General features: G+C 55.0%; 51 protein-coding genes and 6 pseudogenes (1 of these 57 running past the window's edge). 12 read left to right on the forward strand and 45 right to left on the reverse strand.

What is annotated here, in order from left to right; translation table 11 throughout:
• Positions 1 to 188: 188 nt before the first annotated feature.
• From C1H69_RS16690 to C1H69_RS16705, 5 genes and pseudogenes are all read right to left on the reverse strand, one after another.
• Positions 189 to 1,760, reverse strand: coding sequence for a transposase (locus C1H69_RS16690; protein ID WP_102651582.1), 1,572 nt, complete (start codon positions 1,758 to 1,760; stop codon positions 189 to 191).
• A 139-nt stretch (positions 1,761 to 1,899) separates the two neighbouring features.
• A complete protein-coding gene (locus C1H69_RS16695) occupies positions 1,900 to 2,424 on the reverse strand; it encodes a hypothetical protein (protein ID WP_102654520.1) in 525 nt (174 codons plus the stop codon).
• A gap of 105 nt (positions 2,425 to 2,529) precedes the next feature.
• Positions 2,530 to 3,354: pseudogene (locus C1H69_RS16700) on the reverse strand (IS3 family transposase); the annotation flags it as partial.
• Complete coding sequence (locus tag C1H69_RS24630) at positions 3,339 to 3,710, reverse strand: transposase (protein ID WP_422666906.1); 372 nt, start codon at positions 3,708 to 3,710, stop codon at positions 3,339 to 3,341. The pseudogene C1H69_RS16700 and the gene C1H69_RS24630, both read right to left, overlap by 16 nt.
• Positions 3,711 to 3,787: 77 nt before the next feature.
• Complete coding sequence (locus C1H69_RS16705; RefSeq protein WP_102654522.1) at positions 3,788 to 4,141, reverse strand: hypothetical protein; 354 nt, start codon at positions 4,139 to 4,141, stop codon at positions 3,788 to 3,790.
• A gap of 299 nt (positions 4,142 to 4,440) precedes the next feature.
• Here C1H69_RS16705 and C1H69_RS16710 point away from each other — a divergent pair, with 299 nt between their 5' ends.
• Positions 4,441 to 5,004: a hypothetical protein gene (locus C1H69_RS16710; protein ID WP_102654523.1), complete on the forward strand. Its 564-nt coding sequence runs from the start codon at positions 4,441 to 4,443 to the stop codon at positions 5,002 to 5,004.
• Positions 5,005 to 5,107: 103 nt separating this feature from the next.
• On the opposite strand, the gene C1H69_RS16715 is transcribed toward C1H69_RS16710, so the two are convergent.
• From C1H69_RS16715 to C1H69_RS16770, 12 genes and pseudogenes are all read right to left on the reverse strand, one after another.
• On the reverse strand, positions 5,108 to 5,476 hold the full coding sequence (locus C1H69_RS16715; protein ID WP_102654524.1) for a hypothetical protein: 369 nt from the start codon (positions 5,474 to 5,476) through the stop codon (positions 5,108 to 5,110).
• A 205-nt stretch (positions 5,477 to 5,681) separates the two neighbouring features.
• Positions 5,682 to 7,256, reverse strand: a complete 1,575-nt coding sequence (locus C1H69_RS16720) for a transposase (protein WP_102654525.1) — start codon at positions 7,254 to 7,256, stop codon at positions 5,682 to 5,684.
• Positions 7,257 to 7,376: 120 nt separating this feature from the next.
• A complete protein-coding gene (locus C1H69_RS16725; protein WP_102654526.1) occupies positions 7,377 to 7,844 on the reverse strand; it encodes an OsmC family protein in 468 nt (155 codons plus the stop codon).
• 105 nt (positions 7,845 to 7,949) lie between these two features.
• A complete protein-coding gene (locus C1H69_RS16730; protein WP_102654527.1) occupies positions 7,950 to 9,710 on the reverse strand; it encodes a retron Ec67 family RNA-directed DNA polymerase/endonuclease in 1,761 nt (586 codons plus the stop codon).
• A 117-nt stretch (positions 9,711 to 9,827) separates the two neighbouring features.
• Positions 9,828 to 10,088 (reverse strand): hypothetical protein, encoded by a 261-nt coding sequence (locus tag C1H69_RS16735; protein ID WP_102654528.1) that lies wholly within the window; start codon positions 10,086 to 10,088, stop codon positions 9,828 to 9,830.
• Between the two features lie 14 nt (positions 10,089 to 10,102).
• A complete protein-coding gene (locus C1H69_RS16740) occupies positions 10,103 to 10,393 on the reverse strand; it encodes a YciI family protein (RefSeq protein ID WP_102654529.1) in 291 nt (96 codons plus the stop codon).
• 126 nt (positions 10,394 to 10,519) lie between these two features.
• Positions 10,520 to 12,151 (reverse strand): TIGR04141 family sporadically distributed protein, encoded by a 1,632-nt coding sequence (locus tag C1H69_RS16745; protein ID WP_102654530.1) that lies wholly within the window; start codon positions 12,149 to 12,151, stop codon positions 10,520 to 10,522.
• 113 nt (positions 12,152 to 12,264) lie between these two features.
• Entirely contained in the window at positions 12,265 to 13,257 is a 993-nt protein-coding gene (locus C1H69_RS16750; protein ID WP_102654531.1) for a hypothetical protein, read from the reverse strand.
• Between the two features lie 145 nt (positions 13,258 to 13,402).
• On the reverse strand, positions 13,403 to 15,019 hold the full coding sequence (locus C1H69_RS23880; protein WP_205738522.1) for a hypothetical protein: 1,617 nt from the start codon (positions 15,017 to 15,019) through the stop codon (positions 13,403 to 13,405).
• Between the two features lie 321 nt (positions 15,020 to 15,340).
• Positions 15,341 to 15,559: pseudogene (locus C1H69_RS16760) on the reverse strand (DUF1294 domain-containing protein); the annotation flags it as partial.
• 387 nt (positions 15,560 to 15,946) lie between these two features.
• Positions 15,947 to 18,145 (reverse strand): catalase/peroxidase HPI, encoded by a 2,199-nt coding sequence (gene katG, locus C1H69_RS16765; RefSeq protein ID WP_102654532.1) that lies wholly within the window; start codon positions 18,143 to 18,145, stop codon positions 15,947 to 15,949.
• Between the two features lie 207 nt (positions 18,146 to 18,352).
• The gene (locus tag C1H69_RS16770) at positions 18,353 to 18,997 is read right to left on the reverse strand and encodes a TetR/AcrR family transcriptional regulator (RefSeq protein WP_102654533.1); all 645 of its coding nucleotides are present in this window, start codon (positions 18,995 to 18,997) and stop codon (positions 18,353 to 18,355) included.
• 91 nt (positions 18,998 to 19,088) lie between these two features.
• Here C1H69_RS16770 and fabF point away from each other — a divergent pair, with 91 nt between their 5' ends.
• Positions 19,089 to 20,354 carry a beta-ketoacyl-ACP synthase II gene (gene fabF / locus C1H69_RS16775; protein WP_102654534.1) on the forward strand — a complete coding sequence of 422 codons (1,266 nt, stop codon included), beginning with the start codon at positions 19,089 to 19,091 and terminating at the stop codon, positions 20,352 to 20,354.
• 46 nt (positions 20,355 to 20,400) lie between these two features.
• On the opposite strand, the gene C1H69_RS16780 is transcribed toward fabF, so the two are convergent.
• The 3 genes from C1H69_RS16780 to C1H69_RS16790 form a co-directional block, all read right to left on the reverse strand.
• On the reverse strand, positions 20,401 to 21,084 hold the full coding sequence (locus C1H69_RS16780; RefSeq protein ID WP_102654535.1) for a DNA-3-methyladenine glycosylase I: 684 nt from the start codon (positions 21,082 to 21,084) through the stop codon (positions 20,401 to 20,403).
• A gap of 169 nt (positions 21,085 to 21,253) precedes the next feature.
• A complete protein-coding gene (locus C1H69_RS24450; protein WP_338066183.1) occupies positions 21,254 to 21,709 on the reverse strand; it encodes a glutathione S-transferase family protein in 456 nt (151 codons plus the stop codon).
• A gap of 415 nt (positions 21,710 to 22,124) precedes the next feature.
• Complete coding sequence (locus C1H69_RS16790; protein ID WP_102654536.1) at positions 22,125 to 23,306, reverse strand: TauD/TfdA family dioxygenase; 1,182 nt, start codon at positions 23,304 to 23,306, stop codon at positions 22,125 to 22,127.
• Between the two features lie 344 nt (positions 23,307 to 23,650).
• Between C1H69_RS16790 and leuC the strand changes: the two genes are divergently transcribed.
• The 4 genes from leuC to C1H69_RS16810 all read left to right on the forward strand — a co-directional run bounded on the left by leuC (position 23,651) and on the right by C1H69_RS16810 (position 27,659).
• Positions 23,651 to 25,045, forward strand: a complete 1,395-nt coding sequence (gene leuC / locus C1H69_RS16795) for a 3-isopropylmalate dehydratase large subunit (RefSeq protein ID WP_102654537.1) — start codon at positions 23,651 to 23,653, stop codon at positions 25,043 to 25,045.
• Positions 25,039 to 25,650 carry a 3-isopropylmalate dehydratase small subunit gene (gene leuD / locus C1H69_RS16800; protein WP_102654538.1) on the forward strand — a complete coding sequence of 204 codons (612 nt, stop codon included), beginning with the start codon at positions 25,039 to 25,041 and terminating at the stop codon, positions 25,648 to 25,650. The genes leuC and leuD overlap by 7 nt, the downstream gene beginning before the upstream one ends.
• Positions 25,651 to 25,707: 57 nt before the next feature.
• Complete coding sequence (locus tag C1H69_RS16805) at positions 25,708 to 26,565, forward strand: isocitrate lyase/PEP mutase family protein (RefSeq protein ID WP_102654539.1); 858 nt, start codon at positions 25,708 to 25,710, stop codon at positions 26,563 to 26,565.
• 74 nt (positions 26,566 to 26,639) lie between these two features.
• Complete coding sequence (locus C1H69_RS16810) at positions 26,640 to 27,659, forward strand: AbrB family transcriptional regulator (protein ID WP_165789514.1); 1,020 nt, start codon at positions 26,640 to 26,642, stop codon at positions 27,657 to 27,659.
• 12 nt (positions 27,660 to 27,671) lie between these two features.
• Here the strand turns inward: C1H69_RS16810 and C1H69_RS16815 are convergent.
• Positions 27,672 to 27,956 (reverse strand): annotated as a pseudogene (locus tag C1H69_RS16815) (transposase); the annotation flags it as partial.
• Between the two features lie 79 nt (positions 27,957 to 28,035).
• Here C1H69_RS16815 and C1H69_RS16820 point away from each other — a divergent pair.
• Positions 28,036 to 28,481 (forward strand): annotated as a pseudogene (locus C1H69_RS16820) (IS66 family transposase); the annotation flags it as partial.
• A 177-nt stretch (positions 28,482 to 28,658) separates the two neighbouring features.
• Here C1H69_RS16820 and C1H69_RS16825 read toward each other — a convergent pair.
• The 10 genes and pseudogenes from C1H69_RS16825 to C1H69_RS24225 all read right to left on the reverse strand — a co-directional run bounded on the left by C1H69_RS16825 (position 28,659) and on the right by C1H69_RS24225 (position 37,772).
• Positions 28,659 to 29,819: an iron-containing alcohol dehydrogenase gene (locus C1H69_RS16825; RefSeq protein WP_102654541.1), complete on the reverse strand. Its 1,161-nt coding sequence runs from the start codon at positions 29,817 to 29,819 to the stop codon at positions 28,659 to 28,661.
• 2 nt (positions 29,820 to 29,821) lie between these two features.
• Complete coding sequence (locus tag C1H69_RS16830; RefSeq protein WP_165789515.1) at positions 29,822 to 30,493, reverse strand: GntR family transcriptional regulator; 672 nt, start codon at positions 30,491 to 30,493, stop codon at positions 29,822 to 29,824.
• Between the two features lie 89 nt (positions 30,494 to 30,582).
• On the reverse strand, positions 30,583 to 31,296 hold the full coding sequence (locus tag C1H69_RS16835; protein ID WP_102654543.1) for a tripartite tricarboxylate transporter permease: 714 nt from the start codon (positions 31,294 to 31,296) through the stop codon (positions 30,583 to 30,585).
• A 52-nt stretch (positions 31,297 to 31,348) separates the two neighbouring features.
• Positions 31,349 to 31,984: pseudogene (locus C1H69_RS24635) on the reverse strand (IS30 family transposase); the annotation flags it as partial.
• Positions 31,985 to 32,194: 210 nt separating this feature from the next.
• A complete protein-coding gene (locus C1H69_RS16845) occupies positions 32,195 to 33,727 on the reverse strand; it encodes a tripartite tricarboxylate transporter permease (protein WP_102654545.1) in 1,533 nt (510 codons plus the stop codon).
• Positions 33,728 to 33,757: 30 nt separating this feature from the next.
• Positions 33,758 to 34,237, reverse strand: coding sequence for a tripartite tricarboxylate transporter TctB family protein (locus tag C1H69_RS16850; protein WP_102654546.1), 480 nt, complete (start codon positions 34,235 to 34,237; stop codon positions 33,758 to 33,760).
• Positions 34,238 to 34,303: 66 nt separating this feature from the next.
• Complete coding sequence (locus C1H69_RS16855) at positions 34,304 to 35,404, reverse strand: tripartite tricarboxylate transporter substrate binding protein (RefSeq protein WP_102654547.1); 1,101 nt, start codon at positions 35,402 to 35,404, stop codon at positions 34,304 to 34,306.
• A gap of 469 nt (positions 35,405 to 35,873) precedes the next feature.
• Entirely contained in the window at positions 35,874 to 36,881 is a 1,008-nt protein-coding gene (locus tag C1H69_RS16860) for a LacI family DNA-binding transcriptional regulator (RefSeq protein WP_102654548.1), read from the reverse strand.
• The gene (locus tag C1H69_RS24220; RefSeq protein WP_240609976.1) at positions 36,878 to 37,315 is read right to left on the reverse strand and encodes a 3-hydroxyacyl-CoA dehydrogenase family protein; all 438 of its coding nucleotides are present in this window, start codon (positions 37,313 to 37,315) and stop codon (positions 36,878 to 36,880) included. Before C1H69_RS24220 ends, C1H69_RS16860 begins: the two co-directional genes overlap by 4 nt.
• A gap of 31 nt (positions 37,316 to 37,346) precedes the next feature.
• On the reverse strand, positions 37,347 to 37,772 hold the full coding sequence (locus tag C1H69_RS24225; protein WP_240609977.1) for a 3-hydroxyacyl-CoA dehydrogenase NAD-binding domain-containing protein: 426 nt from the start codon (positions 37,770 to 37,772) through the stop codon (positions 37,347 to 37,349).
• 180 nt (positions 37,773 to 37,952) lie between these two features.
• Between C1H69_RS24225 and hisD the strand changes: the two genes are divergently transcribed.
• The gene (gene hisD, locus C1H69_RS16870; protein WP_102654549.1) at positions 37,953 to 39,263 is read left to right on the forward strand and encodes a histidinol dehydrogenase; all 1,311 of its coding nucleotides are present in this window, start codon (positions 37,953 to 37,955) and stop codon (positions 39,261 to 39,263) included.
• Positions 39,260 to 40,012: an SDR family NAD(P)-dependent oxidoreductase gene (locus tag C1H69_RS16875; RefSeq protein WP_102654550.1), complete on the forward strand. Its 753-nt coding sequence runs from the start codon at positions 39,260 to 39,262 to the stop codon at positions 40,010 to 40,012. The genes hisD and C1H69_RS16875 overlap by 4 nt, the downstream gene beginning before the upstream one ends.
• A 76-nt stretch (positions 40,013 to 40,088) precedes the next feature.
• On the opposite strand, the gene C1H69_RS16880 is transcribed toward C1H69_RS16875, so the two are convergent.
• The 5 genes from C1H69_RS16880 to C1H69_RS16895 all read right to left on the reverse strand — a co-directional run bounded on the left by C1H69_RS16880 (position 40,089) and on the right by C1H69_RS16895 (position 43,643).
• Positions 40,089 to 40,727, reverse strand: coding sequence for a glutathione S-transferase family protein (locus C1H69_RS16880; RefSeq protein ID WP_102654551.1), 639 nt, complete (start codon positions 40,725 to 40,727; stop codon positions 40,089 to 40,091).
• Positions 40,728 to 41,378 carry a dihydrofolate reductase family protein gene (locus C1H69_RS16885; protein ID WP_102654552.1) on the reverse strand — a complete coding sequence of 217 codons (651 nt, stop codon included), beginning with the start codon at positions 41,376 to 41,378 and terminating at the stop codon, positions 40,728 to 40,730.
• A gap of 103 nt (positions 41,379 to 41,481) precedes the next feature.
• Complete coding sequence (locus C1H69_RS23650; RefSeq protein WP_165789513.1) at positions 41,482 to 41,640, reverse strand: hypothetical protein; 159 nt, start codon at positions 41,638 to 41,640, stop codon at positions 41,482 to 41,484.
• Positions 41,641 to 41,680: 40 nt separating this feature from the next.
• Positions 41,681 to 42,505, reverse strand: coding sequence for an AraC family transcriptional regulator (locus tag C1H69_RS16890; protein WP_205738523.1), 825 nt, complete (start codon positions 42,503 to 42,505; stop codon positions 41,681 to 41,683).
• A gap of 139 nt (positions 42,506 to 42,644) precedes the next feature.
• Entirely contained in the window at positions 42,645 to 43,643 is a 999-nt protein-coding gene (locus tag C1H69_RS16895) for a pyridoxamine 5'-phosphate oxidase family protein (RefSeq protein WP_102654576.1), read from the reverse strand.
• A gap of 277 nt (positions 43,644 to 43,920) precedes the next feature.
• Here C1H69_RS16895 and C1H69_RS16900 point away from each other — a divergent pair, with 277 nt between their 5' ends.
• Positions 43,921 to 44,193, forward strand: coding sequence for a Txe/YoeB family addiction module toxin (locus C1H69_RS16900; protein WP_102654553.1), 273 nt, complete (start codon positions 43,921 to 43,923; stop codon positions 44,191 to 44,193).
• A gap of 78 nt (positions 44,194 to 44,271) precedes the next feature.
• On the opposite strand, the gene C1H69_RS16905 is transcribed toward C1H69_RS16900, so the two are convergent.
• Positions 44,272 to 46,485: an OsmC domain/YcaO domain-containing protein gene (locus C1H69_RS16905; protein ID WP_102654554.1), complete on the reverse strand. Its 2,214-nt coding sequence runs from the start codon at positions 46,483 to 46,485 to the stop codon at positions 44,272 to 44,274.
• A 316-nt stretch (positions 46,486 to 46,801) separates the two neighbouring features.
• Here C1H69_RS16905 and C1H69_RS24455 point away from each other — a divergent pair.
• A pseudogene (locus C1H69_RS24455) lies at positions 46,802 to 47,182 on the forward strand (DCC1-like thiol-disulfide oxidoreductase family protein); the annotation flags it as partial.
• 63 nt (positions 47,183 to 47,245) lie between these two features.
• Positions 47,246 to 47,932, forward strand: a complete 687-nt coding sequence (locus C1H69_RS23890) for a type 1 glutamine amidotransferase domain-containing protein (protein WP_205738529.1) — start codon at positions 47,246 to 47,248, stop codon at positions 47,930 to 47,932.
• A 57-nt stretch (positions 47,933 to 47,989) separates the two neighbouring features.
• On the opposite strand, the gene C1H69_RS16915 is transcribed toward C1H69_RS23890, so the two are convergent.
• From C1H69_RS16915 to C1H69_RS16950, 8 genes are all read right to left on the reverse strand, one after another.
• Positions 47,990 to 49,336, reverse strand: coding sequence for a cytochrome P450 (locus C1H69_RS16915; RefSeq protein ID WP_102654556.1), 1,347 nt, complete (start codon positions 49,334 to 49,336; stop codon positions 47,990 to 47,992).
• Between the two features lie 292 nt (positions 49,337 to 49,628).
• Complete coding sequence (locus C1H69_RS16920; RefSeq protein WP_102654557.1) at positions 49,629 to 50,090, reverse strand: methyltransferase family protein; 462 nt, start codon at positions 50,088 to 50,090, stop codon at positions 49,629 to 49,631.
• Positions 50,091 to 50,167: 77 nt separating this feature from the next.
• Entirely contained in the window at positions 50,168 to 50,650 is a 483-nt protein-coding gene (locus C1H69_RS16925; RefSeq protein WP_102654558.1) for a GFA family protein, read from the reverse strand.
• Positions 50,651 to 50,745: 95 nt separating this feature from the next.
• The gene (locus C1H69_RS16930; RefSeq protein WP_240609978.1) at positions 50,746 to 51,585 is read right to left on the reverse strand and encodes an ABC transporter ATP-binding protein; all 840 of its coding nucleotides are present in this window, start codon (positions 51,583 to 51,585) and stop codon (positions 50,746 to 50,748) included.
• 50 nt (positions 51,586 to 51,635) lie between these two features.
• Positions 51,636 to 53,846, reverse strand: coding sequence for a condensation domain-containing protein (locus C1H69_RS16935; protein ID WP_205738524.1), 2,211 nt, complete (start codon positions 53,844 to 53,846; stop codon positions 51,636 to 51,638).
• 60 nt (positions 53,847 to 53,906) lie between these two features.
• Positions 53,907 to 56,006 carry a TonB-dependent receptor gene (locus C1H69_RS16940; protein WP_205738525.1) on the reverse strand — a complete coding sequence of 700 codons (2,100 nt, stop codon included), beginning with the start codon at positions 56,004 to 56,006 and terminating at the stop codon, positions 53,907 to 53,909.
• 182 nt (positions 56,007 to 56,188) lie between these two features.
• Positions 56,189 to 57,259 (reverse strand): FecCD family ABC transporter permease, encoded by a 1,071-nt coding sequence (locus tag C1H69_RS16945; RefSeq protein ID WP_102654560.1) that lies wholly within the window; start codon positions 57,257 to 57,259, stop codon positions 56,189 to 56,191.
• Positions 57,256 to 57,671, reverse strand: partial view of a FecCD family ABC transporter permease gene (locus C1H69_RS16950; RefSeq protein WP_102654579.1) — the final stretch only. Its footprint extends 595 nt past the window's final position; 416 of the gene's 1,011 nt are visible here — the last part of the coding sequence; its start codon lies off the right edge, out of view; its stop codon occupies positions 57,256 to 57,258. Before C1H69_RS16950 ends, C1H69_RS16945 begins: the two co-directional genes overlap by 4 nt.

A 57,671-nucleotide genomic window follows, 5' to 3' on the forward strand; every position in this document is an offset into this window, starting at 1 on the left:
TAACGAGGCTGTAGAAAAACTCGATTCTGAGTCCCTCCCACCGCCTGTCTTCTTATTCTGTGTGCCGCCCACCAAGCGGACAATTTCCTTGACCAAGGGACCTAACTGACCATTTCGGTTCCTTGGTGATACCAAAGGCTCTCATCACCGGCATTTGGCGGCCACCTTCAGGCCTTGTAACCCCTTTATCACGTGCCTAACCGACCATAATTGGCAAGCTTCTCAATGTTATGTATCAAGCAGTATAACTGCCACTGACCCTGTACCTTCTTCTTGCCACGAAGCCCGAATCGGTTCAAACGTTTCGTAGTGCCGATGTTGCCGAATACCGGCTCCACCACTGACATTCGGTGACTATATATCTCCTTACCTTGCTGGCTATCCACTCGGTGCTTCATCCAGTCTGTGTAGCTCGGTTGTCCGTCGCTCTTTATCGTAAAGGAGACTTGTCGGCCAGCTCCGTTGCGGTGATTTGCCGAGGCGGGGTTCTGCATGCAGCGGTGCTTCTTGGGGCAGTGCCGGCATTGCAGCAGTCGCCCCTCGAAATGTGCTCGTAGCTTGCCATTCTCGGCTTCCCGTTGCCCCCGGTAGGTCAGGGATTCCCCATTGGGGCAGATACAGCTAAGGGTGACCGGGTCGAATTGGAATTCACTGGCCGGAAAGGTGGCTTTCCATCCCTTGTCTGGCAGGTTCTGGTGCCGCTTGCCGTACTTGTCTTTCTGCTCGGCAAACCTCGGGTCCCGGCTACGGAACTGATTATCCGGCACATAGCCATTGATCTGTCGTTCGTGCAGGTACTTCATATTGGCCTCATTGGCGAAGCCCGTATCAGCAGTGACGACGGTGCCTTGCTGGTAGATGTTGTCAGCAATCCCCAGCTTCTTGAAGCGGGCCTTCACCCTCTCGAGTACCGGTTGCAGCGTGTGGTGTTCCTGTCCCTCTCCAAACGCCTGGGCATCGATGATGATTTGGTGCTTCTTGTCCACCGTGGCCACGCCGTTGTAGCCCTGGATCGTGCCCTTGCTGGTGGTCATCTTGGCGCTTTGGTTATCCGTGATGTTGCTCTTCACTTCCTTGCTCCGCTTCCCCCGGCCCATCCTTGGGCTGTGCGTCTTTAGGAAGCGGTCGACTTTGTTCATGGCAGCATCTAGCGAGAGGATCGTCTTGGCCCGACGAATATCCCGATCAAGCTCGGCTTCCGTCTCGGCTTCATCCCGCGCGTAGTGTTCCAGCAGGTGATGACGAATCAGACGTCGCAGCTTCTCCCGCTTCTCGCCCAGCTCCTTGAAGGTGCCAGACCACCCCTTCGAGGCATCCGAGGGCATCTTGCAGCCGTCAATGGCAAAGAGTTCGTTGCCCAGCAGGCCTTGCTCATGGCACACCAGCAGCACCTGCTCAAAGAGGGCTTCAATCTCCTCGGTGTGGCTGCTGACGAACTTCGCCAAGGTGGTGAAGTGGGGGACGGTATCGCAGGACAACGCCTTGAAGATGATGTTGGTTTCGCAGCACCACTGCATCTCGCGGCTGGAGGTGATTCCCTTGGAATAGGCGAACAGGATGATCTTCAGCAGGATGGCGGGGGCATAGGCCAGCCGGCCCGTATCGTGGTTGCGGTACTGGGGATGGAAAACCGACAGGTCCAGCTTGTGTTCGATCAGGTAGTGGACGGCGTGCTCGAAAGTGCCGGGCTGAAGCTGGTCCTGGTAGTTGAGCACTACCATGGCGCTCTGATCATGGTTGTAGGGCTTGAAGCGGGGCATGTTGACCACTCCTCGGCTGTTTTCCTGATCCTACCAAAACGGCGTGGGCTGCGGGCTTTTTCTACAGCCTCAACGCTCGGCACACGCGCCGGTTTAGAGCCGCGAAGCGGCGGAGAAACAGCCGCTGTGATGCCTATTGTTATAAATTTTCTAGTTCAATTCTTATGGCCTCTTTGAGTTGCTGAGCTGCAGCCTCAAATTTTTCTTGTGCGCTGTAGAACCCTTTCAAACCTCCGCTCCCTTTTGGATTTGGGGGAAAATACTTAACTATCTCCCCCCTAGCCGACTGAGTCGCATCATATTTCTCTTTTAAATTTGGAAAATGGAGATTGATGATCATCTCCGCTTGCTCTTTCGAGCCACCTTGGGTTTTTAGTTTCACAATCTCATATGCTCTCTCTTCTGTGAAATCACCCTTAACATAACCAATCATGCCGATGTAAATACCTGCAAAGCAGATTTCCCATCTGGAAAATGCTAAATAGCAGTCCTCGAGCTTAGCTTGTCTGTGTCTCTTATTTTCTTTATCTTGTTCGTATGCGTGCTGTGCGGCCTGTCTTCTATCGTGGGCCTTGTTAGTAAATATAAGCACGATTACAGCAGCAACTAATGAAATCGACGCGCCAATTATGGCCCCTAATATTTGTGGCGAAATACTGTTCATTTAATTGTGGCACCCGAATTTATAATGCTCGCCATAAACGGCGCGAGGACGAGCGTCCGGCGACCGAAGGGAGTGGACTTCCCCCAGAAAAGTGGACACGCCCCATCAGTTAACCTCCTCGAACTCTACCGGAGTCCGGTAACCAAGGCCACTGTGCAGCCGATGGCTGTTATAGTAGCCATCAATATAGTCCCTGATATGCTTGCGTAACTGACGCAACGTCATGAAGCTGGTGGCATGCAGCAACTCTCCCTTCAGCGTTTTGAAGAACGACTCCACTTCGGCATTATCAGTACACTGTCCTGGGCGGTTCATGCTGTGCCGTACACGGTGATGATTCAGCAGCGCCTGGGTCTTGTGAGCCCGGTACTCGATGCCGCGATCCGTATGGAACAGCAGGTCAGGTGCTGGATTCCGGCTTGTGAAGGCCTCACGCAGGGTAGCTCGGGCAAAGTCTGCGCTCAGACTCTCTCCCAAGCGCCAGCTGATGATTCGACGTGAGAATAGGTCCAGTACCACCGCCAGAAACACGTATTTTTTGCCCAGCTTGATGTAGGTGACGTCGCTGCTCCACTGCTGGTTTACCGCAACCGGCTTTTTGGCCTCGAGCCGGTAATTTGGCAGGGCTTTCAGATCATCCCGCCGTTTGCTCAGGCGGCGATAGACACGCGTGACTCGGGCCTTCATACCCCACTCCCTCATCAGTCTGGCCACCCGGTTCTCACCCACCACAAGACCTTCTCGGCGCAGGGCCTGATAAACCCGAGGACTGCCATAACGGCCCTTGCTGTCGTTGTAGACCCTGCGGACCTTCAACAGCAGATCTGCATTTTCAGCGGCTCTCTGGCTGGGCTTCCGGTTTGCCCAGGTGTAGTAGCCAGACCGAGAGATGTTCAGGTGGCGACACAGCGCCTTTACCTCGTACTGTCCTCGGTGTTTCCAGACGAACCGGAACGCTTCCGTCGTTCCTCTGCCTGAAAACGTTGAAACTTTTTTAGGATGTCATTCTCCTCCTCAAGCTCCGATACGCGGCGCTTCAGGCGAGCGACTTCATCCTGCTCCTGGATCTTCTGCTTAGCATCAGCTGGGGCTTTCTTGACCCGTTTCATGGCGAACTGTCCCTCTCGGTATTCCTTTCGCCAGCGTGACAGCATGAAGGGGTGAATATCCAGCGCTTCGGCAACCCCTTTGACGCTCCGGTGGGCTTGATGGCTCCATTCAACTGCCTTGACTTTGAACTCAGTGCTGTACCGCTGTGTTTTCTTCCCCGTGATCATCTCAGGCATCGGGTCTCTCCTATCTGGGAGTTATCGATGCGTGTCCACTAGAGTGGGGGAAGTACAGCGTCGGCTTGAATGAATTGTTAGGGGGCGCCACCGATATGCAACAGCAGCCCCTGCTTGATCTCCACAAATCCGAAATCTGACAGATCTCTGTACTCAAAGCGTCGGCGCTGTCCAGGCGCATCCCAAGATTCTGGGAGTATGAATGAGTTGCCGAGAGATATTTCTGTGGCGTGCCCAATGTCTTTGACGCCAAGGATGTGATAGATGCGAGTCACGCCAGAAGGAGCTTTGAGCCAAAGTGGCGCCAAGTAGGGCGCGTGATGCTCGTCGAGGCGTGGCGTACCAAGTGCTTTGGTAACCCAAACCGTGTTCGAGTGCGAAACGTCGAGTGCGTACTCGTCTGTTTCTGGAACAATCATCACCTTTGGCATCTCATAGCCCCCTAACGTTCAGCACAACGGCAGTTTGTGGAGCGGTGGAATTGTGTTGTAGTGAAACGGAAACACAATTGCGCCGTGGAGCAAACTGTCCGCTTGCTGCTGCTGGTTAGGCCCACATCCGTGGTTGACACGATCGGCAACATGGTCAAAAATGCTGCTTAGGCACGTGAACAGGTGCCTGAGTCGCCCGCTGACCAAAGTGCAAACACTGTAGCTCCAAAAATTGACATAGTTGACCTTATACTTGCGTCGTAAGCGGGCTGCGGCGGACAATTGTGTAAGGAATAGCTATGCCTACTAAGTACATTTCCCGTCAAGAACTCCCCGCGTCACAGCAGCTTAAGCTCGTCAAGAGCGAAGCCAAGAAACTGCGCAGAACCAACAATAAAGACCGAAATCATAAATTTTACCTTAATCTGGTTTCGCGTAAGTATGGCTACGAGAACTACGATGCACTCTTCCTTAAATTCAAAGAGGAACTCCGTAACTGGCAGAACAAGGGTAGAGAACTCTGTAAATCAAGGCCAGCCGACTCGCGTAGAAGCTACTATTTTGTGACGATGCATGATTCTTTCCAATATAGCTATTATAGCCACTGGGTTGCATGGGACGACGAAGGCTACGAGTTGAGAGCCCCATCTCAAATGAACCCCGCATGGGTGATAGAACTTATTCGTGAGTCGTTGAGAGAGCCTCTTTACATTATTCATGACATGGACGAGGCATTTCGTTGGATGTGGTTTTGGCAAGGGCGTGCCCTCGTTGATCATGATGTAATAACGAAAAAAATTGAAACGTTTTTGCTGCCCTCACGATCATATTCACATCCACGCTTAAGTGAGTGCTCTGACTAAACCCTCTTTGGCCCTCATAACCATTGCAGACGTGGGGGCCTAACGCCCGCATTTGCGGCTGGTTTGAAGCGCAGCGAAAAACCAGTCCGCCAACATGCGCTTGTTAAGCCCTGTACTTGACAGAACCACTGATTTTGAACGCATGCATACATCGCCTTCCGGTGGTTTCGCTGCCCTGGCAAGTAATGCTTTTTTCTATTTCTTCTTCCTTGCTGTTTACCGCTTCGCGTAAAACATTACCCATTGAAAAACCACCACCGTCACACGATGGATTGGTGCAATCAATGTATTCACCGCCAGGGTGTTCTACGGTGAGGTAATGTGTCGCCTGCTCTTTCATCCAGATTAGGCTTTCTAACTCTGTAACATGAATGGACATTTCCTGAATTTCAGGAAATGCGTCCTTGAAATCACCTTTTGAGGCGAAAACGTAGTTTGTTTCGTTAAAGATATCTGAAGCCTTCTTCGGCATGTACATTCTCCTTTACGGCTTAACGAGGCTGTAGAAAAAACCGATTTCGAGTCGTCTCCACCGCCTCTCGTCCTAATTTACTTACTCAGCCAGTCATCTGGCTGAGTCATCTTAATATCGGCATTTAGCCACTTGAGCGCCCAGCTAAAGCTTGTTTAAGTCGGCCTTTGGCTCTTAGAAAGCAACTTATCCCACTCTAAGCCCTTCAGGACGCGGCTAAGTTACCGTAATTCGCTAACTTCTCAATATTGTGCACCAAGCAGTAGAGCTGCCACTGACCTTGCACCTTTTTCTTACCCCGAAGGCTGAAGCGGTTCAGTCTTTTCGTCGTGCCAAGGTTGCCAAAGACGGGTTCCACGACAGACATACGATGGCTGTAAATTTCTTTGCCCTTCGGGCTATCAACTCGGTGTTTCATCCAGTCGGTATAATTGGGTAAGCGCTTGTTCTCGATAATAAAAGACACTTGTCGCCCTGCACCGTTGCGATGGTCGGCCGAGCGCGGGTTCTGCATGCATCGGTATTTCTTTGAGCAGTGCCGACATTGTAGCAAGCGCCCTTCAAAGTGTACCCGGATCTTGCCATTGTCCGTTTCTCGTTGCCCGCGATAGGACAGTTTTTCGCCGATTGGGCAAATACACGTTAGCTTTACAGGATCAAATTGGAACGCGCTGGCTGGCATCGTCTCTCGCCAGCCTTTGTCCGGCAGGTTCTGATGGCGCTTGCCGTATTTGTCTTTCTGGTCGGCGAACTTCGGATCTCGGCTGCGGAACTGATTATCGGGGATGTAGCCGTTGATCCGCTGTTCGTATAGGTACTTCATATTGGCTTCATTAGCAAAGCCAGTATCCGCGGTGACGACGGTGCCTTTCTGGTAGATGTTTTCCGCAATGCCCAGTTTCTTAAAACGGGCTTCTACCTGCTCCAGAACTGGCTTCAGGGTGTGATGCTCCTGGCCTTCGCCGAAGGCTTGAGCGTCAATGACGATCTGGTGCTTTTTATCCACCGTGGCTACGCCGTTATATCCCTGGATCGTGCCCTTGCTTGTCGTCATTTTGGCACTTTCGTTATCGGTCAGATTGCTCTTCACTTCCTTGATTCGCTTCCCCCGGCCCATCCTTGGGCTGTGCGTCTTTAGGAAACGATCCACTTTGTTCATGGCGGCATCTAGCGAGAGAATCGTCTTGGCCCGTCGGATATCCCTATCCAGATCGGCTTCCGTCTCAGCTTCATCACGCGCGTAGTGCTCCAGTAGGTGATGCCGAATCAGGCCTCTCAGTTTCTCCCGTTTCTCTCCCAATTCTTTGAACGTACCCGACCATTCCTTAGAGGCATCGGAGGACATCTTGCAGCCGTCAATGGCAAAGAGTTCGTTACCCAGCAAGCCTTGTTCGTGGCACACCAGCAGCACTTGTTCGAACAGCGCTTCAATCTCATCGGCATGGCGACTGACGAAGCTGGCCAGTGTGGTGAAGTGGGGAACGGTATCGCAAGAAAGGGCTTTAAAAATAATATTGGTCTCGCAGCACCACTGAATTTCACGGCTGGAGGTGATGCCTTTGGAGTAGGCAAACAGGATGATCTTCAACAAGATAGCCGGATCATAGGCCAGCCGGCCGATCGCATCGTTGCGGTACTGGGGATGGAAAACGGATAAGTCGAGTTTATGCTCGATCAGGTAATGCACTGCGTGCTCAAAGGTGCCGGGTTGGAGTTGATCTTGGTAGTTGATCACCACCATGGCATTTTGATCGTGGTTATAAGGCTTGAAGCGCGGCATGCTGACCACTCCTCGTCTGTTTTCTCGATCCTACCAAAACTTAGCCGTCAGCGGGGTTTTTCTACAGGCTCAACGCCCAAAGCAGCCGCGCCGCTGTTTGGCGTCGGCTGCCTTTGCTTGTTAAGCATTGATTTCAGTGGTTACCTCTGTTTTTACAGAGTTAGCAATAAAACATTGCTCATGAGAAAAATGGTGAATTTTCTCAAGCTGATCCCTTGACGGGATACGGTCACCTGAAAACACGACTTTTGGACGAAGAGTAACCTTGGTCATGGATATTTTTCCTGATCCATCTTTTTCCATGATACCTACAGCATCGTCGATATAGCTTTCAACTACATATCTTTTCTTGGCAGCGATTGATAGGAAGAAGAGCATATGACAACTCGACAAAGAGGCCACAAATGCTTCTTCAGGATCAACATTGGCATCAACAGAATATGGAGGAGGTACTACATGGGGTGATGAAGATGCTGGTACGCTAACACCTCCGTCAAATTCCCAGATATGGCCACGGCTGTATTTATTGTCAATAAACTCTTCGTCTTCAACGCGATTCCACTTTATCAATGCGTAGTACTTTGACATTACCTCTCCTTATTGGGTGAATTATGCTTAACGCCTAAATCAGGTGCGCCGTAGGCGTCACCTGGATTTACTTGTTATACGGCTGAAACTAATTAGCCAGATTTCCTATTTGATTGCGTCGTAATGGTTCATTGCGGCAACTATTCTGTTCAATAGAGGTTTAAATCCATTGAAATTTATTGAACCTTTTTGAGCCTGAATGACCTTTTTAGCAAATACTTCTTTTCCATATTCGGTGTCATTGTTCATATCGTTACTTGGATTGAAAGACTTTCCTGAAACTTGGATTTTCCTGGTTGAGCTATCAAATAAATCTTCAATTGCTGTTTCTTTATTTGTTTTTGTAGTAGGGGTTAACACAATGTATAAATTGTGTACCACGTGAATAAATTCAGCTTGTCTATAGTTCTTCCCAGCTTTTTTGCCATGATATCCTTTCGCTGAGTCTATCTTCCTTAGCTTGGACTCAATACTGCTAAAGCCAGAGTCATTATCCGCAATAATGATTGCAGGATTATTTGGTTTCGGGGCCTTGTAAAAATTGTAATGTTTATCAAATGAATTTATGAAAAAGCTCAGATATGAGGTTCCTCCATGTAACTGGAGCAGGAATCGTGTACGTTTTGTGTATTTAAGAAAGGTGAGTAATAATTTATAAGGCTCTGTTTCTGTTTTTTCTTTTGCGAGTTGAGGATAACCGCTTGTCAACATATGAATCGCACACTTTAAATAGACATTATCGGTTTTTCCCTCACATAAGATGGTTGGAAATTTATTACCATAGAAAAACCTGTAATATAAGAAACGACTAAAGGTTCGTTCTCTTCCGCTCAATTGCTTGCTGGTATCATATCCATACTTTGCAAGTGCATAATCTGGGTTTAGAGGCGTTTTTTGACGGAGACGATTAAATCGATCTATTTGGTCTATAAAGTTAAGTCTACCTTCTAATATTTTTTCATTTCCATCTATAAACTCGCCATTTTCCTTGTCCTTAAATGATCCCGTGCTAAATAAGGCATGGCATTGCGACTTAACTGTTCTCCAGTATTCACTCTTAATGTTAGGCTTTTTGTTTACAACTAGTCCTGTAACATCTTGCCTTGAATCCCTATATTGGATTCGTGTTTTTTTCTCGTTTATTGTAAATCCAGCTCTTTTGATTTCTCTCCTTAACCGTTTTCCAGCAATGAATTTCCCGTCTTCATGGCGCATGATTTTTCTTGGAAATAGATTCTCTCTAGTCGAAATCGTGATATCATCAGCATATCTTGTATATCTGCATGAATAGGTACGTGCTAAGTTTGCTAGTTGAATATCTAGAGAGTGAGTAATTAAATTGCTGATTGTTGGTGAGCAAGGGCTGCCTTGAGGAAGTTTATTGTTATGACATGCAATTTGTGCAATTACAGTAGCAATATGAGGATCAAGTTTAAAGTTATTGTTTGCGATGAAAAAACCCCTTACACGACCGAAGTTGAAGCAATCAAAAAAATTCTCTAAATCTATATTTAAAACGTTTTTTTGATTTAGATGCATCATTGAGTTCGTGATTATAGAGTGCCTCCTAACAAAACCGTGAGATAAGGTGGAATTAAACTTACCATCATCTTGTTTTTTATTGTTGATTTCATCACGACAATCTTGTAAGAGTTCTGAGAGGGTTGACTGTATGCTTTTTAGCCGCTCAGATGGTGCAAATATTGTACGCTCTCCACCCGATCTCTTTTTCAAAGTAAAACTGGAATATTGGGTGTCAGGTTTTAAAACATATAGAGTATATGTTAATACTGAAGTCTTAATTCCTAGTAATGTAGCAAGTTCATGCTTCGTTTTTATTTTACGAAGTGCTTCTAGTTTACTCATTATATTTTCTTGAAACAGAAGTTAGAAGGGGTGGCTTATGGGTACTCTTTTGCAAACGTCAAGGAACATTTAAGATATGACATATTGTTCAAAGGGCAATCCATTCGGACAATTTTTTCACTGATCGCGATACGCGATCCAAAATCTACCCATAAGCCACGTGTTGAATCTACCAATTGGGAAATAAAATTGCAAATAGGATTTTTCCTTAAAATTGGAGGTGTACTCGATGCTGATGGCCGTATAACGCTCGGCTTTGGGGCGGACTTGTAGCCGCGAAGCGGCGGAAAGGCCGTCCCAGCCCCGAAGGGGCGACAACAGCCGATTGTTAGGGCTTACTGCGAGGCTTCTGCCCGAACCGGGAATGATGATACTCATAGATTTTCCTCCACTCACTGTTGCAACAAAAACTCCAACTGAGGGGCTGCCTTGGAAGGCGTGATTTCGATGATCTCTGCGGTTACGACGCCTTCAACAACGAATGGGTCTTCTTCGACTATTGCCTGAATTTGCTCAAGTGTTGAATTGTGAGCAAGTATAGCTCCTCCCAACTTAGGCTGAATGGTGCCAGCCAGCAGGAACGTACCTTTGGCAAAGCCATCTTTTAGCCAAGCATTGTGACCATCCATGAATTGGCTGGCATTGGCTTTGTTCGTTGAAAACTTGAGTTGAATTACAAACATATCAATTGCTCCTTCTATCAATTCGCGGGGATTCCCCCATAGCCCTAACGCTGTGCTCACCGGAAAAATTGTAGCGCAGCGTAAATTTTTTCCGTGTGCAGCATTTGGTTAGCTGCAAATCCGTGGTCATGTTAGCTTCTTCTTTTTTGCTGGTTTTCCTTTTTTCTTCACCTCTAGCAAAGGGTCAACCTTTATCGCAGTAACAGAGACCTTATAGTTTAACGTTTTCAGAGTCTTTAAAGCATTCTTAAGTGTGACTTTGGAAAAAAATGGCAACTCTTTCGGTACAGATTTATTGGTTGCAATTGCATAAACAATTCTGTAGCTACTGGGATCAGGCCTGCTATCAGTACATTTAAGCTTTGTGGAATCGGGTAGTTTTTCATTTAACCGTTTTCTGAAACCCGAGTCGCTGATAAATGCTTCTGATGCAACAAAACCCTGGGAGAACAAATGGCTTAATGTAGAGGAGCTTCTATAATACTTCACATGGATTAGCTCGGATGAGTCCCTGATCAGATCACAAAACTCAAGTTTGTCATAAGGGCCGCCAATTTTTACAAATTTCTTATCCATGAGCTCAATATTATCATGTTTACCGGTGACAAAATCATTGTAGTCTTCCTCCCGGTCATGCGAATAAACTGGAAATTCAAAATTGTATGGGTCGAATCCTTCCAGATACTTATCGATATACTCCACAAAGTTGCTGTTGACTATATACCACTGTCCGTTTCTAAGAATATATTGTTCTTTTCCAGCCGAAACCTCCGCATACAAACACCGATAAGCCGACCATTTTTTAATTGAATTGTACTCGTTATCATTGATGTGGACCGTCTGAAGCTTTAGGTTTTCGGTTGTTAAAGAGATGCCTTTATTTTTAAAATACTGAACCAAGTCTTCAATTTTTAATACAACGTGCCTTGGTGTTTTCTGGTAGAGATCGAAGGAATAGCCTATTTGATTTTCCCAATCAACGATTTCTGGCTCGCCAATCCACATTTTCTGGAATTCACTCTTAGACAAAACATCATCTAATTCTAAGTCGAGAACTTCTAAAAGCTCTTTATCTTTGACCCTTTGAATGTTCTCGACCCATTCAAACTCCTTTGGCAAGTCTTCTTCGTATTTGTTTAAGGCTTCTAAAAGAACATCCTTCAACTCTTTTAGATTGATGTCTAGCACAAGAGTTAATGCGTCTCTTCCTGTTACGTGTGAACCAAACACGGGAACTCTTGATGCCCCCGTGACCGCATATAACATATCCATCTCAGAGTCGACATCAAGATCAAAGACACCCAGGTCAATTGAACTCTGCGTTCTTGAGTTTAACGGATTGTGATCATAGTTGGCTTTGTCGAGGCTTCTCAGCTTATCCGGATCAACAGAGTTAAGTGTAACCCTAAGACCGAAGTCTCTCTCGATAGCTTCGTTTTTTACAAGGTGAAAGCCTGTTCCGAAGGTCAATATAAACAACTTGTCTTTAAGATTTGCAACGAATGCTGCGCCTACTGCCCTTCTACTACCGAATAAATCATCTGGAAGTTCCTGATGTTCTGTAAACAGCCTTGTCCAAGGAGGCGGGGGCTTCGGAGGTTCTTTTTTAACGTAGAGTGTTGTTTCCAACCCTTGAACCTCCATTTCGATGGGCGGCTTGGAGTTTTCAAGGTTAATCACCTTGGATGCATCGCTTCCCACTCCTGGTTTTGCAAGATATATAGACAACTTCTCTTTTCTTGTTTTGGTCTTTCTCATAAGCAATCCCTTACTTCCAAATCGCTCTGGCAGCTAACGCTGAAGCTCAGCCGCCGTCGACCCGCGTAGCGGGGTGGCGGTCGGCTGGAGCGCCTTGTTGGGCAACATAGTCATCAAACTATCAGCCGTTTGTAGGACAGGGGGATTGGAAGCCCCTTATTCAAAGCTTTCAAATACGCGTGACCTGATTCACCAAGCTCCGGCTCACCAACTATGACAATCTCCGTTGGCAGCTTCGCGCCGGGCCATAGCGAATACTCCATAAGCTGGCCGACTGCTTCCCTGATGATGCCCTGAACGGAGCACCCCACCTTAATCTCGTAGAAAGTATAACCATGCTCGTCGCGCGAAACGACATCGATCCGCCCCCCTGTGCCACTGGGAATTTCGGTGCCAACGTTGCTTGAACCAAATTCTTCGCAAAGCTCTCGATACAACGTTTCCTGCATGTCGTTGTGTCTGAGATCAATAGAAAGTGCCCGCTCAGTCGAGTTTCCGATAGCGCGAGACTTTTTTGAAGCATTGCCAGGACGGAACGCGAATTTGCTCGTTGTTTGGGCTGGCACACCACCACCTTCCACGAAGCGATAGAGTGGGAGCAACCTATCAAATGCTGAAAGAACCTCACTGGCGCTGACTGTCCCCGACGACGAATATGCACCGAGGAAGACAAACGTCCCACCGTCTACTAGATCGGCCGATATGGGTGTGGGCATACGATTTGCCGACCGAACTCCATTTTGGAAGTGCCACATCTCAAAGCCGGACAGGAGGTCAAGATTAGTGCGTATGTATTCGTTGAACAAGGCTACCTTCGGCACCAAGACGTCGATCGTTGGGAGCGAGCGGCTTGTCTCAAAGGAGAAAGCTACTCCATAGCGAGTAATAGCAACGCCTCCAACCTGTTCCGAACCAATGTTGAATTGAAGCTCAGACCGACCGCCATGGTGGAAGGCCCAATCATCGAATGTAGTCTGGGAGCTGAAGATTGCTGAGCCAGGAATTCGTTTCAAGCCTTTCAGTGTTGTCCGCAACTCCTGCAACCCGCCCACCGAATACGCGCTGGATTCTGAATTGACGGCCCGTGCAAGAGTCTTTATGTCCATTGTGCGCAAATCGCCCCCGGTATTGCCCAACGCCAAGCTCAGCGGCGTGCCGAAAAGGCGCGCATTCTGCTCTTCATCTTGCAGAATGCGTGACTTTTCGGTACGTCCGTCTGCAGCGGATTGTTGGGCGGCAACACCGACCCGTTTACCTTCCGGGAAGAGGAAGATGCGTACCGCAATGGCCGATGATTACGCGTTTGGACTTTTGATCCACCTCGAAATGCACCCTAATCGTCGACTTAGGGTCGTCAGCTACTCCCACTTTCAGGTGCTTTAGCATCTCGACTTCGCGCCCATCGACGTCAAACACCCGATATGCTAGATATTGTTTATTGTTGACCACGGTGTCTGATTCCCGTGCGGCAAATTCGTTGTTCGTGAAAGTAGAACGCGCCGCCGCATCTCCACCTTGCATGTAAGCGGGCAAATATTCCGTAACGAGTCTGCTCAGCATATCGAGCAGCCTCCGGTTCTGAGAAAACGAACTAACTTGCCTAGCGCTCTCTATGGCCGACGGAAGAACTACTAGTCGTCTCGGGTAAACTTTCGCCAGCAGGTTTAGGCATTCTTCTGGTGTTGGTCCCTTTGTGTCCGCAGCAACGCCAATTAGGAGATTGACTATTTCCTCATCCTCGCCAAAATCTGCGGGAACGTCGCTTCTCTGGCTGTTCAGATAGGCGTTTTGCTTTATTTGCTTTTCAAGATCTTGGACCTGCTCTTCATTCTCTAAAAGGCTGAACTCTAGGCTTTCTTTCTCCTGCTGCGCCTGTTCCAATTCACCACTTAACTGAGAAAGCTCTTCGTAAACCATCGCCAGCTCATCGCGTAGCGCATCATCAGGCTTTTCAGCCAAACCAGCGATGCGCTTCTCTAGTCGAAGTTTCGCCGATAAGTTTCTTACGCCCTCTGGCCGAATTCTGTTCCTTTGCCTCGGAATATTGGTGTTATGACTGACTCGCCCTAGTACGAGACTGTCCTTCTTATGCTCCGTATCCAGCTCTACCGGGATGTCCCTGGGTAGGATTCGGTGCGTGAAAACCTTCCCATCTCGATGTGGCACCCGAATAATATTGATGGCTCCAGCCCAAGCGGAATATTCGCGACCTAGAGTCTCAGCCATGTCGTAGCTATTGAAGCCGCTCGTCGCGCCAACGACCTGGGCCAAGCCAAACAACATGTCTTGAAGCCGCTGTGGATCGACAACGTACTTCCCCTCGTTATCAGGACTGACAAGCACCAATGGATAATTTCGATTCGCCGCGTTGATGTCTGCCAGAAGTCCGCGATATGAGTCGGTATCGTCTCCAACCCACTTTAAATGGGAGCCGATGCAGCCGGGCGCAAATTGGACATCAGACTCATTCTGCACATTGGAAAAAATGAACTTAACGACACGTGGGCGGCTGGCCTGCACGGGTTCGGAAACTAAAATGCTTTGTTCTTCGGTGTAGACAACGCATGAAAAATGTGCTGATCCGCCATCTTCATCTTTCAGCCCCAGTTCCGTAACCCATTGCCGGCCAGTAACTTCTGGGTCGGAGTGCTTGAGCACCCATGAATACAGCCTAAAGTTGTCTGCGTTGGCTCTATCGATCCGCAGCCAAGCTCTTGGCTTGCCACCAGTGCGCTCTCCCGGCGTAGTTACGTCGCGGATTACCAGTCGCTCATCCAGTTTTTCGGCCAGCCACCCGGATATGCCCCTCAGTACTTGGAGCGCCGGGTTGTTTCCAACAATCTCGATTTCGTTCGCATAGACAAGCATCTACGATCTCCCCAGCTCCCCACGTGAATCTGTCATTCTTCTACCAGATCGCTCCAACTCTGGCACAGGTTGTCCTTGTCGCCCAACAGTGATTGGACTGCGCGTCCTGATATTGAATGAACATCCTGCGCGTTCAACAATACTATCTGACGCGCTTCCTTTCTTCCAACTCGTTGATTTCTCTCGCACCTAAGTATAGCTCGGCCACCTATGCAGAATTCGCACGCATGCGCGCTTTGCCGGTACCAATATACTGTATGCGTATTAACTAATATAGCGGGATGCAGAAAAGGTCATGACGCGCCACAGCCCTGGTTACTGTTAACCGAACCCCAAACCAGCCCAAACGCTCGCTGCCTCTCCTGTATAAACAAGCCACCCAACCACCCCACAATTCACCACAACCCCACACCAATACATGACCTGAAACGGCTGCTTCCTGGTTTTGTGCCGAAACAACCGCTGTGCTACCAGCGCGCCGGGCCAGCCACCGATCAAACCTGCGAAGAGCAGCGTGGCTTCTGGTGTGCGTCTGCTGCGCCTTCGGTCTGCTCTGTCTGTCTCGAGTCAGGTGGTGGGCCTTACTGAAGAAGGTAAACAGGACTGATTTTGTCAGGTGGGGAGTTGGGGGTCAGGGCACGCTACCGCCCTGCTGGCAGAAGGGATGATCATTTCCATCATCCCTAATGCGGCATCCCTGTGTACGGCTTGGTTGCAAGGCTTTGTTTGAAAAATCGGCGAGCGCAGCCAGTTTTCGGGCAGAGCCTAAGCCGTCTTCTGCGGCTTTTTACTTACCGTAACCAAGCATTACGTTGAGGGCAATGCCAACGAAAGCATGAGATGAACAGAAAAAACCCCGAAGGCGGGAATCCCACCTTCGGGGTTCGTGTCACAAGCTGGCCCGCATTACCGCCGCGGGCCTGTCGTTCAGCGGTGCAGGTCGAAGCGGTCGTTCTCCATGACCTTGACCCACCCTTTCACGAAGCGGTCGATCATGCGCTCTTCGCCGCCGTTGGCGGCGTACTCCTCGGCGATGGCGCGTAGCTGCGAATTGGAGCCGTAGATGAGATCGACGCGTGTCGCGGTCCACTTCTTCTCGCCGGTGGCGCGGTTACGGCCTTCGAAGCGTTCCTCACTCTCGTCGAGCGGCTCCCATACGGTGCCCATGTCGATGAGGTTGACGAAGAAGTCGTTCGTGAGCTGGCCGGGGCGGTCGGTAAGGATGCCATCGTTGCTGTCACCGACATTGACGCCGATGGCCCGCATGCCGCCAAGGAGCGCCGTCATCTGCGGTACGCTGAGGTTCAGCATGAACGCCCGGTCGATCATCAGGTGCTCGGCCGGGATGGACGTCACCTGGGGCTGCATGTAGTTGCGGAACGCATCGTGCCTCGGCTCGAGGTAGGCGTTGGTATCCACCTCGGTCATCTCCTGGGTCGCGTCGGTGCAGCCCGGGGTGAACGGCACCGTGACGTTGTGGCCGGCCGCTCTCGCTGCCATTTCGACCCCGACGCTGCCGCCCAGCACGATCATGTCCGCCAGCGAGATGTTGGCCTCGGAGGCGCCTCTGATCTGCTCGAGCCGGTCGAGCACCTCGGGCACGCCGGAGCGCACGTTGATGTCCCAGTCGGCCTGCGGCTCGAGGCGGATGCGCGCGCCGTTGGCGCCGCCGCGGTGGTCGGTCTGGCGGTAGGTGCAGGCCGAGGCCCAGGCGGTGCCCACCAGTTGCTTGGCGGTGAGGCCGGATTCGGCGATCTGCTGCTTGAGCGTGGCGGTCTGCTGCTCGTTGACCAGCGGTCCCTGGTGCTCGGGCACCGGGTCCTGCCACACGAGAGACTCATTGGGCACCTGCGGGCCGAGGTAGCGGGCGCGCGGGCCCATGTCGCGATGCAGCAGCTTGTACCAGGCACGGGCGAACTCGTCGGCGAGCACGTCCGGGTTCTGGTGAAACTCCTTGGATATCTCGAGGTAGGCGGGATCGGTGATCATCGCCATGTCGGCGGTGTTCATCACTGGCGGGTTCTTCTTGCCTTCCACATGGGCGTCGGGCACCCAGAATCCCTCCTTGACCTCGACCGGCTCCCACTGATTGGCGCCCGCCGGCGACTTCTTGACCTCCCATTGGTGGGCGAAGATGGTATTGAGATAGGAGTGGTCCCATTGGGTCGGCGTCGGGGTCCAGGCACCCTCGAGCCCCGAGGTCACCGTGTACTCACCGAGGCCGGTCTCGTTCTTGTTCGCCCAGCCGAAGCCCTGTTCGTGGACCTTCGAACCCTCGGGCGCTTCGCCGACGGCATCGGCTGGCCCGTTGCCATGCATCTTGCCGAAGGTGTGGCCGCCCACGGTCAGGGCGACGGTCTCGCGGTCGTTCATGCCCATGCGGGCGAAGGTTTCGCGTACATCCTGGGCAGACTTCATCGCGTCGGGAACGCCGTTGGGGCCCTCCGGGTTGACGTAGATGAGCCCCATCTGCACCGCGGCGAGCGGGTTGTCGAGCACGCGGCTGCCGTCTTCCCAGCTGCCGGTGTAGCGGTCATCGTTGGTCGACAGCCACTCGGTCTCGGGGCCCCAGTAGATGTCATCCTCGGGCGCCCAGATGTCGGCGCGGCCGAAGCCGAAACCGAAGGTGCGAAAGCCCATCGTCTCGAGCGCGCGGTTGCCGGCGAGCACGAGCAGGTCGGCCCAGGAGATCTTCTCGCCGTACTTCTGCTTGATCGGCCACAGCAGCCGGCGCGCCTTGTCCAGGTTGCCGTTGTCGGGCCAGCTGTTGAGTGGGGCGAAGCGCTGGGCGCCGGTGCCACCGCCGCCGCGACCGTCGATCGCGCGGTAGGTGCCGGCCGCGTGCCACGACATGCGAATGAAGAACGGACCGTAGTGGCCCCAGTCGGCGGGCCACCACTCCTGCGAGTCGGTCATCAAGGCATCGAGATCGGCGCAAAGTTCGTCGACGTCGAGCTGCGAGAACGCCTCGGCATAGCTGAAGTCGGCACCGAACGGGCTGGCGTCGGGGTGCTTCTGGTGCAGTACGTTGAGGGTGAGCTGGTCGGGCCACCAGTGCTCGTTGCCCTGCAGACGGGGCGTGGTGCGCGCAGCCCACTCCGGGCGTGTAGGCTTTTGATCGGTCACGGTATTCTCCTCGGCTAAAAGTGGCCTACAGGGCATTGTTATAAACACCTTCCGGCCCTATGCCGAAGGCATTGAGAATTCCTATAAGCCGTCAAACTACAGTGAAGGATTCAGGACCGATGCCGTCAAGCTGAAGGGAGGCTTTCGCCTCGATAGGAACAAGCTATGGGAGCAGCCCAGGCGATCGAACGGCTGACAGCTCTGCCCCTACCCCGTGGCATCCAGCATGCTTTCCAGCTCGCTCTCGTTGACGCCGAGCATCCGCAGGATGTTGCGCTGGGCGGCGTTGAGGATGTGCTGACGCTCCTGCTCGCCGGGCAGGCTCTTGGCGATGGCCACGGCGCCCACCAGGGAAGCGAGAATGGCGCGGGACTTGTCGGCGATGATCTCGCGGTCGGGCTCGAAGGGCAGTTTCTTCAGGCGGCTCAGGGCGATGAGCCGAGTTTCCAGCATCTTCTTCATGCGCAGGTAGGAGGCTTCGAACAACGTGCGGATCTCGGCGTTCTCGTTGCCGATCTCGTTGAACAGCACCGACTCGGGCCCCGGCTTGCACTTGCGTTCCAGCTCCTGGAGATTCCAGCAGTTGGCGACCAGCTCCGTCAGGTGTTTCACCGAGAGCGGCCCCTTGACCAGCCGGGCCGCGCGGCTGCTCTCCAGGGTTTCCCGCACCGAGGCGTGGTAGAGCGCTTCCTTCGAGGCGAAGTGGGCATAGAAGGCGCCGTGGGTCATCTTGGCCAGCTTCATGATCTGGCCGATGGAGACCTTCTCGAAACCTTGGCGGCTGAACAGCTCGATGGCCGACTTGAGGATGCGCTCGCGCGATTTGGCCTTTCGGCTCGTCGAGTCAGGCATGGCGACCTCACACTCCCCCGCTGAATATTATCTTGATCATATCAAGCCCGGTGATAGCGTGGCACAACCCCAAGCCGTTCAGGAATTTACCATGCAATCACCGCTCGTCATCACCGGCATGGGCATGATCAGCCCCCTTGGTTGCGGCGTCAAGGCAGGCTGGGAACGCCTTCTCACCGGCCGTTCCGGTATTTCCCCGATCTCCCGGTTCGATACCGGCGAGCTGCCGATCAAGGTGGCGGGCTCGGTGCCCGGCATCGCCGACGACCCGGAAGCCGGCCTCGACCCGGACCGCATTGCCGGCGCCAAGGAGCGTCGCAAGCTGGAGCTGTTCAGTCTCTACGCCATGGCCGCCGCCGAAGAGGCGCTGACCCAGGCCAACTGGTTCCCAGAAAGCGATGCGGACCGACTGGCCACCGCCACCATCGTGGGTTCCGGCATCGGCGGCTTTCCCACCATCACCCAGGCGCAGAACACCCTGTCGACGCGCGGCCACCGTCGGCTCTCCCCCTTCACCGTGCCGGCCTTTTTGGCCAACCTGGCGGCGGGCAACGTGTCGATCCGCTATGGCTTGCGCGGGCCGATTGGCTGCCCCGTGACCGCCTGTGCGGCTGGCGTGCAGGCCATCGGCGACGGCATGCGCATGATCCGCAGTGGCGAGGCCGAGGTGGCCCTGGTGGGCGGCGCCGAAGCCTGTATCGACCTGCTCTCGCTGGCCAGCTTCCATGCCATGAAGGCGCTCTCCACCGAGCAGGACGACCCCGCCAAGGCGTCGCGACCCTTCGACCAGGCGCGCAACGGCTTCGTCATGGGGGAAGGCGCGGGGCTGCTGGTGATCGAATCCCTGGCCCACGCCGAGGCGCGCGGAGCAACGCCGCTGGCCATTCTCAGCGGCTACGGCACCAGTGCGGATGCCCACCACATCACTGCCGGCCCGGAAGACGGCGGCGGTGCCGCGGCGGCCATTCGGGCCGCGCTGCGGATGGCGGGGCTAACTCCCGAGGCGATCGATCATATCAATGCCCATGCAACCTCGACGCCGGTAGGCGACCGGGCCGAGATCGCGTCGCTGCGCAACGCCTTCGGCGACACCCTTGCCGGCATTCCGATCTCCGCCACCAAGTCGGCCACCGGCCATCTGCTCGGTGCGGCCGGCGGCGTGGAGAGCATCTTCTCCGCTCTTGCGGTAATGCATGGCCGCCTGCCCCCTACCCTCAACCTGGAGAACCGCGACGAGGACCTGCACGACCTGGACATCGTCTCAGGTGCAATGCGCGAACATCGCAGCCAGCACGTACTGTGCAACGGCTTCGGTTTTGGTGGGGTGAATGCCGCACTGATCGTGAGCAAGGTGTAGCGCTACCTTGAGCTACTGGTAGCCACGTTCGATCGGCCAGCGTGCCTCAAAACCTCGGATTGATACTCAACGACAGCATGGCCGATAGCTGACACAACGGCCTTCCTGAATCCTGCTGCAACTCATTGAAAGCGCCCTGTACGACTTGCATATCGCGCTGACTGGTGGGGGCATGGTCAATGATGCCTGCGGCCATCAGACGTGCAACCACATCGCTGGTCAATAAAAAAGTATCTTTTCCGACCAAACGTAAAAATCCGGCAGCCGAGCGTCCACCTAGGCGGGCGCCGCGTTTGGCCAGTAAACGCCATAAGCCGATGATGTCAGCGCTCGGCCAGTCGGCAATGAACTCGCCAAAACTGCCGCCCTGTTCCTGGCGAATATCCAGAATGAATTGGGCATTTTTAGGGATGCTCTGCAGCTTGGTGCGATGACGGATGATTCGATCATTTCTCATATAACCTTCGATTTGCTCTGGGCTGAGTAACACCATTGTCTCGGGCACGAAGCCCCAGAAGACTTCTTCAAAGGCAGGCCACTTGGCATCGACCACCGAATGTTGCATACCGGCCTGAAATACCCGCTGGCTCATGGCAGAAAGATAGCGATCATCCCCCTTCCGCTTCAGCTCTTCAGGAGCAAGTGCCTTGGGCAGGAAAGCTTTCATGGCTTCGTCAGATTCAAAACGCTTGCGTACTGTGTCGTAAAGCCAGCGGTAGTCAAGAGTCATGCTTGTCTCATTTTTTTCGGATTTATACGCAGGTACTGGGCTTTGCCGGGTGCGCAGCCCATTGGGACAAGAAGATCGCGAAGATCCAGACATGCTATCGTCCCTATCCGGCAAGATCGATGAAGGTTCGCATCACCTTCAATGGGGCCCATCTTCAGTGGCTTTCGGCTTACCGTAACCAGCCATTTCGTTGAGGGCAATTGTTGAGGAACTTATCCAGCATTTGCCTGCCTGGCGTGACTTCGGTATCGCCTGTGAACATGAACAGGGACCAAGGCAGGCTCGCCATCTCGACCGAGTTGAGCGCCGCGAACAGCCATTCGATCACCTCGTTGCGTCGATGCGGATCGGTTGGCATCAGCGCATCGCTACGCTCGCCCAGGTGCAGCAGGATCGCGCCGCTCTCGAAGATCGTGAGGTCGCCGTCGGTCAACCACGGTACCTGCCCGAAAGGCTGATGGGTGAAGTGCTCGGCACACCAGCTCTGCCCGGCCGCACTACGCCTACCTGTTCGCCAACCGGCGAGGCAACTGCATGAAGGTGCTGATTCATGATGGCCTGGGCATCTAGTTCTGTGGCTTGCCGCCTTAATCAGGGCAAGTTCCACTGGGCGGAGACTTGGCACGGTGACCGAGTGGAGCTGTCATCGGACACCGGCACAGGTGTTCCTAGGAGAGTACTCAGGAGCACTGAAAACCGTAGGTGCTGCGCTTATTGCTTGAATTCAGGTATGGAAGCAACCCGGGGTACGAGTATCAGTTCGGTGGGTCACGTTAGCAGCGGGGTCAAGCCACCAAAAACTATCACGACCTCTATTCGCCACCTTCCAACTCAAAGCCTCTTTCATCTTCCAGAGTAGTGCCAGCCACCATGTATAATGCCCCCTCTGAGCTGCACAGGCTATAGTGCAGCTCAGAGGGGGCATTATACATGGTCGTTAGCTTATGCAATCGATGTACCACCCAGACCAACGTCTATGGAAAGAGCGGCAAGGGCAGGTAGTTTGATCATTCTAGATGGAATTAATTCAACAACAGGCGTCAGTTCGGTGCATGGTAGGGCATACCATGAAAATCAGCGGCTCTTCTCGTATAAGCCTTTTTTTCCTCATCGAACTTCTTGCCAACTATTCCTCCGCGCACGGAGCCTCCACTAACGTCGTGATAGGCCTCTACAAGTGCCGGAGAAAGTGGTTGACTGTAAGGTGTCGATATCCAGGATCTTAGTAGGTGACGTTTCTTCTCAGTCTCCTCAAAATCGACAAAATCAGTCCGCGAGTGCAAAATCACGTGATTGTTGAGTATTTGCATATCGCCCGGCTGCAGAGTCATATCGAAAGTAAAGACGTCCGACTCTACAAGACGATCCAATAGATCCATCGCTTCGACTTGATCGCAATCAGGAGCTGGTACGCCCTCGAATTCCTGGGCATAACGAATGTGATTGCGAACATACCTACAGCAGAACAATCCATCTCGCTCTGAGAAGATCGGAGCTGCATAGTATGGATTCTCTTCCGGACCTTCTTCTCCTTTGCGAGAGTAATGAATGTTTCTGTATAGTGCCTCGAGAAGCTCAGGAGCCGAGGAGGAAATTTCGTTTCTCATCGATATAGAGCATGCTATACGGCTCTCACCGCCCTTTTTAGCAGAATTGATGCAAAGCAGACTGACAAGGTCCGCCATATCAGTGTGAAAATCGAGCCTGGAGTTCGTATTGTAACCTCTCCCACTCGCCGAACGATAATTACCGCCGCTATCGCGGACGTTGCCGATCAGGTCACTACTGGCCCCCTGCGGCCGCAGCACTCCGAAGTGGTTACACAACCCCCAATAGAGCGTCTGGATTCGTTCGACAGGCAATGACTCGATAGGCAACCCACGAAGAACGATGAAACCCAACTCATGTGAGACCGCCGCCCTGACATCGGCAAGCAAACGATCGAGGTTCGTAAACGGAAAATCGTGAGCACAGCTTTCCAAGAGAGGCTTCCCGGTTTTTTCAAAGGCTGCCAAGCCTTCGATTAGCCCGGCTCGCTCTTCATCGGACACTGTTCGAACCCAAGCGTCACACGCCTTACCTGTCAAGTCTTTACTTTTCCAAGCCATTGGCATACGACGGGCAATGTTGTCTACACATAACCCATCCTCACCGGGGAAACTCAACTTGTTGTTAGAAAAGCTATTTTTACCAAAGCCAGGATCTGAATCGTGCTGTACCATGCTCTCATCTCCAGTTGCTCTTGCATGTATACCTACGGCTCTCAGCCTTGCCCATTGGATACGGTTTGTCAAACCTCTGTGAAAGACATACCTGATGGCGCTTTTAATTCCGCATAACAAAATTTAGTTCTAAAAGCAGGTATCCAATATATTCGTTTATTTTCAATAGCTTAATTCATATTGTTTTCGCTATCACGTCACACCTCCGGTTCATCCATCCTTGCCTTGGCGTGCGCCAATCACTTAGACTTGCTTGATTGGATACGATCTATAATGTAGGTATACTTCAGCTGGCATCACATGCTCAGCGATGGCTAAGACCAACGGCAGCGAGGCACGCAGCAATGGGTAGAACGCTTTTCGACAAAATATGGGAATCGCATATCATTGCCGAACGTGAGAATGGCATGGCGCTTCTCTTCATCGATCGACATTTAGTGCATGACGCCACAGCACAGGCGTTTGACCAACTCAGGCTCGAGGGGAAAGAAGTAAGAAGGCCAGAACTGACGTTCGGTATGGCCGATCACTACATTGCCACTCATCACGACCCCAATCGCGACCCCGTACATGAACAGATGGTGACCACCCTTGCGGAAAATGCTCACGAGCAGGGAATCACCTCTTTTGGGGCAGGCGATGAGTACCAAGGCATCGTACACGTGGCAGGCCCCGAACTGGGGTTGACTCTGCCTGGCGCCCTGCTTGTTTGCGGCGATAGCCATACTTCCACTCATGGGGCGCTGGGTGCACTAGCGTTTGGGATCGGCGCCTCCGAGGTCACCCATGTGTTGGCTACACAAACGCTTTGGCAGCAACGCCCCAAGACAATGCGTATCCGCATTGATGGGGAGCTGGGCCCCCAGGTTTCGGCCAAGGATCTGATTCTGACCATCATCAGCACGATCGGAGCCAATGGGGGGACAGGATATGTAATTGAATACACAGGAAAAACTATAAGCGACCTATCGATAGAGTCACGCCTGACCCTCTGCAACATGTCGATCGAGGCCGGTGCTCGAGCAGGCATGATTGCTCCTGACGAAACGACATTCTCCTATTTGAAGGGCAAGCGCTTCGCGCCGCAAGGAGAGCTATTCGAGCATGCCGTTGAGATGTGGCGCGGTCTCAAGAGCGACGATGACGCAAGTTATGACAAGGAAGTCGCAATAGATGCCGGCAAGCTAGCCCCTACCGTCACTTGGGGGAATTCACCGGAAACTGCGCTGCCCATCACCGGCCATATTCCAAGTCTCAACGAAATCGAATCCAACAAGCTGGAACAGTACAACGCAACCATCGAATACATGGGGCTCGCGCCGGGTGCGATGCTCACCTCCTTGAAAATCGACCAAGTTTTCATTGGCTCCTGTACCAACAGCCGTCTGGAGGATCTTCGCGAAGCTGCCGAAATTGCCAAGCTGGGAAGCGCCAAGGTACCTACTATCGTCGTACCAGGTTCTCAGCAGGTTCGGCAACAAGCTGAAAAGGAAGGACTGCACGAGATCTTTCAGAAGGCAAGTTTTGAGTGGCGCGAGCCAGGATGTTCCATGTGCGTTGCCATGAACGGCGATTCGGTGCCAAGCGGTGCTCGTTGCGCATCCACCTCGAACCGCAACTTCGCAGGCCGTCAAGGTCCTGGTAGCCGAACGCATCTCATGAGCCCTGCCATGGCTGCGGCCGCCGCTATTACCGGTCATCTCACCGACGTCAGGGAACTGGAGGGCAATATATGCTAGCTTTTACCGAACACTGCGGTCAGGCCCTACGCTTGCCCTGGGAAAACATCGACACGGATCAGATCATACCTGCACGATATTTGCATCGTCCCCGTAATGCCGGGTATAGGGAGCAACTCTTTCATGACCTGCGCTTCACGCCTGATGGAAAACAGCCCAGAGTGGATTTTCCTCTGAATGACCCCACCAAGGCGGAGTCCAGCATTCTCGTTTCAGGAAAAAATTTTGGCTGCGGCTCATCGCGTGAGCACGCCGTATGGGCATTGTTAGATTACGGATTTCGTGTCGTCATCGCTCCCGATTTTGGCGACATATTTTTTAACAACAGCTTAAAAAACGGTCTGTTGGCGATTCGCCTGGATGAGCGAAGCATCGAGGCACTTATGCAAAATGAAGGTGAGCCTACTATCCTAACGGTCGACTTACCTCAGCAAAGCATCACCACTCGCTCAGGCCTACGCTACGAATTCGAAATCGACCCCTATCGTAAAGAAGCTCTTCTGAATGGCGAATCCGATATCCAAATGACATTTCGCCTATATGATGAAATCACTAAATTTGAAACCCGCTATATCAAGGACAACCCTTGGATCTACACACCATAAACGCTTAATTTATGGAACCGATCGATATACTAACTGAAAGCCTGAAGGAGAAGGAAGATGGCAGTAAGATCCTTGAAAGAGCAGCTGAACTCTGATGATATAGTTGTTGCACCTGGTATTTACGACATGATTTCAGCGTTGGTGGCTGACCGCATGGGTTTCCAGGCTCTCTACGTAACGGGTTATGGCACGGTTGCTTCTCACCTAGGCCTGCCAGACGCAGGTATTGCTACCTATAGCGATATGGTAAGTAGAATTGCCACCATGGCGAAAATGACCAGCACACCTCTCATTGCTGATGCCGATACCGGTTATGGTGGTCTTCTCAACGTTCATCACACTGTACGAGGATATGAAGAAGCAGGCGTTTCCGCCGTTCAATTGGAAGATCAGGAGTTTCCAAAAAAATGCGGCCATACGCCTGGCCGCCGAGTCATTCCCTTCGAGGATATGGTACAAAAAATAAAGATCGCATGCGACGCACGACGCAGCGACGATCTCCTGATTATCGCGCGTACGGACTCTCGCACTGCCTTGGGGCTTGATGAGGCATTGAATCGTGCACAGGCCTACAGCGATGCGGGTGCAGATGTCATCTTTGTTGAATCGCCCGAGTCGGAACAGGAGATGGAAACCATTGGTAAGTGTATCAACAAGCCGCTGGTAGCCAATATGGTGCCAGGCGGGCGTACACCGCTACTCTCCGCAGAAAAGCTTCAGTCCTTGGGCTTCTCTCTAGCCATCCACCCTGCCGCCGGCTTCCTTGCCACCGCTGCAGCCCTAGAGAAAAGCTATACAGATTTGAAAGACAATGGTGGCGTGACCGACTCATCACTCCTATATAGCTTCAGTGAATTCAACGAACTGATTGGTTTCCCTGGCGTCTGGGAGTTCGAGAAGCGATACATGAGCTAAGGTCTGGAAACCGCTCACCGGGCTCGTTGGCCCGGTGAGGCTTCATCATAATACAGCCACTCAGGGACACACGCTTGCACGCAAATTTTTCGGGTACGATCCTTACCTTGGCTTTGGCCAGCCTAGGTGGGCTGGTTGGCCATCTTTTAGGCCTTCCTGCAGGTTGGCTACTTGGCTCCATCGCTGCGACCCTGACAGCCAGTATCGCAGGCCTTCGTCTCAATTATCCCAGTGAGTTTCAATCATTGGTCCTATTGCTCGTCGGCATCAGCATCGGCAGCTCCCTGAGCCCTAACTTTTTCTCCGAAGCAGTATCCTGGCTGCCAAGCTTGGCGGGGTTATTGGTCGTCATGCTGATCATCACCTTGACCGTCTCTCATGCACTGTTCAGACTCACTGGTCTATCCGGGAACACCAGCTTTCTATCGGCCTTTCCTGGACATATGGTGCTGGTGCTACAAACGGCATCGCAGTATCCATGCAATGTCCCACAAGTCACGATGGTTCAGAGCATACGTTTGCTTTTCCTGGTGGTTCTCTTTCCAACACTTGCACAAGGAGCAATGGATGGAAGAATCAATCAAATGCAAGAAACTCACTATTCTGCTCTCACCCTTCTTGTCCTCGCAGCAGGCCTGGGAGCAGCCCTATGCAAGCGCTATAAGCTGCCTGCCGCCGCTCTACTGGGCTCCATACTTGGTGCGTCTCTGATTTCCATCAGTGGCTTTGAGGTAGGCAAGCTACCCACGGGCTTGGAAACGGCGGTCTTCGTCTTGACCGGCGCGATGATCGGAACGCGCTTTACAGGCAACCATCTCGGCAGAATGGTCAAATTGCTTCCCGTGTCGTGTTTTTCCGCTGCCTTGACTTTGCTCGCAACCAGCGTAATCGCCTTGCCTGTCAGCGTTGCTATCAATGTACCTTTTACGCAGCTGCTGCTTGCATATGCCCCCGGCGGGGCGGAAGTCATGGCCTTGATTGCCCTAGCCGTCGGCCATGATGCAGGATTTGTAGGATTCCATCACTTGGCCAGGCTGATGTTCATGGCAATCAGCTTTCCCATACTGCTCCGGCTAATGATCAGCAATGAGTAAACGGCAAGGTGCCTAGGTTTTGTACGAAAAGTCGGCACGTAGGCAACGGTCTATGCGGGCCACGCATACCATGGCACGAAAGCTGCGGGCCAGCTTGTCATAGCGCATGCCGATTCGACGTAGTTCCTTGAGCCAGCCAAAGCCGCGTTCGATCACATTGCGCTCCCGATACTTGGGCTGGTCGAACTCCCGGGATAGCCCAGGACGAGGTTTTCGATGCATCTTGCGCTGCGCGATGACCGGCTTCATCCGGTGTCGGTCGCAGTAGCGGCGCAATTCATCGCTGTCGTAGCCCTTGTCTGAAGTTGACCCCCTTCTGAGCTGCACAGGCTATAGTGCAGCCATCAGGAGGACAGGATGAGTACGATAACCCCATCAAGCGATGGACCGCGAAGCGCGCCAGACACTGCGCGAGCAGAAAAGTCGTCCGCTCATTGAGCAACTGCGTACCTGGCTCGACAAGTCATTGGCCCAGGTGCTGCCGAAGAGTGCGCTGGGCAAGGCACTGCACTATCTGGATGGCCAGTGGAAGCGGTTGACCCGTTTCCTCGAGGATGGCCTGATCCCCCCCTGGACAACAACCCGGCGGAGAACGCCATCCGACCCTTCGTGGTGGGTCGCAAGAACTGGCTGTTCAGTCAGACACCCAGCGGTGCTCATGCCAGTGCGGCGATCTACAGCCTGATAGAAACTGCCAAGGCCAACGGCCTCTCTCCTTACGCGTACCTGACGTTCGTGTTCGAGACGCTGCCAACGCTCGGTGAAGGTGACGACCTCGACACGCTGTTGCTCTGGCGCTGGAAAGAGACCTTACCGCTCTAAGTCAAGCCTAAACAGATGTGGCTAGCGGATTGCTTACGAAGCGGTCGACAATGGTCGTGTCTAACGGCTGCATACCTCATCCATAAAAACGTTAGGATTAAGTACTATGCAGTGTAGTCAAATTTTTTTTACGACTGTAGTACTAGCGTCCACCGCCGCCACTTACGTCATGGCCACTCAATAGACTGATTCATAGATTTCAAGAGCATCCTGCTCCGTCACATCCCGAGGATTGTTGACCAGCAAACGCCGTTGCTGCATTGCGTCTGCGGCCAGTGCGCTGAGCGCGAACTCAGGAACCCCGACATCACGCAGCCTCAAGGGCAAACCACTCCTCTTCAACAGAGCCTCGATGCTTTCGATGAAACGCTTACAATCATCCACGCATGAGGAAGAGCGCGGTTCCCGTGTGAAGATGGGAGCCAACTCCGCGTAAAGGCCGGCAGCCTCCACCGCATTGAAGCGTAGGACCGTGGGAAGTACCAGCGAGTTGGAAAGCCCATGCGGGATGTGGTAATGCCCCCCTAATGGATAAGCCAAGGCATGCACTGCCGCCACTGGTGCGTTGGCGAAAGCCTGGCCGGCAAGACAGGAACCCAACAGCATGCCCTGCCGCGCCTCGAGATCGTGTCCATTGTTCATAACCCGGTCGATATACGCGACGAGAAGGCGCAAAGCTTCCTTGGCCAGCATATCGGACATCGGGTTCTTGCGAATCTTGCTTGTGTAGGCCTCTATCGCATGCACCATGGCATCGATACCCGTCGCTGTCGTCATATTGCGTGGCAGCCCTACCGTCAGGGCAGCATCGAGCACCGCAACGTCCGGGAGCAGTATCGGCGAGACGATGCCTGACTTCGTCGTCTCACCCGTCGTCACGATAGAGATCGGCGTAACTTCTGACCCCGTGCCGGCCGTAGTCGGCACTTGGACCAGTGGCAGCCTCTCGCCCTCGATTTTTCCGACCCCATAAGCCTCCTGCAGCGGCTGGCTGCAATGCGGATGCGCAAAGAATGCTACCAGTTTGGCAACGTCCATAGAGCTACCGCCGCCAAAACCGACTACCAGCTCAGCACGCATTCGTCTAGCCCGAACGATAGAATCGAGCACAATGGTTTCAGGTGGATCCGCTACCACGCCGTCGAACATCTCCACCTTGACCCCGTGGCTTTCCAGGTCTTCTATCGATGGCTCCATCAAACGCAAGTTGGAAACCCCTGGGTCCGTGATCAAAAAGATGCGCTCAGCCGAGAATTTACGAACCACTTCGTGCAGGCGTGATGCAGCTCCAGGCTCGACAATCAATTGACGAATAGTATTGAACTCAAAATTAGGCATTATTATTCCTCGCTCGTCCTGACAAGATCACACGCGGCCATGATATGCGCTTTCATTATCGATGAGGACCAGTCACTGTCTCCTGCGGCTATCGCGGCTACGAGATCGCGATGGTGTATCAAGCTACGCTGCTCATCTTTGGTGGAGAAAAACCGGTATGACCTAATTAAAAAACCGATATCCATGAGCGATAGAGCAGTTTCTTCGAGCTTAGAATTGCTTGCCAATTTTAAGATTTTTGTATGGAACTTGCGATTCAATACCGACAATGACTCGACTGTTTCGGGTGCCAGCTGGTAGCTTTCCATTTCATCACAGATGACCTCGAGATCCCGTATATCTCTCGGCGTGGCATTTCGCGCAGCAAACCCGGCAGCACAGCTTTCCAGACAGGCTCTTACTTGAAATATTTCAATAGCGTCCTTTCTCGTCCACCCACGTACCGCAGCACCAGAGTTGGGATGAAAAACCACAAAGCCATCTTGCGCAAGGCGATGCAGCGCTGTTCTAACAGGGGTCCTGCTCGTTCCCACCAAGCTTGCCAATTCATCCTCGCGCAACCTGTCGTTGGGAAGATACTCACCCGAAAGAATCGCTTCACGTATAATGATGTAAGCCCTTTCAGGTGCGGGAAGACTCGTAAATTTTGAATTTTCTGTATCTAAAACTTGCATATTCATTCACCTAACGCAGCCAAGGCTAAGCACTTAAATACTCCTAACATTTTGACATATCTCTTTTCTCTAACATCGTCATGTATTGCCTAGGCCCCCTTTTGCATTCCGATATATTTTCCAAGCAATAGGTGCCAAGCAGAATAGAACAATATCATAAACATCAGGGTGAGACTGCCAAGCCTATTCAGGAAAATTTCAAAAGACAGTTCCCCGACGCCCTGGAACGCGCTCATTAGCTGTCGATCCAATATCGGGCCAAGGGTGATACCTAAAATAACCGCCATCAAGAGAATCAGCACTATGGTGCTGACCACCTTAGCAGCGTATAGTGACACCAACAGGCCTGCGATGAGCAGGAAAAAGGAAGCCACAACCTGTGCGAACATGGCACCGTAAACAAGGCCCTGGAGATTGAAGAACAGCCGTGGTTCCGGGGTAAAGCCTTGCAGCATGAAGACACCCATCATTACCACAGTTGCCAAGCCACCCGGGATGCCCAGAGATAATATGGTGGCCAGAACCCCACCTTCGAATGCATTGTTTTCTGACTCAGCGCTAATCAAGCCTTCTTCCGCTCCCTTCCGGTTTCTTTGAGCTACGTTTTCTTTGCAGCTTACAACGGTTGCCACAATGGTACCACAGCACGGGGGCAGCGCTCCGTAGAATATGCCGATGGTGCTCGACTTGAACAGAGCCACGGGATGCTTCAGCACACGTTTGATTGCATACAAAAGGCTATACAGGCTCTTATTACTACCATTTTTCCTTCGCCTCAATCGGTCACATAATGGAAATCCCATCCATTAATTCCTGAATTCAAGCAATAAGTCCAGCGCCTGCGATATTGGGCTCCTAAGTATCCCCCAGAAACCCCTGTGCCCGATAGCCAAGCCGTTTTCTGGCGATCATTCAGCTTCTTCACCACCGCGCTCAACTCAGCATAGGTGACCTGGCGAAAGTCGGTTCCCTTGGGAAAATACTGCCGTATCAGGCCATTGCTGTTCTCGCTGCTCCCACGTTGCCCAGAAGTAGTAGGGATCACAAAAATAGGTCGCTACGGTCACCGCCTTGGCCACGGCTCCGTGACTAGCAAATTCCGAGCCATTATCCAAGGTGATGGTCTGCACAGCACCCTGGTGAGGCTTCAGCAGGCGGATCATGGTCGCTTGTGTCAGCTCCGCCCAAATCCTAGGCAGCCGTGCCGCTAGCAGATAGCCGCTACGACGCTCTACCAGCGTGACCAACCCTGATTGCTTGTGCCCGTGGATCAAGGTGTCACCCTCCCAGTGCCTGAAGCGCCTGCCGGTCATCGACCCCAGCCGGCGATGCTTACGGCTGGGAATCTTGCCAAGCCCTGCGCTCTTGGCCTGGGCCCGGTGTGTCGTTTGGGCTGACCCAGAGGTCGCCACCCTGCGCCTTGTCATCCTAGATCAAGGAGTAGACCCACTGATGACTGATGCCGCCGGCCAAGGGCGACATGAAACCGCTATCCTCGAATCTGGGTCAGCTGTCGGTATCCATGCTCTGCTTCACTTTGGTCGGTAAAGCAGGGAGAGTACCGGCGCTGGCCCTCCTGCTTCTACCGTGCGGTCCAAAGTGCTACGGTTATTCTATGAATCTAGATACCAAAATACTTATAACAATAAAACATACAGTGGTTAGTGTTGATAAATTTAAAAATCGACATACCCATACTTCTTATGAAGGACCGGAGTTACTCGAAGATGTCAATCCTTCGCGTAATGACCGATATATTTTAAGAAAAACAGGTGCAGTGCAGAAGATGATTACTCCGAGTAGCACTACACTTACAGGGCGCCCAAGGAAAATATCTAAACTTACCCCTCCTGCTCCCTGAAAAGTGCGTAATAACTGACTATCTAAGATCGGACCTAATATGATACCTAGAACGACGGCGATCAACGGATAGTCGTATTTACGCATTAAAATACCTAAAGCAGCAAAGAGCAGCATAACTTTAACATCAAACATTTGTAGATTAACTGCGTACGTTCCTGCCACAGAAAAAACAGCCACCAATGGTATTAACACCCTTGTAGGTATATTAATAACTCTAGTAGCATAAAAAGACACCAACAAGCCTGCCAGCATGAGAAAAATGGTCGCAATGAACAAAGAAAACATGACACCATATACTAGACTCTGGTTATCAATAAATAGGCGAGGCCCAGGTATCAAACCCTGTAGCATTAATGCTCCAACCATTACCGCAGTAGCCATTCCGCCTGGTATACCCAACGAAAGCATGGTAGCCAAAGCACCGCCTTCAGATGCATTGTTTGCCGACTCAGCGGCAATCAAACCTTCTTCCGCCCCCTTCCCGAACTCTTCCGATTTCTTCGAGCTGCGTTTTGCTTCATTATAACTTACCACACTCGCAACCGTTCCTCCCGCCCCTGGCAAAGCACCGATAATTACCCCTATAGCACTTGATTTTAACACTGTTAGTGGGTGTCGAAACGTCTCACGAATACCCATTAATAATTTTTGGCAACGCCCTCCCCGTTGCTCTTTTACATCAGTATCAGTAGAAATATATCGCTGTTGCAACATATAATATAATTCTGAAAAGCCAATTAAACCAATAAGCGCCGACATTACAGGCAAGCCATCCATTAGCTCAAAATAACCATGCGTTCCTCTTATGGCTCCGGTAGATGTCATACCTATAGTTCCCAAAAGAACTCCGAAAGCCCCTGAAATTAATGCTTTTAAAAAACTAGCATGTAGAGTTGCTATAACCGTTAATCCCAACACCCCTACCAAAAATAGCTCAGGAGGGCCAAACATTAGTGCCGCTGCAACAATTAAAGGCATAACTAGAACCAAGAAACATGCGCCCAATAAGTTGCCAATAGTTGATGCACTAACCGCTATTCCTAATGCTTCGTTTGCCCTACCTTTCCGTGTCATTGGATGGCCGTCAAAACCTGTTACTATTGCCTGGGGAGATCCAGGAATATTGAGAAGGATAGACGGTATAGAACTTCCAAAATTACCACCGGCGTAGATCGCAGTTAGAAAGGCAATTCCCATGATTGGGGACATAGGGTAGGTTAGCGGCAACATAATACTAATTGCTAACGGCGTACTAAACCCAGGGATGGCACCGGTAATAATTCCAAAAAAAACCCCTAGCACCATTATCGCTAACACCTTCCAATCTGCTAACAGCAGCAGGCCTTCCAGAACTGGCACTAAATCAAACATATAACTAACTCCTAAAGACAATACCAACGTTTAAATAAGCCAGCCTGTGGGAAGGGGTATATTCAACCAAATATCAAAGACAGCGTAAATAAAAACCACTGTCACTAAGGGAACCAATGTCACCAAGGGAACTAAAGAAATTAAAGTCCAAGATTTTTTTAAGAACATTAGCAAAAGAAAAGTCATGTAAAGCCATGTTGTTACCACAAAGCCGACCCACTCAATACTAAACACATACAGAGCAGTCAAAGCCAAGAAATAAAATGTTTCTTTCTTGCTATAATTTTCACCTACCCTTTCCTTAGGCAAGGATTTTTTGAACTCCAAAAAATCAAATATAAAGAAAAGAACCACACCAACCACCAATATCATATAAACAGGTTTAATGAGAAGTAAGTTAACATCTGGACGTGGTAGGCTACGCACCTCTATAAAATAATATGTTGCATAGCCAAACATTATCAAGGGAACTAAAAGCTCCCCTTTCTTGTTTTTTATATAAGACAACATTGACGAACACCTTATCTCTGTACAATACAAAAATAGGGGGAGAGCCCCCCCTAAGTACTAGGAATATCATTCGCCTTGCAAAATTTCACTATAGTTCTCTACAACCTCATGCATCTCTTCAATAAAGGCCTTTGACTGCTCTGGACCATAGTAACCAGAAATCACATCCGACCCTTGGTTAGCAATATGTGCTTGGTAGGTATTGCTGTGAAATACATCACTATAGCTTTTAACAATAGCATCAAATATTTCTGGATTTTCTTCGGCAAAAGAGCTGTGTACAGCAATAAAGCGATTATCACCTATTTCAGGGAGGTTAGCTTCTGGGTAAACCTCATTGACAGGTTGAGCATCAGGCCAAGCGGGAAAAGGCTCATGAGAAGAAACTGCCAACACACGCACTCTATCACCTAAGGTTATATCACCATACGCAGACGAAAAAGCTGCATCCGAGTGGCCACCTAGCAAATCGGTACGCTGCTCTCCCCCGCCCCCACTGAATGCTACTACCTTAGGCTCCAAATCGAGCGCATCTAGGAAAGCCACACCAAATAAATGGGTGCCTGCACCGGTAGCCATAGAAACAGTTACATTGCTGGGATCATCGCGGATGGCATCCACCAAATCCTCAATCGTTTCATAAGGAGAGTCTTCCCTCACAGTAATAGACGTATAATCACGCTGCTCAATGTTGATGAATCTAAAGTCATCAAGTGTAAAATCTGCCCCTTGCGCTATGATATTCATACTTAATGTGGGCTGGATACCCGCAAAAATATAGTGACCGTTATCTGGTGAACCAAGGAAGGTTCTCGAACCCAACAGCCCCGAGGCGCCACCTCGGTTGTCGACTAACATTGAGTAATCGTGGGTTTCCTCCCAATGCTGAGCTAAACCACGAGCGAAGCGGTCCACGGAACCACCGGCGCTAAACGGTACAATCAGGCGCGCATTTTCATTTGGCCAATCCTGTGCATGAACAGCACTCGCTCCTGCGCTAGCAGCGGCAACAACGAATCCAGCTAGGGCTGCCGTTAACGCAGATCTTTTAGGCAGCCTACTAAGCGGATGCAACGTCACGGGACGCTCCTTAACAGTGGTAGAAACAGCGGGTATATTTTGAACAGTGCGCTTAGCTACGGCTGTAGCACGAGACTGGACGGTCATACTTGCTCCTCTCTACTATTGTTTTACATGCACTTATTGTTTTACATGCACTTGTTCGGTGCATGCGAGATTATTTTTAGTATACGGGCATCTCTCTGGACAAGTCTCTCCGTGACCGAAGCTGCTCCCCTACCCTGTATTCCAAATTAGTTTATTGGATACGATAAGTCAATAAAGCCTGATACCCTACCTTCGTCTAAAGCTATCCGCTCGGCTTGCTACCGAGCGTTCCTCCTCATATAGTTTTTCTCATCGATCCGAAAAAACTATATATATTATTGATTTTAAATAAAAAATTTGAATAATATAGTCCTGTAACAGCAATCGATTGCAAAGGAGTCTTATGCGAATGAGACTGAATTAATCCCATACAGACGTGCTATCCAATATCAGGTAAGCAAATTGGATACAAAATGCTACGCCCTAGTATTGAGCGATTGGCATCGCTCGCGGGTCTCCGCACCGAGGCTCAGCCTCTTTGGCGCACGCTCCCCCTCAGAATCGGCACTACCGGTAGGATACGCTGTACCGGCGAGAGCTTTCCCTCGCGCATTTGCCCGAGCAGCAACTCGGCTGCCGCCGCGACCATATCCTCAACCGGTTGGCGTACCGTGGTAAGCTGGTAACTGGGCCAGGCAGCCAACGGGGTATCGTCAAAACCAATGACCGACACATCTTCCGGGATGCGTAGACCGAATTCCGCTCTCAGCGTCTCGACGGCGGCAATCGCCATATGGTCATTGGCGGCGAATACCGCATCGGGATACGGCTGCTTGGTGAAAAGGCGTCGCGTTGCCTCACGCGCCTTGTCGAAATGATACTCACCATACTCTTCCGCCCAGCATGAAAACCCTTGGGACAACAGGGCATCGAGAAAGCCCCGTCGGCGGTATGCGCCCGTAGAAGAAGAAACTAGGCCGTTGATGAAGGCCATGCGACGATGGCCCTGGCTAACCAGGTAGCTGCCTGCCCAGTACCCCCCGTGATAATTATCGCTGGAGACCTGGCTGACCCCCGTGAAATCCACGGTGCGATTGATCATTACCACTGGAATGCTGCGGTCAACGCACTCCTGTGCGAAGGGCGTCGTCAGCGAAGCCGCCAGCATCAGGATACCTTCGGCCTGGCTTTGCAGAATCTCCGACATCACATCCGTCGTATCACCATCAGCGCTCACCAGAAACAGCAGCAGATGATAGCCCTCGGACTGGAAAGTCCGCGAAGCTCGCGCCAGGGTCAGCGCATAGAAGGGATTGTCAAGTTGTGAAACCACCACCGCGACAGTACGTGAAGAGCGCGTAATCAGCGAACGGGCAATAGTGTTGGGACGATAGCCTAGCTGCCGCGCCGCCGCCAAGACCTTCTCACGGGTCTTGGCGGAAATGCTTCCCTTGGGAGAAAAGCAACGGCTGACAGCCGACTGCGAAACCCCAGCCAAACGGGCCACATCATAGGAGGTCACAGACCTTCGCTTCATGAATCCCGCTCGTCGAGCGACTTCCGGTATGCGCCAAGCGCCATCAGTTGGCGGTCGCGCCAAGCCTGACGCTCGGCCAGCCCCTCGAGAGGCAACGCCGAGCGCCGTTCGACCTCCAGGGCAGCGAGAGTTTCCTTCTCCCAAGGCGAGACTCCGTCGCGCTGGGCATCTACGTCGGCATAGAGCGGGCCATAGCGGCGGCCGTAATCGGCCACCCCCGCCGGGGTATTAAGATCGATCGTCTCGAACGGATCCATGAAAGACCAGCGCAGTCCCTGGCCGTGCTTAACGATCTTGTCCAGATCCTCCACCGACACATAGCCGTCACGGAACAGGCGAAGCGCTTCATTGAGCAGCGCCCCCTGCAACCGGTTGAGGATAAAGCCCGACAACTCGCGCTTGACCAGCACCGGTACCTGGCCTACCTCGGACATCAAAGTTATCGTCCGCTCAAGCGTCTCCTGGTCAGTCATCGGTGAAGGCACCACCTCGACGATAGGAACAAGATAAGGGGGAATTCACCGGATGCGCTACTAGGCAGTGCTCCGGATGCGCCAAGTGCCCAGTGAAACGAGATGCCGTAATGCCCGAGGTGGAGCTGGCCAGAACAGTGTCCGGTGCCGTCGCCCCCTCGAGGCGGCTGTATATCGCCTGCTTCATCTCAAGATTCTCGGGGCCGCACTCCTGCACGTAGCCAGCCCCACCCACGACAAGCGCCAGATTAGGTTCGACCTGAATGCCTGCGAGAATTACCTCGGGATCTTTGACCAAGCCGGCACACTGCAGATCATGCAGCGACATATAAATCGCTTCGGTGGCACCACTCAAGGCCTCCTCCTGGGTATCGTACAGCCTCACCGAACGCCCCGCCCGCGCAATTACCATCACCATCGACCTCGCCCGTCCAAGCAGTCCTGCGCCCACTACGGCGATAGGCTCCGACATGCTGCTTCCTTTCGGTTCACAGAACTCGAAACTAGAGAATTGCATTCGTATGCAATCGATACTAGCCTTGCAATCACTGTCTGTCGAGGCAATCCAATATTTCTCCAAGCTCAACAGGAAATCGACATGATCCGACGACTAAAAACGGGCGCCACCAACGAAGCCCGCACCGAAGCCGACCGCAAGGTCCGCGAAACCGTCGAACAGACTCTTCAAACCATCGAGGCACGGGGCGATGAGGCCGTGCGCGAGCTTTCGGCAAAATTCGACCGCTGGTCGCCCGCCTCCTTCCGGCTGACTCAAGCCGAGATCGAACAGGCCATGTCAGAACTCACGACTCAAGAGTTGGAAGACATCCGCTTCGCCCAGGCACAGATTCGTCGCTTCGCCGAGGCCCAATTGGCCAGCATGCAAAGTCTCGAAGTGGAAACACAACCTGGCGTGGTGCTCGGTCATAAACACATCCCTGTCAGTGCCGTGGGCTGCTACGTTCCTGGCGGCACCTACCCCATGGTCGCCTCCGCCCACATGAGCGTATTGACCGCCAAGGTAGCGGGCGTCAAGCGCGTCGTTGCTACCGCCCCACCCTATCAAGGCAAACCACATCCAGCCATCGTGGCAGCGATGCACCTAGCCGGCGCCGATGAAATCCTGGTGCTTGGCGGCGTACAAGCGATTGGCGCCATGGCCATTGGAACCGAGTCGATCGACCCGGTCGATATGCTGGTCGGCCCGGGTAACGCCTTCGTCGCCGAAGCCAAGCGACAGCTATTTGGGCGAGTCGGCATCGACCTATTCGCCGGCCCCACCGAAACACTGGTCATCGCCGACGAAACCGTCGACGGCCTACTCTGCGCCACCGACCTACTGGGCCAGGCCGAACATGGCCCCACCTCGCCCGCGACCCTGCTCACCAACTCCGAAACCTTGGCCGAGGAGACACTCACTGCTATCAATGAACTGCTAACCAAGCTGCCCACCGCCGAGATTGCCCGCCAAGCATGGAATGACTACGGCGAGATCATCGTTTGCGATACTCGCGAGGAAATGCTCGAGATTGCCGATGAAATGGCCTACGAGCACGTGCAAGTCATGACCAAAGATTCCGACCTATATCTCGACAGGCTGACAAACTACGGCGCGCTCTTCCTCGGCCCGCGCACTAACGTAGCCTATGGCGACAAAGTGATCGGCACCAACCACACCCTGCCGACCAAGAAGGCTGCACGCTATACTGGTGGGCTATGGGTCGGCAAGTTCCTTAAGACCTGCACTTACCAGAAGATACTCACCGACGAGGCCTCCACCGAGATAGGCGGCTACTGCTCGCGCCTGTGTGCGCTGGAAGGTTTTGCTGGCCACGGCGAGCAAGCTAACGAACGCGTGCGCCGCTACGGCAAGCGTGACGTACCCTATGCCTCCGCGGTGCCGGTATGAAGCTGCCACAAACCCCGAGTCTGCGCCTGGATGGGCGCAGCGCTCTCGTGACTGGCGCCAGTCAGGGTATTGGGCTGGCCTGTGCCTGCGCTCTTGCCCAAGCCAACGCCCGGGTGACCCTAGTGGCCCGCAACCGCGAGCGGCTGGAAGAGGTGGTAGCAGCCCTGGGTGCCGCCGGACACGAAGCCGATGGCCTCGCGCTGGACGTTCAAGACCAGGCCGCAACCCGCCGCGCTCTGGCGGGTCGGCGCTTCAACATACTAGTCAATAACGCTGGCACCAACCGTCCTAAACCGATCGATCAGGTCACGGAAGAAGATTACGCAGCGGTCATGGAGCTCAACGTCCATGCGACCTACTTCCTTACCCAAACGGTGATCGAAGGGATGCCCAAAGATGGCAGCGTGATCAACATCTCCTCGCAAATGGGGCACGTGGGTGCCAAGAACCGCAGCCTTTACTGCGCCTCGAAAGCCGCAGTGGAAGGCATGACCCGAGCCATGGCGGTCGAACTGGGCTCTCATGGCATTCGCGTCAACAGCCTTTGCCCTACCTTCATCGAAACCCCGATGACAGAACCATTCTTCCAAGAGCCCGGCTTCCGGGAGGCAGTGCTTGCCCAAATTCCCCTGGGAAGGCTCGGCCGGATCGAAGACGTGATGGGCCCCGTGGTGTTTCTCGCATCACCCGCCGCCAGCCTTGTCACCGGCAGCGCCTTGATGGTAGACGGTGGCTGGATCGCTCATTGAGCCGATAAACCCTCTGATAAGCCACACATAGCCTGGCCAGTGGACCCGCTAGTTTTTATGCATAACGCAGACAGCCTCAATCCGCCGCGGCGAAATGCGCCATCTGGTCGGTGTGCGCCTTCACGAAAGCCGGGCGGGCCGTGGCGCGTTCGGCATAGCCTCGACAGGCCGGGTACCCCGCCAGCCCATCGAAGCGATCGACGAGGCGCAGCACATCCGCCATGAGAATGTCGGCGACGGAGAAGGTCCTGGCCAGCCATTCGCGTTTAGCCAGGACTGCCTCCAGGTGCTCTATCCGGGAGTCCAGAAACTTATCCAGCATCTTCCGCCCCGGCGTCTCTTCGGTATCACCAATGAACATGAACAGGGACCAAGGCAGGCTCGCCATCTCGACCGAGTTGAGCGCCGCGAACAACCATTCGATCACCTCGTTGCGTCGATGCGGATCGGTTGGCATCAGCGCATCGCTACGCTCGCCCAGGTGCAGCAGGATCGCGCCGCTCTCGAAGATCGTGAGGTCGCCGTCGGTCAACCACGGTACCTGCCCGAAAGGCTGATAGATGAAGTGCTCGGCATCCCGGGTGCGAAACGGCACGCTCTCGACGCGATAGGGCAAGCCGGCCTCTTCCAGCGCCCAGCGCACCCGTAGGTCGCGCACGTAGCCCCGCGGCATCTCGGGAACCCAGTCGAAGGTCGTGAGGATCAGGTTGGTCATTCAGTCCCTCCTTTGGAGGACGAGATGGGTGGCCCTATCTGTAACCGCCTTTTCCACGCACCGGTAGCCGAGAGCGCGCATGTCGATACCGGAGAACAAGCGCTCCCCTGCACCGAGCAGAACAGGTGTGATGGCAAGGTGAAGCTCGTCGACCAGCTGCGCCCGTAGGTACTGCTGGATCGTCGCCACGCCGCCGCCCAGGCGCACGTCCTTTTCGCCAGCGGCTTCGCGGGCGCGCTCCAGGGCTGCGTGAATGCTCTGCGTGACGAAGTGAAAGGTCGTGCCGCCGGGCATCTCGATGGGATCGCGCACGTGATGCGTCAACACGAAGACCGGCGAGTGGAACGGCGGGCTGTCACCCCACCAGCCCTTCCAGCTCTCGTCCCGCCAGGGGCCGCGAACGGGGCCGAACATGTTGCGGCCCATGATCCAGGCGCCGACGTTCTCGAAGCCGCGCACCACCAAGTCATCATCGGCTCCGGTTTCTCCGCCCTCCTGGCCCAGCACGCGTCGTCGAAACGTCGCGGTCGGGAACACCCAGTCATGGATTTCCATGCCATTGATGCCCATCGGGTTTTCCAGGCTCTGCTCGGGGCCGGCGGCAAACCCATCCAGCGAAATACTGAAGCATGACACGCGTAGCTGACTCATCGTGATCTCCTGAACGAGTGCGTTAGCCATTCAGTAGTCGAGCGACGCGTTCAATTTCGACACGCCTTCAGTGGTTCCGTCAGGGCTGACTTGGCAGCGCCACTCACGAACTGCTCTCAGGAGGATCGCCGACAGGAGTATTCATCCCCTCACGAATAGACTCACAGATAATAGAAGGGGCGGCGACCTCGATGATGGGATGGCCCCGCTCCTGCTTGACGGCTTCGATCTTGAATTCTTCGGTGTATCGTTGGTGGCTCATGAGACTTCCTGGGTCCCTCCAGTATAAGGCCTGGAGGTGTCTACGAAACCCGGGGCGATTCACCCCGCTCCGAAGTTCCAGACGCCGCTTCACCAAAATACCGTGCGGGGGTTGTTCCGAGCATGCGCCTGAACATCGAGATGAACGCGCTGACGCTCTCATAGCCTAAATCACCCGCGATGTTTGTGACTGACTCGCCTTGCGCGAGACGCTGCAGCGCTATGCCGACATGTAGCTGCTGACGCCAGCGGATAAAGGACATGCCTGTTTCGCGCTGGAAGAGCCGGCTTATCGTTCGATTGCTCGCCCCGATGCGAGCGCCCCACTCGTCGATAGTAAAGCGCTGCGCTGGCTTTTCGATCATCGAGTCTGTCAATCGCCGGAGCCGCCGCTCAATTGGCATGGGCAGATGAATGGGTTCGACCGGCGCCTCTAAAAGCTCGTCGAAGAGCACGGCTATGAGACGTGCCTTTCGGTCTCGGTCCATTCTTTCCAGTTGGGCAGGAGCTTCAAAGCGGAAGATCAGTTCCCGAAGCAGAGGCTGAACGAAGAGGATACCGCAATCGTCGCCCAGTGGAGGGGCAAGCCTTGGGTCGATGTACAAGTTGGCGATCTTGATGTGACCTGCGACTCTCCCGCCGTGGGAAACGCCACCTGGTATCCACAGAGCACAATGCGGCGGAACCGTCCAAATGCTTCCGGCCGCATGTATCGTCAGAACACCGCTGATGACGTACATCAGCTGCGCTTTGTCGTGCCAGTGGAACATGGTCTCCCCACGCAATACCGCTTCCGTGACGAGGCTGAAGACCGGATAGGAAACCTCATCCACCTTGTCAGCACCGGGTATGTCGGTCAGTTCCACCGCATTCCTCCATAATCCCGTCCATGTCGTTCTCCGGCGCTGTACGTATGACGCTGTCGCTACTCCGTGTGCTCATTCGTGTCTTCATGCCGCTGGTTTCCAGTAAATGTGATTTTCGGCATGAAAACACTATGAGAATTCAGTAGAGATTCTTCTTGTAATCTTCTTGCATCTTCTGTTCTACGAACCCCGGCTCCGACATCGCGGCCGCGGCCTGCTGGGCTTCGAGGTTATTGTTCAGCTTCAGGTGAGCAAGTGTGATTCTCGCCGGCTCCACATCCGGTGGAACCGGAGTAGCAATCCAGGAAGCAGCACGCACCAGCGCGTCACTTTGCATCAGTTCGACGCTGAGGTCGCTAATCGCGGTTACCAAAGCGGGTACTTTTTCCTGCACCGCAAATCGCGTCCGGATCACTGGATCGTCAGATATACGGGCGGTTCCCACGAGCCGAGCCACATAGGGGGAGCCCGGTATCATCACAATGGCGGCTACGTGCGGCTGAGAAACGATGTTCCGAAAGCTGTCGATCCGCTTATTCCCGGGGCGATCAGCGAACCAGAGCATGTCGGTGTCTAGCTGCACCATCGCGCGTGCTGGATCACCCTTTGGACTGATATCGGCGTACCCGTTCGCGTCGATCGTACCCAACGCAAGGAAACGAGCCGAGTCGAATACCTGATCCAGAGTTGTCGGAGACTGGACAGCCGAACCGGTCTGCCAAAACTTCGACCGCAGCAGTGCTTTGCCGCAGTGAAGGTAGCACTCTTGCACAGCGATATGGATTACTTCCCCGTCGTTGCCGATCACCCGACCATTCACTCGCAGAAGCTCGTTGATCAACGGAATCATGAAGAAGGAGCCGAAGCTGACACCCGTGCGCGCCATATCTGGATCATCGATCATAGCGGCGGGAATTTGAAGTTCGGCCGAGTTGCCCGATACCCAGCCGGGCGCAGCGGCTCCGAACGTTACACCGATACCCTCCTTGCCACCGAAGCTTGCCATCATCAGCGGAGAGGCCGCCAGCCAGGTCAGGGCTCCTTCATCGAGATGGTCAATGGTCTTGAGTTTGGCCAAGTTCGGCGTTTTTCCGATGCGCGCTTCCAAGTCATCGATCGTTGAGAGAAATTGTTCCAAAGCCATTCTCCTTACAGCATCTTTTGAGGAAGCTCAAATACTAGGCAGCCGTTCCCGTAGGGCAAAGGGCATTTCCAGCCATAATCTATCTTGAATCCGCCAATCTACTTCCCAGTGTCCTCCGCCTTGTATGAGCGCGCCGGTGGGTCAACCTATACCGTCACACGATCGATTTTGCATTGAGTCTTCAGCCAGTCAGCGGCCTCACTTCGTCAAAGTAGAATTCGGGGGCATCACGCCCGTGGACAAGATTACAAACCGACTGACGAGCAAATGAATGAGATCACTGGTATTTGAGGGCAATACCTGGGAAGCGTATGCAAACATGCGTGACAAGGACAAAAAGCTACACAAGACACTGTGTAAGCTACTCAAGGAAATGCTTCGCTCTGATGATCCGTCTGGCGGCTTGGGAAAACCGGAACCGCTTCAGCACAACCTGTCCGGTTTATGGTCAAAGCGCATTTCACAAAAAGACCGGCTTATATATCGATTTGACGAGAAGTCCATTTACATATTTGCCATTGGCGGACACTACGATCAGACCTAACGACTTGGCGTGACCCCAAACGCAAAGCCCCCAGCCAGTCGCCTGACTCGGGGGCTGTATCATCCCGGCGAATGAGGGCTACGCCGTCGAGGCTGCCATTCCCGACCTGGCGGCACGGTGCGCGTGCAGCTTCTTGTAGCTCTCGATCAGGCGCTGGTGCTTCTCCAGGCCTTCCAGGCGCATGTTGGTCGGGGTCAGGCCGTGGAAGCGCACCTCGCCCTGCACCGAACCGACCACCGCGGCCATGGTCTCTCCGCCGAACATGCGCCGGAAGTTATGCAGGTAGTCCTCCAGCGCCAGCTCGTCGTCGGGCACTACCTCCAGCACCGCCCTCACCGCCTGGTAGAAGAGCCCGCGCTCGACGGTGTTGTCGTTGTACTGCAGGAACATCTCGACCCGCTCCAGGGCCTCTTCATGGCGCTGCAGGGCAAGATAGATCAGCAGCTTCAGTTCGAGTACGGTGAGCTGCCCCCACACGGTGTTCTCGTCGAACTCGACGCCAATCAGGGTGATGATGTCCATGTGGTCGTCGATCTGGCTTTCTTCCAGGCGTTCCAACAGATCGGCCAGTCGATCGTCACTCAGGGCATGCAGGTTGAGAATGTCTTCCCGGTAGTCCAGCGCCTTGTTGGTGTTATCCCAGATCAGGTCATCGACCGGGTAGACCTCGGAGTAGCCCGGCACCAGGATACGACACACCGGCGCGCCCAGGTCTTCGTGCACGGCCATGTACGCCTCCAGCCCCATCTCCTCGAGAATACCGAACAGGGTCGCCGCTTCCTCCGCATTGGTCCCGGAGAAATCCCATTCGGCGAACTCGACATCCGCCTTGGCGCTGAAGAAACGCCAGGAGACCAGCCCCGAGGAGTCGATGAAGTGCTCGACATAGTTGTTGGGCTCGGCGACGGCCTGGGAATTGAAGGTAGGCGGCGGGAAGTCGTTCAGGCCTTCGAAGCTGCGCCCCTGCAACAGCTCGGTGAGGCTGCGCTCCAGCGCCACCTCGAAGCTGGGGTGCGCCCCGAAGGAGGCGAAGACACCGCCCGTGCGCGGGTTCATCAGGGTCACGCACATGACCGGGAACTGCCCGCCCAGGGAGGCGTCCTTGACCAGCACCGGGAAGCCCTGCCTTTCCAGGGCCTGGATGCCCTCGAGGATATCGGGGTATTGCTCCAGCACCGCCATCGGCACGTCGGGCAGCGCGATCTCCTCCTCGAGGATCTGCTTCTTCACCGCCCGCTCGAAGATCTCCGACAGGCACTGCACCTGAGCCTCATGCAGGGTATTGCCGGCGCTCATGCCGTTGCTGAGGAACAGGTTCTCGATCAGGTTGGAGGGAAAATAGACCGTCTCGCCGTCCGATTGGCGCACGAACGGCAAGGCGACGATACCGCGCGCCACGTTGCCGGAGTTGGTGTCGATCAGGTGCGAGCCGCACAGCTCGTCATACGGGTCATAGATGGCCAGGCAGTGGTCATCCAGAATGCCCGCCGGTAGTTCGTCGTTCGGCCCCGGCTGGAACCACTCCTCGTTGGGGTAGTGAACGAAGGCGCTGCCCGCGATCTCTTCGCCGAAGAATTGATCGTTGTAGAAGAAGTTGCAGCTCAGCCGCTCGATGAACTCGCCCAGCGCCGAGCACAGCGCGCTCTCCTTGGTGGCGCCCTTGCCGTTGGTGAAACACATCGGCGAGGCGGCGTCGCGGATGTGCAACGACCACACATGCGGCACGATGTTGCGCCAGGAGGCGATCTCGATCTTCATGCCGAGCCCCGCCAGGATGCCGCTCATGTTGGCGATGGTCTGCTCCAGCGGCAGGTCCTTGCCCTCGATCCAGGTGCTGTTCTTCTCGCCTCCCTCGCCCTCCGGCTTGCCCATCAGCAGGGCCTGGGCATCCTCGTCGAGGTTCTCCACCGTCTCGATCTGGAACTCGGGGCCGGCCTGCACCACCTTCTTGACCGTGCAGCGGTCGATGGCGCGCAGGATGCCCTGGCGGTCCTTGTCGGAAATGTCCTCCGGCAGCTCGACCTGGATCTTGAAGATCTGGTTGTAGCGATTCTCCGGATCGACGATGTTGTTCTGCGACAGGCGGATATTTTCGGTAGGAATATCGCGCGCCAGACAATAAACCCGAACGAAATAGGCCGCACAGAGTGCAGAAGAGGCCAGGAAATAGTCGAAGGGACTTGGCGCCGAGCCGTCGCCCTTGTAGCGAATGGGCTGGTCGGTGATGACGGTGAAATCGTCAAACTTGGCTTCAAGCCTGAGATTTTCCAGAAAATTGACGTTGATTTCCATTAACAGGTACCGGGATTGTAACTCGAACCAGGGCGGAGGGCGTGAGGCTGCCGTATGGGGCGTGATGGTATCACCTGCCAAACGGCGGCTGAAAGCGAAGTGGCCAGCCCGAGGCACCAGCGCCTACGCCAGCTTGGCCCTCGCCCCGCACGAGGCGCCCTGCGTGGGCGCCCCTCTTTCCGCACCGACGGCCTAGCCACCGTGCCCGATAGCCTTCATGCTGGCGTATGCGGAATTTCCAAAGGGCCAGGGATGCACGATGTCCGGCTGGAGGTCGCCAGAGTCGAGACGCTGGAGGGATTTGAAAGAGAGCGAAATGACAGAGAACGATAGCGCCACCGCCTCGAAGGACGGCAGCGGCTCCCAGCCTCGCCTACGCTTGGTGTACGACGGCGAATGCCCGATGTGCCGCCGCTACGTGCGCTGGCAGCGCATTCGCCGGGAAGTCGGCGAGCTCGAGCTGATCGATGCCCGCCAAGACAGCGAAGCCCGCCGCGAGCTCACCCATCTGGGCATCGACCTGGATCAGGGCTTCGCCCTGCAGATCGGAGAGCGCTGGTACCACGGTAGCGAAGCCCTGCACCGCCTCACCCTGCTCGGCACCCGTAACGGCGTGTTCAATCGACTGATGTATCGGCTGTTTGCCAGCCAGGAGCGCACCGCAAGGCTCTACCCGATGCTGAAGGCGTGCAGGAACGGGCTGTTGGGGGTATTGGGGAAGGGGCGTATCTGCCACAGGCAACATCAACAGGAGAGTTCCATGAATTCACGTATTCTGATGGTCCTGACTTCCCACGACCGCCTCGGCGATACCGGCCAACCCACCGGTTTCTGGCTGGAGGAACTGGCGGCGCCCTACTACACCTGCCTGGACGCCGGTGCCGAGGTGGTGCTGGCCTCGCCCAAGGGCGGCAAACCGCCGCTAGACCCCAAGAGCGACGCCGAGGAAAGCCAAACCGAAGCGACACGCCGCTTCCAGCAGGACGCAAGGGCCCAGCAGCAGTTGGCCAACACCCACCGCCTGAGTGAGGTAAGGGCCGACGATTTTGACGCCATCTTTTACCCCGGCGGCCATGGCCCGCTATGGGATCTGGTGGAAGACGCGGACTCCATCCGCCTGATCGAAGCCTTCTGGGCCCAGCAAAAGCCGGTAGCCGCTGTTTGCCATGCCCCGATCGCTCTGCTCCATGCGCGCGATGCCGAGGGCGAGCCGATCATTCGTGGCCGTCAGGTAACCGGCTTCACCAACGGCGAGGAATCCGCCGTGGGGCTTACCGAGGTCGTACCGCACCTGGTGGAGAACGCCCTGATCGCCGGCGGAGCCCATTACTCCAAGGCCGACGACTTCACTCCCTACACCCGCCGAGACGGCCAGTTGATCACCGGCCAGAATCCACCCTCCTCAGAACCGGTAGCCAAGCTACTACTCGAGGCGCTTGGCAAGTAAGTCGCGAGTAACCCACGAACTCATGGCTACCGGCCTCCCGTAGCCGGTAGCACTGACTCAATTCCGGCTCACCTTGAAGCGCAGGTGATAATTGCTCAGCAGTGCCGGCATCGGCTGACTCGCGAGCAGCCGATCGGGCGGGTCCAGGCGGAACTCATGTCGCTTCATGAGGGAGGCCAGCATGGCGCTGGTAACGAGTAGCACCAAATGCCGCCCCGGGCAGATGCCGGGCCCGCCGCTGAAGGGAATCAGCGGCCACTCCCCGGCTCCTTCAGGCTTCAGCCACAGGTCCGGGTCGAAGCGGTTGGCATCGTCGAGGTGCCGGTCATCGCGATGGAAATAGGGGGCGAGGATGAGGATTGAGGTATCCGCCGGCATTTCCCCGTTCTGCCAATGCGTCCGTTCGGTACTCTGGCGAAGCACCAGGGGCGTGGTCGGCCACAGCCGCAGCGATTCGAGGAGGCAGGCCCTCAGGAACGACATGTCCGGCCGCTGATCGCCTTCGTGCCGGGCAATCTCGGCCCGAGCCCTCTCGGCCTGATCCGCATGGGCGGAGAGCAGTGCCAAGGCGCTGAAGGTCGCCATGCCGGCCGGCTCGAAGGCAAACAGCCATTGAGGCATCTGGTTCGACGGCTTCGTGTCGCTATTGGTTGGGACACGCGCGGCCTCCGCCGCAAGGCTGCCCGGCTCGGCCCTGTCGATGTAGCCCTGCAGGGTCTCGAGAAATCGCTTCCTCAACCTGGTCCGCTGCGGATGCAGGAAGCCCCAGTTCCCGGCGGCGCGAAGCTTCGCCAGGGTTTCAGTCAGCTCCTGGTCATCACTTGCCGAATCGCCCAGCACGACACGGCGTACTATGCGATCCCAGGTGTCGATGAACATGTCCCAGCCCAACTCGCCCTGGTTCGAGCGAACTCGGGCAAGCAACGCTTCCGCCTCCTGTTCCACAACCGGCACGAATCGCTCGGACAAGCCGTGTACCGGGCACTCGCTCTGCAACACCTCTTCATTGAAGCGGCGGCGCTCGGCGCGCTTGCGGCCGTGGGAAACCAGGGCCATGTCGGGTTCGAAGTGGGCCAGTGCGCTGCGTTTGGCTTGCTCGGCCGTGGCGAACGGCTCCGGGGATTCATCCAGCACCCGATTGGCATCATCCGGGTCCAGAATGAGCGCCATGGACTTGCCCGGCACTTTCAGCAGCAATGGGCCCTTGCCGTACTTCTTGTTCAGCTTCTGCACACGACGCACCGCGCGTTCATCCAACGCCATGCGCTCGGCCATGCCGACCACCCTGGGGCGACGAATGATCACACCCTTGGCAATATTCGGAACGAAGACGTCGTTGATGACGGCCAGCGTCTCGCCGAGGGTGGCAGTCGGCAATGAGCCTTGTACCGATTCCCTAGCCATCTGCTCTCTCCTTTTGAATTGCCTCCCTTGCTGGCAAGTCTAGTTGGGGAGATGAGCAAAGCTAGTGCGCCGCACAAGACTGCGACGTATCACACAATTCTTTACACGAGACGACCTACAGCAGGCGTTGCCAGTATCCAACATCGATCCATCGATTGAATTTGAATCCTGCCTCCGTTATGGCCGTGGCGTCGGCGGCCACCGCCGCTCGTATCGTCAAATCTCTGTGCAAATCGCTTGGCATGACCCTTGCCTATTAAAAATGATTGGCTCGAGTGAACAGTTAAAGGCTTCACAGCCATCTTCGTACGGTTGACATGTAAGTAGAGAATTCCGGCCCAAATTTGGCCAAAAGCACCCTCTCCTCTGGTTTTATTTGATATTGGTTCATATACGCAACGAAAAGCGGCAAGGCAAGAGCCGCGAAGGCATTGGAAAGAAAAATCGCCCAAGCTGATAGAAGAAATAAAAACCCCAAATACATGGGGTTTCGAGTCACCCGATAAATACCATCCTGAACAATGACAGATGATTCGCCGGGTGTCAGCGGGTTGACTGTGGTTTTATGGCTGCGAAATGCCAAGACCCCCAACGAAACGACAAGAGCACCGAAAAAAACGAGAATCGCACCAATGATCTCTTTCCCCGGGATGATCAATATAGCGCCTGGGGTAAGCCTGGCAACGCCATAGATGACTATTGCGAAGATAGCCAAGAGAGCGACAGGTGGAACCTTGAGTTCAAGTACACGCATGGTTTCGGTTGCAGCCTAATAGTGATGAGAGACAAGTGGGCCGCCACGTAGCATAAGGGCTCGCGGAGCTGTTGTCCTCATCGTTTCTCGCTCTCGTCCAGACCAAGCCGTCGATGCCACTCGGCGATGCTCTCTTCGGGGTAGTCGTCGAAGCACTTGTCGTTCTCCCGCGCGGTAACCTCCACCCAGTTGGCCTTGCTCGCCAGCAGCAGGTGGACCCGTTCCGGCGGGATCGGCAGTTCGCTATCGATGGCCGAAGCGAATGGATGGACCAGCTCCGGCCAGCCAGGATCGAAAACCCACAGTGCGCTGGCACAGTGCTGGCAGAAGTGGCGCTCGCCCGAACTCGGCTCGCCGTCGATGATGGCGTGGTAGACCCGCTTGTGCTCGGCACCCTCGACCTGAAGCGTTTCGGCACGCCCACTCAGGTTGATGGCGTAGCCTCCGCCACCCGCCGTCTTGCGGCAAATGGAGCAGTAGCAGCGCTGGTAGGGATAGGGATGCGGCGACTCGACGTTGAAACGCACCGCGCCGCAGTGGCAGGAACCGTGCAGAAACATGGTGTCACCTCCTGGAAATGATGGCTGTTTCCAGTGTAGAGGATGAGAGCGAGGCCATCACCACGCTGCCGCCACCTCGCGGAAATCACCCCACGTCACCTGGGCTGTGCCGTTGCCGGACGATCGCGGGGAACGATCAGTGGAGTATGGCTGACGGGGTCGTCGATTATCACGCAGGCAAGGCCGAATACCTCGGCAACGAGTTCCACCGTCATCAGCTCCGACGGCTTGCCCTCGGCAACGATGCTGCCGTCCGCTATCACGATCAGGTGATCGGCGTAACGGCAGGCTTGGTTGAGATCATGCAGCACCGCGATCAGGGTATGACCAGCCTGGCGGTTAAGCTCCCGGAACAATTCCAGAAGCTCAATTTGGTGAGCAATGTCCAGATAGGTGGTGGGCTCGTCGAGCATCAGGATCGGCGTCTGCTGTGCGAGCACCATGGCCACCCAGACCCGCTGGCGCTGGCCGCCGGAGAGCTGGTCCACCTGTCGTTCGGCCAGCTCGAGCACGCCCGTCGAGCGCATCGCTTCGTGTACGGCAAACTCGTCTTCGTTGCTCCACTGCTGCAGCAGGCTCTGATGGGGGTAGCGTCCCCGCTCCACGAGTTCAACCACGGTGATCCCCGAGGGAACCTGGGCACCTTGCGGCAGCAACCCCAACTGGCGTGCCACTTGGCGGGTGGGCAATCGGTGGATATCCTTGCCGTCCAGCAATACTCGCCCCGCCTGGGGAGGAAGCAGTCGACACAGACTACGCAACAACGTCGACTTGCCGCAGCCGTTGGGGCCGATGATGACCGTAAAGCATCCATCTGGAATGCTGACATCGAGGTCGTGACAGACGAGAACGCGATCGTACCCCAATCGCAGTCGCTCGGCCCGAAGCCGGCAAGAGCCGGCAGCTGCCGTGTCGTGCGCGGAGAGAGGCGGCACTGCATCGCCCCTCTCCAACCGGCCTTCACGGCAAGGCAATTCCACCCGGCTCATGACACGACAAGCCGCGGTTCGAGACGGCCCAGCCGAACTTCATCATCCGGCGTTCGGGCAAAACGGGCAAGCGTCTCGCCAACGGTCAGCCTGATCCGCTCGACCTGCTCGGGGCCGTAATGATCGGCGCGATAACTCATCATTATCCGCACGGATTCGTCGCCTTCGATCATTTCTTCAAGCACTTCGAACTGCAACCCCAGCAGAGATTCACTCTTTTCCGGGTCGATCTGGCGGAATTCTATGCATTCACCGCCCTGCAGCCGGAAGGCACCGTTAAGCTTGTTTTTCGCATGCAACTGGATGAAGACTTCGAACATGCGATCCCCGCCTTGCTCAGCCCCGCCGTTCAGGGCTTCCTCGACCAGGTCGATGGGAATATCACTGTAGGGCATGGATTCGTTGATGGTTCCCTTCACCTGGGTGATCAGCCCCGCCAGGGTGAGGTTGGGTGGAAAGGCGATTCGATGCGCCACCACCGTAGTGAAGTAGCCGATGGTGTCGAAGAAATCGGCATCGTTCCTGCCTGAAGCTGACGTGCCAATGACCAGTTCATCCAGCGCTCCCAAGTAATGAATCGAAGCGGCAATCGCCGCGTAAACCACATTGAACAGCGAGGCACCGTTGCGCTTCGCCAATACATACAACCCTCTCGAGACATCTTGCGCCAGCTTATATTCCGCCCAGCCACCGGTACTCGATGATGGCTCTTCGCGCACACTGGATGCCTCCGGTGCTGGTAGCGGCTTGCCCCGTGGGGCATCGCGCAGATTTTCCGTCCAGTAGGCAAGATGCGCCTGGCTCACCCCGGCGGCGTGCTGCTTCAACGCAAAGGCCTGGAACGAAGGCGGCTGGTGCTGCCAACTCGGTACGTTGCCCTCCACCCGTGCACGGTAGGCATGCTCCAGCTCTTCCATCATGAGGTTGACCGACCACTCATCCAGTACGATGTGATGGAACAGCAGCGAAACAACTTGCTGTCCGGAAGACTCATCGTGCATGAAGCGGATTCGGAAAGGCAGCTCACGGGCCAGGTCGAAGCGGTACGAGGCTTCGACGGCCAGCTCCGACAGATGCGTTTCGTGAGAGAACCAGAACCATTTGTACAACGAACTCGCGTTGCAGGGCACCACCTCCTGCCACACTTGCCCGTCACGCTGCACGAACAGGGTACGCAGCCCCGGGTGACGCTCCAACAGGTCAAGAAAGGCGCGCTTGAAGGCCGGCTCGTTCACCGGGTCGAGAAATCGTAGGGCAAACGGAATATTGAAGATCTCGTTGAAACCGAAGGCCTCGTAAACCTTCCACAGCGATCGCTGTGCCAGCGCTAACGGCACTGGTGTATCCGGTGCGGCCGGCGCACTCGGTTCGTGTTGTCGGCTACCGAGCAAGCGTCGGGCATGTTCCGCCAGAGCGGCCGCCGTCGGGTAACTGAACAGGTCGTTGAGATGCACTTCGATACCGTGAACGTTCAGGAGCTGACCGATGATACGGGTGGCGATCAACGAATGGCCGCCGAAGTCAAAGAAGTCGTCGTCGGCCATCATCTCGGGGGCGCCGAGCGCTTGGCGAAACGCCTCCAGCAGCAAGTCTCGAATATCACCGTCGCCTGCCGCCGTGCCATGATGAGTTTCCGCGTCCCGGCGCGGTGCTGCCTCGGCCTCCTCGTCAGTCATCTCGACCAAGCCCGTGTCGAAGCCGCCAGGTGCCGTCTCAAGCTCCTGCAAAAAATTGGCGAAAGGCTGGAACCAACCAGTCGGGACCGCTGCTTCCAGCACACGGTGCGCGACCAGTCCGAGCATGGTGGCTTCCGGTGTCAGCAACAGGCAACAGCGCAGTGGCGCTTCTTCGGCCAGATCCCAGGAGGTTTCCTGCAGGTTCAGTATCGCTTCCATGGCCTCCCGCGACGATTGGACACGCCACAGGACGGGGGTTGCGACCTTCATCTCGTCATGACGGCGCAGCACCCCCTCATCGCCAAAACGATAACGGACGCGGTACTCCGGTGCTTTCAGTATTTCCTGCAGACCCTCTCTCAGCCGTTCCACGCTGTGCCGTCCCAACAGACGATAGACGAGGGCATGGGCATGAGCCATTTCCGGGTACTGCTGCTGCAGAAACCACATGCGCTCCTCGCGCTCGCCGATGATCTGGCCGGATCGCACTTGGCCCGGCATGCCGGAGGGGGTATGAACGCTATCCGTCACTTTTCTTCTCCTTGGGACCCTCGATCCAGCGCCGGTCCGGTCGGCGCTGGATCACTACCGTCAAAACGTCAGTTCGAGCGAGGCACCGATCACCCGCGGCTGCTGTACGATCGCCGTGGTCACGTCGTTGTCGATGACCATTAAACGATCGTCGGAATCGAACAGGTTCTGCGCGAAGAGCGTCGCGCGGCCGCCGTTGAAGTTATAGCCAAGCTGCAAGTTGGCAACCCAGTAGGAGGGGATCCTGCCCCGCGGGTCGTTGTCCACCTGCGAGTGGTAGGCATCCGAATAGCGAACGTTGCCGCTGATATCGACGTTGCTGGCGAAGTAATAGGCAGCTCCTGCCGTTGCCGTATAGGCGGGAGCTCGCGGCAGCTCGTTGCCTTCTATGCCACTATCGCCAAAACGGCTGATCTCGGTCTTGAGCAAGCCGGCCGAACCGAACAGCTCCAACTCGGACATTGGCATCCAGCGTGCGCCGACTTCGGCACCGTAGGTCTGCGCCTTGTCGGCATTGCGAATCATGGTGGAATTCGGCCCCAGGTAGTAGGGAAGTTGCATGTCCTGGTAGTCGTTGAAGAACAGGTTGGCGGTCAGCTCGAGACGGTCGTCTGCCAGACGGTTGCGACTGTACAGCTCATAGCTCCAGACGTATTCCGGGTCGTAGGTGTAGTTGATGACGGGTGCGATGAACGTCATGCCGGCGCCACCGGCGTTGTAGCCGCGAGACACCATGGCGCCGTAGGTTTGTCCCTCCTCGGGCTTCCAGGCCACGTCCAGCTTGGGCAGAAAGGCCGTGTACGTCTCGTCGAAGTCGATCTCGACGGTCTGGCTGCCTCCTTGGCGATCACGATGCTCACGTTCGAAACGCCCCGACAGCGTCACGTCGATGTCGGGCACCACTTCGTAGGTGGCTTCGGCAAAGAAGGAGAACGTTTCGGTCTTGTCGTCGAATTCGCTCCCACCGAAGATATTGACGAATTCGTCCTGTGTACCGTGGAAATAGCGCAGCCCCGTCATGCCACGCAGCCTGCCGTCCTGTGCGCGGAAGCGTATCAGCGGTTCGGTCTGGAATTCGCTGCCGTCGATACGGGCATACGGCAGCTCCAGAGCCGTCAGGCGGTCGTTGGAAAAATCGGTATAGATCAACGTATTTTCGAAGCTGAGGTTATCGTTGAACTCCCACGCCAAGTCCCAGATGCCGCTGGTATGCTCGGTCTCGAAGACCGGCCGTCGTGGGTCGAATCGCGGGCTGGCGTAGGGTGGCGGTGGACTGAGCGCTTCGTTCTGCGGTGCACGGCTGGCATAGTGGCTCACGCCCAACTGGGTGCTGAGCTGCGGCAGATCGCCGGGCTCGATGAGCAGCTTGCCGCGGGCCGTGGTGGTTTCGATCTCGCGCGGGTCACCCACCGGATCATAGGACATGAGATCGACGAAACTGTCGCGTCTCTGCTGGTCGACGCTGATGCGAAACGCCACCTGATCCTCGACGATGGGGCCGGAAAGCATGGCGGCCGTCTGCGACGTATCCTGTTCCCCAATCCCTCCCTTGACGGCACCTTCCCAATGGAAAGTCGGGTCCTTGGAGGTCATGACTATCGCACCGGCTATGGCGTTCCTGCCCTGGATATGACTTTGTGGCCCGCGAAACACCTCGATCTGCTCCATATCCCATAGCGACTGCGGCCCGAAGGCCTGCTCGTTGTAGGTCAGCGAGCGTCCGTCGATGGAGAGGTTCAGTCGCGGCCGCGTGCCGTTGAGGAAGGCGTTGGCTCCCTGGGCGGGGCCGGAACCATCGATGCCACGGACGGACGGCAGATCGTTACCGATGCCGGTGTCGACCACGTTGGGCGTCAACCTGAGCAGGTCCCTCACGTCGGTCGCATTGGGCGTCGATTCAATGGCAAGCCAGTCGTAGACCGCTACGCTCGAGCTCGTTTCGAACAGAGAACGATCGACTTTTTCGCCCAGCACGACCACCTGGGGAAGCGTCGAGATCGCCTCGGCGGCCGCGGCGTCGCGCCCCTCTCCCGGTGCATTGCCTTGCGCCCAGGCGCCACTCGGCGACATCGCCAGCAGCGTTATGCAGCACAACACGCGAATGCCAGAGACTTGTCGCCGCCTCGAATCGAGGCTATGCCCTTCATGCATCTTACACATTGGGTTGATCTCCCGTGTTTAGATCCCAACGAGCAAGGCGACAAGCGGCTGACACCCCCCTTTTTTCCGCCTCGCCCGCCCTACGCACTATTTGCTCTACGTTCGCCCGGACGTTCTGCGGCCTCGTGGCGAATCACCCTCTTATTTCTCATTTCCCCCCAATACCTCGATATATCGTCACGTCAGATGCTTCGAGAACGCGTCAGCAGCCAGATGAGGTAAATACCGCCGACAATGCCCGTCATGCGACCAATGGGAATGCTGATCTGCAGGGGCAGCGACTGGATGAGCACGTCCGTCGCCAGGAGCAGGCAACTGCCCATCAAGGCGGCACCGACCACCGGCACTCCGGAGGCGTGGCTCAACCGCCTGACCAGTTGAGGGGCAGCCAGCGCAATGAAGGCGATCGGCCCAGCCGCCCCGGTTGCCAGCGCTGCCAGCAGCACCGCCAGAAACACCATGAAAAGGCGCACGCGTTCGACCCGGATACCGAGCTGGCTGGCCATGTCGTCACCCATCTCGATCATGCTCAAGGCCCGACTGCCCAGAACCACTAGCGGCATCAGCAGCAATACCCCGGCCACTACCGGAATGGCATGAACCCAGGTTCGCGCATGCAGCGAGCCGGCGAGCCAGAGGTTCGCCGTGACCGCATTGTCCAGGTCGCCCTTCACCAGCATCAGGCCGTTCAAGGCACTCAGCACCGCGCCCACGCCGATGCCCGTCAGTACCAGGCGGTAGCTGCCGACCACGCCACCACGGCGCGCCAGCGCGTAGACGAGTACGGCCGTGAGAACGCCCCCGACCACCGCCGCCAGGGCGACCTCGAGTGCGCCCTGCCCGAACATCAGGATCTGGGCGAGCGCGCCCGTGGCTGCGCCCGTGGTGAAACCGATGATGTCCGGCGAACCCAGCGCGTTGCGCGAAATGGACTGGAACACTGCGCCGGAAACGCCCAGCGCGGCGCCGACGAACAGGGCCGTCAGCGTTCGGGGCAATCGAATGTCGAAGATGATGCGCTCACGCACACCGCCCTGGCCGAGAGCGAACAGGGCATCGCGCACGTCCGCCAGTGAGATGTCGAGCTGGCCAAGCGTCATGGCCACGGCGGCAAGCCCGAATACGACCAGGCCCAGAGCAACATTGACCAGGGCGACACGGCGCGGCACGACCCACGACAGGCCTCCCAGGCGCCACACATCGCGGCGGATATCCAAGGGAACTGGCACTGGGGAGGAGTCGGGTGCGTTCATAGCCTTGTCATCCGCCAGCGCTGCACGAGAAGCACGAAGAACGGCCCACCGATCAGCGCCACCATGATGCCGACCCCCACCTCCCCGGGACGCGCCACCAGGCGCCCCAGCAGGTCCGCCCCCACCACCAGGATGGCGGAAACCAGCATCGAGCACGGCAGTACCCAGCGATGGTCGGTGCCCACGATGGCACGCGCCACGTGGGGTGCGGTGAGCCCGACGAAACTGATCGGGCCAGCGGCCGCCGTGGCCCCGCCGCCCAGCAGCACGATGATGAGCGCCGAGCTCAGCCACACGAAGCGTGCACTGGTTCCCAGGGAACGACTCAAATCACCGCCGAGCGTCATGGTATCCAGCGCCTTCGCTACCCAAAACGAAGCCACGAGCCCCACCGCGATGAGCAACGATACCG

Source organism: Billgrantia endophytica (assembly GCF_002879615.1).
Lineage (GTDB): Bacteria > Pseudomonadota > Gammaproteobacteria > Pseudomonadales > Halomonadaceae > Halomonas > Halomonas endophytica.

Excerpts from the sequence above, each read along its gene's own strand:
- C1H69_RS16905 (WP_102654554.1), bottom strand. The coding sequence starts at position 46,485 with ATGGAAATCAACGTCAATTTTCTGGAAAATCTCAGGCTTGAAGCCAAG.
- C1H69_RS16780 (WP_102654535.1), bottom strand. The coding sequence starts at position 21,084 with ATGACTCTTGACTACCGCTGGCTTTACGACACAGTACGCAAGCGTTTT.
- C1H69_RS16805 (WP_102654539.1), top strand. The coding sequence starts at position 25,708 with ATGGCAGTAAGATCCTTGAAAGAGCAGCTGAACTCTGATGATATAGTT.
- leuD (WP_102654538.1), top strand. The coding sequence starts at position 25,039 with ATGCTAGCTTTTACCGAACACTGCGGTCAGGCCCTACGCTTGCCCTGG.
- C1H69_RS16730 (WP_102654527.1), bottom strand. The coding sequence starts at position 9,710 with ATGAGTAAACTAGAAGCACTTCGTAAAATAAAAACGAAGCATGAACTT.
- C1H69_RS16915 (WP_102654556.1), bottom strand. The coding sequence starts at position 49,336 with ATGGCTAGGGAATCGGTACAAGGCTCATTGCCGACTGCCACCCTCGGC.
- C1H69_RS16705 (WP_102654522.1), bottom strand. The coding sequence starts at position 4,141 with ATGCCAAAGGTGATGATTGTTCCAGAAACAGACGAGTACGCACTCGAC.
- C1H69_RS16925 (WP_102654558.1), bottom strand. The coding sequence starts at position 50,650 with ATGTTTCTGCACGGTTCCTGCCACTGCGGCGCGGTGCGTTTCAACGTC.
- C1H69_RS16725 (WP_102654526.1), bottom strand. The coding sequence starts at position 7,844 with ATGTCAAAGTACTACGCATTGATAAAGTGGAATCGCGTTGAAGACGAA.
- C1H69_RS16830 (WP_165789515.1), bottom strand. The coding sequence starts at position 30,493 with ATGCAAGTTTTAGATACAGAAAATTCAAAATTTACGAGTCTTCCCGCA.
- C1H69_RS23890 (WP_205738529.1), top strand. The coding sequence starts at position 47,246 with ATGAATTCACGTATTCTGATGGTCCTGACTTCCCACGACCGCCTCGGC.
- C1H69_RS16790 (WP_102654536.1), bottom strand. The coding sequence starts at position 23,306 with ATGGTACAGCACGATTCAGATCCTGGCTTTGGTAAAAATAGCTTTTCT.
- C1H69_RS16825 (WP_102654541.1), bottom strand. The coding sequence starts at position 29,819 with ATGCCTAATTTTGAGTTCAATACTATTCGTCAATTGATTGTCGAGCCT.
- C1H69_RS16740 (WP_102654529.1), bottom strand. The coding sequence starts at position 10,393 with ATGTTTGTAATTCAACTCAAGTTTTCAACGAACAAAGCCAATGCCAGC.
- C1H69_RS23650 (WP_165789513.1), bottom strand. The coding sequence starts at position 41,640 with ATGAGCCACCAACGATACACCGAAGAATTCAAGATCGAAGCCGTCAAG.
- C1H69_RS16845 (WP_102654545.1), bottom strand. The coding sequence starts at position 33,727 with ATGTTTGATTTAGTGCCAGTTCTGGAAGGCCTGCTGCTGTTAGCAGAT.
- C1H69_RS16880 (WP_102654551.1), bottom strand. The coding sequence starts at position 40,727 with ATGACCAACCTGATCCTCACGACCTTCGACTGGGTTCCCGAGATGCCG.
- C1H69_RS16875 (WP_102654550.1), top strand. The coding sequence starts at position 39,260 with ATGAAGCTGCCACAAACCCCGAGTCTGCGCCTGGATGGGCGCAGCGCT.
- C1H69_RS16855 (WP_102654547.1), bottom strand. The coding sequence starts at position 35,404 with ATGACCGTCCAGTCTCGTGCTACAGCCGTAGCTAAGCGCACTGTTCAA.
- C1H69_RS16735 (WP_102654528.1), bottom strand. The coding sequence starts at position 10,088 with ATGAGTATCATCATTCCCGGTTCGGGCAGAAGCCTCGCAGTAAGCCCT.
- leuC (WP_102654537.1), top strand. The coding sequence starts at position 23,651 with ATGGGTAGAACGCTTTTCGACAAAATATGGGAATCGCATATCATTGCC.
- C1H69_RS16710 (WP_102654523.1), top strand. The coding sequence starts at position 4,441 with ATGCCTACTAAGTACATTTCCCGTCAAGAACTCCCCGCGTCACAGCAG.
- C1H69_RS16940 (WP_205738525.1), bottom strand. The coding sequence starts at position 56,006 with ATGTGTAAGATGCATGAAGGGCATAGCCTCGATTCGAGGCGGCGACAA.
- C1H69_RS16690 (WP_102651582.1), bottom strand. The coding sequence starts at position 1,760 with ATGCCCCGCTTCAAGCCCTACAACCATGATCAGAGCGCCATGGTAGTG.
- fabF (WP_102654534.1), top strand. The coding sequence starts at position 19,089 with ATGCAATCACCGCTCGTCATCACCGGCATGGGCATGATCAGCCCCCTT.
- C1H69_RS16745 (WP_102654530.1), bottom strand. The coding sequence starts at position 12,151 with ATGAGAAAGACCAAAACAAGAAAAGAGAAGTTGTCTATATATCTTGCA.
- C1H69_RS16900 (WP_102654553.1), top strand. The coding sequence starts at position 43,921 with ATGAGATCACTGGTATTTGAGGGCAATACCTGGGAAGCGTATGCAAAC.
- C1H69_RS16835 (WP_102654543.1), bottom strand. The coding sequence starts at position 31,296 with ATGGGATTTCCATTATGTGACCGATTGAGGCGAAGGAAAAATGGTAGT.
- C1H69_RS16715 (WP_102654524.1), bottom strand. The coding sequence starts at position 5,476 with ATGCCGAAGAAGGCTTCAGATATCTTTAACGAAACAAACTACGTTTTC.
- C1H69_RS24220 (WP_240609976.1), bottom strand. The coding sequence starts at position 37,315 with ATGTCCGAGGTAGGCCAGGTACCGGTGCTGGTCAAGCGCGAGTTGTCG.
- C1H69_RS16770 (WP_102654533.1), bottom strand. The coding sequence starts at position 18,997 with ATGCCTGACTCGACGAGCCGAAAGGCCAAATCGCGCGAGCGCATCCTC.
- C1H69_RS16720 (WP_102654525.1), bottom strand. The coding sequence starts at position 7,256 with ATGCCGCGCTTCAAGCCTTATAACCACGATCAAAATGCCATGGTGGTG.
- C1H69_RS16860 (WP_102654548.1), bottom strand. The coding sequence starts at position 36,881 with ATGAAGCGAAGGTCTGTGACCTCCTATGATGTGGCCCGTTTGGCTGGG.
- C1H69_RS16885 (WP_102654552.1), bottom strand. The coding sequence starts at position 41,378 with ATGAGTCAGCTACGCGTGTCATGCTTCAGTATTTCGCTGGATGGGTTT.
- C1H69_RS24225 (WP_240609977.1), bottom strand. The coding sequence starts at position 37,772 with ATGGTGATGGTAATTGCGCGGGCGGGGCGTTCGGTGAGGCTGTACGAT.
- C1H69_RS16920 (WP_102654557.1), bottom strand. The coding sequence starts at position 50,090 with ATGCGTGTACTTGAACTCAAGGTTCCACCTGTCGCTCTCTTGGCTATC.
- C1H69_RS16750 (WP_102654531.1), bottom strand. The coding sequence starts at position 13,257 with ATGGACATAAAGACTCTTGCACGGGCCGTCAATTCAGAATCCAGCGCG.
- C1H69_RS16850 (WP_102654546.1), bottom strand. The coding sequence starts at position 34,237 with ATGTTGTCTTATATAAAAAACAAGAAAGGGGAGCTTTTAGTTCCCTTG.
- C1H69_RS16945 (WP_102654560.1), bottom strand. The coding sequence starts at position 57,259 with ATGAACGCACCCGACTCCTCCCCAGTGCCAGTTCCCTTGGATATCCGC.
- C1H69_RS23880 (WP_205738522.1), bottom strand. The coding sequence starts at position 15,019 with ATGCTTGTCTATGCGAACGAAATCGAGATTGTTGGAAACAACCCGGCG.
- C1H69_RS16695 (WP_102654520.1), bottom strand. The coding sequence starts at position 2,424 with ATGAACAGTATTTCGCCACAAATATTAGGGGCCATAATTGGCGCGTCG.
- C1H69_RS24630 (WP_422666906.1), bottom strand. The coding sequence starts at position 3,710 with ATGCCTGAGATGATCACGGGGAAGAAAACACAGCGGTACAGCACTGAG.
- hisD (WP_102654549.1), top strand. The coding sequence starts at position 37,953 with ATGATCCGACGACTAAAAACGGGCGCCACCAACGAAGCCCGCACCGAA.